Consider the following 57,671-nt stretch of genomic DNA (forward strand, 5'->3'; position numbering starts at 1 on the left):
ACGCAGTAACACACATGCGATGTTCTCAACGCTTCCATGAACAGGTGAAAGATTAATTCTGGTCTGTACATCGTCCACACAGGAGTAATAATACAGCCATCAAAAGAGGATGCTTCAAACGGCATGCAGCTGCCGGCAAGTCTGTAAACCTTTTTTCCAGGAACGTTCATCAGATCTTGCTTCAATTCCTTCGGCTCTCGGGGATCAATCAGTGTGCTCACCTGAGATAAGGCAAACAGCCTCGCATCATACCCTACCAATAAAAAGTGGGTTCCATAGGTTGAAGTGACCGTCTGCATAACGGCTTGAAATGTATAGTCCTGGTCTGACCAATCGCGCTGTCCCTTGTTAACTGCTGCGGCTGCATCTTTCTTCCAATCATGCATCTTCAGGAGAAACAGCTCAATCTCGATGGAAGGGTATTTTCGCATGAACATTCTGGCATTGGCCGCCTGATTGCGCATTCGTTCTGCCTCGTCCACCTCATGCGGTACATGTACTGCCCAGGCTGACCGGCTTAACGTTAATGCATACCCAGATTGCACAAGTCTGTAGCCAACTTCTATGTCTTCCATTCCCCAACCGCTGAATCTGTGATCAAATCCGCCTGCACGCTGTAACGCTGTTCGGGAAACAGAGATGTTACCTGACCAGAATACGGCCCAAGGCCACGGCAGCTGCATCAGTTGATCCATCACCGGCTCATAATATTTCTCCCGCTCATCGGGTATGCGCCCAGATTCATGCTCGAACCAGCTCATAAAAGCTTCAAGCTCCAGCTCTCCCTCATAATGCAGCTCTTCCCGATGCATCCCCTTCTTCCCGTAGATGTAGCCGATCACCATGTCGTGTCCAGCACGCTGCATCGCTACATGTTCACCAACAAACCCCGCACATACAATCGTATCTGCATCTAGAAAAATAACAACATCCCCGGTAGAGTCACGTATAGCTCTATTACGTTTGTCCGACACGGTCGTATGTGCAGGGGTATCCATGTAATGAATACACAGCTTGTCTTCAAAAGCATCTCTGAACTGTTCAAAAGGAATGGATCCCCCCTGATCAATCAGGTAAACGGAGAAGTCCGAATAATGCTGCCCGGCCAGCGCCTGCAGCGTCAGATGCAGCACGTCCGGTTTGCCGTACACCGGGATGATGACGGTCACGTTCATAACGGCTTCTCCGCAAGGTGAAGCGAAAAGCTTTCCAGAATACAAGAGGTCAGATGATCCAGTGCCGCCCCATCATAAGCATACGTTCTAAGCTGTGTCACACCACGCAAAATCTCACCGGCATAAGCAGCGATCAAACCCTGATCCATGTCGGATTCCTCCAGCCAGCGGATGTAACCTCTCTCCCCCATCTGCCGTGCATATACAATATTGCTGCGATTCACCTCTTCCCGCCGGGGAACAGCGATAGCTGGGATACCCAGCGAAGCCAATTCCCATAACGTCGTATGCCCCCCCCTGCACACCACCAGCGAGCTGTCTCTCACTTCATCCATAAAAGAGCTTGGGTCGGCGATAAACTGCGTCGTTTCATCTCCCAGCCGCTGCAGTGATTTCGTCAATGTACCGCTGTACACCAGCTTGATATGATCGGTTTCCCCTTTTAAGTCTGCTATCGCTCTTTTGAAAAAAGGAACGTCCACAATCGTCGCCGAGCCTGACGTGATGACAATCTTCTTCTCTCTGGCCGCTGTCCGTTCAGGCACTTCGACCACCGGGCCTACAAAGTGCAGCTTCTCCCAAATCGAGTCCGATGTCGGGAACATCCAGTGCTCCTGCTGATCGACAATCGCAATTTGGTCCGCCATTTGCAGATAACCCAGCGTCTCCTGTTCGTCTTCCAGCCAGTTCGTAATGAAGCAGGTTGGAATACCCAGACTTTGGGCGAGGGGAAGTACAAGCAGTTCCTCATCTACCACGATGCCATCGGGCTGCGTGCGGCTGATGAGGTCCAGCAGTTTCCGTGTTCTTTCGGCACTGCTGCCAGCCGAAGGCAGTTCCAGATCAATCAGATCACCTGAATATACCCTCTGTAAATAGTGAAGTCCGGAGGAATAGGACGCAATAATGACCTTGTGATTCAACTGCATGAGCCGTTTGGCGACCAGCAGATCGCGCTTTGCATGTCCAAATCCGTTTCCACGTGATACGATAAGTACCTTCATCGATATTTCCCCTTTCCAGGTTTTCGGATCTCACCCGACAGAAGCAGCCGCTCCCTGTTTGCGCAGCAGAGCAACCTGTGCACCGTACATTTCACGGAATACCCCATCTTCCTCAAGCAGCCGCAAAGGCGCGCCTTCCTGAACAATGTGCCCATCAGCCATCACATACACCCTGTCACAATGCATTACGGTGCTGACCCGGTGTGCAATCAGCAGTGCTGCTCTGCCCTCCGCTGCGAACTGCTTGACACTCCGAACAACACTTTCTTCCATGACCGGGTCCATCGCAGCCGTAGGTTCATCCAGGATCAGCATCTTCCGGGTATTCGCCATCGCCCGGGCAACCGCCACGCGCTGCCACTGTCCACCCGATAACTCGGTTCCATCTGTATATCCTGCACCCAGCCGTTTATCTCCGCTCCGCTCGGTGATATCCTGTACAAGCCGCTGTGCAGCAGTACTCCACTCTCGATCAAGTCCAACATTCTGCTGCACACTCAGCGGGAATCTGGCGAAATCAGCATAGGCAGCGGAAACCGCTCCCAGCCTGTCCGTATGCAGACTGCGTTTTCCGTCGACCCAAATCTCACCTTCGGCGGGCTCAAGCAGACCGCAGATCAGATTGCACAGTGTTGTTTTTCCAGCCCCATTCTCTCCCACCAGCCCGACAAGCTCACCGGATCGAAAATACATATTTACATCGGTCAATACAGGCTTGCTGTGATTCGGATAGGAAAATCCAACTCCATTCAGTTCAATTTCTTTGTCCGCTTCCTTGGCAGAGGTCTCGACTTGATCTGCTGTTTCTGCAGCCAAAAAACGAGAGAGATTGGATGCGGTGAGTAATTCACTAGTAAACATGCGCAGCTCCAGCACGAATGCATTGGCTTTGCCAAGCAATTCATCAATCAGTTGAAAGGCGATGATTAAACCGCCTATTGAAGAACTGGCCGTCAGAATCGATACCATGTAAGCCACAGAGATGAGCAGAAGCTGACCGATCTGCATCAGTCCTGATGTCTTTTGGGAGGTTAGTAGAAAAGATTGATTGGTCTTGCTGATGTCCGTAAATGTATTTTTCCACAGACTCACGATATAAGGGGAATATCCAAACAGCTTGCGTTCCCTGCCCAGTTGAAAATCCATAACGGTGCTGCGGTAATAATTTTCACGGATACGATGACCCGACAGCTGATTCTCCACGTTAAACATCTGACGACCCAGCTTATATTGTTTGAATACAACAAAAGCAAAGGTTACCATCATCACCAGACACCCAATTTTCGTGACAAACCACAACGCTGTACCCAAGCTGATTAAGGTTACTGCGGCACTCAAAACATCCAGGGCCAATGTGAGAACGCGATGTCCACGATCCAGACCGTTCGCTGCCTTCTCTGCTGATTCGGAAAAGGACGCATCAAGAAGTTTCTGATAAGGTACTTTATTATATTGATCGATATACAGCTCTTTGGCAGCTCGGCCCATGTGAACACGAAGTCCCTCCAGTGCAATACCGTATAACGAATCCATCACTTTCTCACCGATGGTTGCTGCCGCGAACCAGGCCATCAGCAGAATCATACGATCGAGATCTACTCCGGAAATGACCTGCTGCACAGCATAACCGAATAAAAAAATGCGAACGGCGGGCAGTATCCCTTTGAACAGCGTCACGGACAGAGCGAACGCAATCCATGGTAATAACTTTCGTTTGTTCTTTACCTTGGTCAACCACATTACGCCACGTCCCCTCCTTCCTCTTCCTTCATCGTCTCCATAAAAGAAGAAGAGGCTTTCCACATCGCTTGATAAGGTTCGCTTGTCTGAAGCAGTCCGTCATGTGTTCCATAGTCCCGGATTTCCCCCTGATCCATTAGAAGAACCGTATCCGCAAAAGCACAACCCACCAGACGGTGAACAACAAACAATACGGTGTACCCCTCTAATCGATTAATAATGGACTCCAGAATGCTTAGTTCGTTACTCGGGTCAAGTTTTGACGTTGGTTCATCCATAATAATGACCGAGCCCGCCCGATATATAGCCCGGAACATACTTCTGGCTAAGGCCAGTCGCTGCCACTGCCCTTCTGACAGGTCCGATCCTCCGACTTCCGGCCACAGCTCCGTTTGCAGTCCCTGCGGCAGCGTGTTTACAAATTGGGCATTAGTAAGCTTTAATGCTTCCATCATGTCCTCCGTATGCTCCTTGCGAGTGATATCACCCAGATACACGTTCTCAGCAGCGGAGAGTTTATACCGTCCGTAGTCTTGCAAACAGAAGCCGCCTGTATCCTCCGACACTACGGAACCATGGTCAGGCTTCAACAAGCCCGAAAGCATCAGCATTAAGGTGCTTTTACCTGAACCATTAGCACCAACGATGGCCACCTTGGCTCCGCGTTCAATATCAAAGCTGATATTTTTCAGCACCTCATGTTCTCCGTCATAACTGAACGTTAGTTGTCGAACAGAAATGGCACAGGTAGAATGGATATCATTATTTGGGCGGCCTATTGTGCCTGTATCCATACCCGCATCTGAAGTTGTATTTGTACTTCCAGCAGCGGCTGTGTTTGCAGCTGTCTCTGTAGCCGGGTTTGCTGCTGTTTCCGAATGTTCCTCTGCGGGCTGCTGTATCAATTCCGCCAAAAACATTTTCCGCCCCAACCAGTGCTTACCCTGGCTGAGAACCAGGCCCAGCAGCTGTTCCAGATGCAGCCCCCCAATAAGCAGTGCTGCGACTTCTCCAGGATGCAGTGTACCCTGCCAAAGTTTCCATAACCCTACCAGCAATACAATGGTTGTTACGACCCCGCTGCCAAGTTGACCTGCCAGTCTGTAAAATCCGGTCTTGATCATTTGCCTCATCGTTAAGCGTGCGATTCGAATCTGCTCGGTCAGCCACTTCCCTTTCACCCAACCGGATATACCAAAAACACGCATTTCTTTGGCAGATTTAAACGTGGTCAGCATATCCAGAAACGTTCCTTCAAGCCTCGTTGTCTCCGAGATGCTTTCCAGAAAACCTGATTCAGCAGCTGCTGCCTTTTTCATGAGCCATACATTAAGCACCGTACCAGCCAGTATCAGCAAAGGCGCCCACCATGCCACCACCAACAGAATCCATGTCAGGGAAATTCCCGTTATAATGACCTGGAGTAGTGCCGACAGCCCATCCAGTCCACCATGGTAGATCGAGCTGACCGATTCCGAAGTGCTTGAAATCCGGTTTCGCGTCGACGCACGGAGCAGCTCATTTTCTGTTCTACGATTTACATTGTCAAACAGGCGGATAGACAGATTGTGATAGACGTGGTCCTTTACTTTTCTAAGAAAATAGGGCTGTATCACGTTGAGCAAAATCGCAATCGTGCCAGCCCCAGCAATAATACCTATGTAAGCTAACGATGAGTTGCGGTCGCCGTTAGCCAGTTGATTCACTGAATGCTTGATTGCCCATACCATGAAACCAGGCCACACACCGAGTGCAAGAATAAGGGCTAACAATACCCAGATCGCCCGATCCCCTGCCCGAACAATCATCCATATCTGGACCAATCCGGCATGTAAACGGCTCATAATATTCTCCTTCCCGAGGCAGAGTCTACGAAAGCGATCGCTGTATGAATCTGTGACAATACGGAAGTCTCAATGTAATATCCTGATTCAGCACGCGCGGAAGGACACAGCAAAACGAACTTCCAAGAGGATTCCGCATCATGGTCAATGAGCAGACAAAGTGTATCCGTGGTATCGAACTGCTTTTGACCCGTCATATGCTCATAAGTCACGGCGGCTTCATGATGACTGTGCTGGATATGATGCCTGGAGCAGATCTCTGCAGCACTTTCTGCATTCCAGGGTAAGACCAGAAACGGATATGCCTTCTCCAATCCAGCTTCATCCTCTGACTCGGCAATATCATAATAATCGGCAATCCATCTGGTGTTTGCCAAAAGATTGTACTGGTCGCTTATGGATACACGAACTTTCTTCTGGATCGTATGTACGACCGTCATAGGAACATCATGACGAACCTCTTCCAGATGCGGAGGCGGCCAGTGCGCATTCAGATTACGGACATATTGAATCAGATGACTACCAAACCCCATCTTGCCATCATATTGCGAGAGTGCCCACTGATAGACTAATTTGTCCTCTTCATGGAAAACCAGATCAAAATTCGTGCTAAAAAAGTGATCCACTTCCATTAAAATGATCGCCGAAACCAGATTAATCAGATATGGTTTCAAACCTTCCTTCACTTCTCCATATTCGCCTTCGTGAGCAAGCAGCCATTCTTTAACGAGATAATGAATGCCGCCTCGTGCGAAGAAAGAAACAGTCAGGTTAAAGTCATCCCACAGATGAAGCGGTGGTACGCCGAAGGCCAAATGTACGGATGTCGTTGCTGCTTTGCTTAGGCTGGCTCCGAATCTTCCGATCTGCGGAGGAGGCATAGTTGATAGCGGATAAAGCTTCAGTTCAACAACCTCGGCAATGTCAAAATTATGGATTAAAGGTGCCAGATACTCTCGAATCTTCTCGCATTGTGAAGCCAGATGATTTTCATATTCAGCCATAACCTCATCCGCCTTGGTATCCGCAGATGCAATTAATATACGTTTGACCAATTTAACTTCCGGCTCACTCTGGATAGCCAGCATATCTTTCAGCAGCAAACTGCCCCAATATCGATAGACATTAGAACGAAGACCGCGATTACGAATAAGATTCAAGAGCGCAGGCGGATAGTTTCGTTCCTTAGGAACAGTCCACAACTTATCTTGTCTCAGCTCATTAATGGCTCTGCACAGCTCCAATAACAGCGGATACTGCCCAACTCGTACACGAAGTGTCGGCATCGTATTCCGGCTCCCCTTCCTCCCTGATACTACATGTCAACGCAAGTCTCTTCCGCCTTGCGCTGACATATGCAGGTGATGATGGCGTGACTACGTGAGAAAGAACAAACGATTCTCTTCAATGCTGCTTCTCCATTGCTTCGGCACGGCGCTTTCCGGAAAAATAGCTGCCACAGGGCAAGCCAGATCACACAGGCCGCAATCGGTACATACCGATGGATTAATATAATATTGCTTCGCATCTGGAGAAGTCTGAATGGCTTCTTCAGGGCAAGCCACGATACATTTAGCCAAAAGTTCTCCTTCGCATGTGGCGGTTATTACCCATGACATACGGTTGTCCCCCTCATATGAAAACCTATAATCGCTGCAATGCTTAATTCTGCATGCAGGTTATTCCAATATTCGACTGCTGTTCGAGCTACGATGTCCACATCACTCATGCCAATAATACCGGCAGATTCATCCGTGTCCCTCGCCACCTCGTAACCGGCAAAGATCACCACCCTGCCAGCAGCATGCGGCAGCTGAGATAGATGTTGTCTTGCACCTTCATGAATGACAACGGATGTCCATCCCTTCTCCCGCATATGCTTTAGCTGGGTGAGCGGATTTTTCGCGATGACGACATCTACTCCAAAGGCACGAGACAACACTTCACCATATGAACTACCCATGGCATCAGGATGGACAACAATCTTTATTTCAGATGATGAACCACGGGAATCAGTTAGGGTCGATGAATGCTGAACAGGCTTTTGCTCCGGGTTTTGATTGAGCATCGGATCGTCCGTTATATCCAATCGTCCCAAAATATCATTCCGCCGTACAGGAGGATCAGACATGTGATTGCGATCACCTGCAGTTACGACGAAGTCATGTCCAAGGCTGATGATGCGATGAGCGAGAAAACCATTCATCTGGTCACGAACCAGCACAACATCGCCCACTTTGATTTCATCCAGTAAAGGATTCACAGCAATGCGCTGCCCCTGAACAAGAAGAGGATGCATGCAGTGGCCCTCAATCACGATGGGGATGGACTTGCCTTGCTGCAATGCACGAATCAGGAAATCCTGTCTGCGGGTACTTTGCATTCGTTCAGAACTCCTATTTTGGATAGTGCCGTTACAAAATCCCGAATGTCGTCCTCAACATGGTCTCCATCCCCAATATTGAATTTCAGCTTGATCTGCTGAGACATCTCATCAAGAGATTGTGCAGAATCTGCGAGCATATTCCACACTGCTTTACTTACATCATCCTCTAATACGAATACCTCACCAGCATCCGAAAGAATGAATATCCCCTCTACATTTTCATCAAAAAATACATCATCGGCTATTTGAAACCACTGGCTCATTCGGTTTACCTCCTGCCATTTTGAAATAAGCAACCATTTTTCTACGAATACCACGCCGGATCCCCGAACAATCATGGGGGGTGGTTCCGTCAATGTCACCTGTAGCTCCCCAATGGAATGCACGGCACCCCCCACCGCAGGATTCCCTGAACGTACATTTCATGCACTCTGGCAGCGTGTGCACCGTCCTGTTCCGCGAGCGTTCAAATACCTCCGACGTCTCCCATATTTCCCGAAGTGACTTCTCTCGAATTGATCCAGCGTGAAACATCGGAGAATGCATCAGCTTGCAGGGGAAAACGTTGCCCTTCGCATCAATTGAAAACTCACTCGTACCATGGCCGCAATGCCGTCTGCGCTCATACTGCCTCACGTTCAGAGCCTGGCAGTCTTCATGGGCATCTCCCATCTCGATATCCAGCATCCGATCCGCAATGCGGCGGCGTTCGCCAAAGCTCAGTCCCTGCATGCGGTCATCCCCGCGGCCAAGCGTCGCTAGCGGTACAATATTCAAACGTACCGCGCGCTCCGTGGCAAACTGCAGCATCGGCTCAACCGAATCCCGATTATGCTTGGTCACCGTTTGGTTGATTTTCAATTTAATTCCGGCTTCCAGAAGAAGATCTATCGATTTACGTGCCCGTTCCCACGTATTTTTACCACGGTTGGCTTCATGCTCTTCTTTATCGAGTGAGTCAAAGCTGATCGTAAACAAATCCACCAGCTTGGCAATTTCATTAACCTTTTCACGGCTGTTAATCAACGTACCATTGCTGATTACGTTAACTTTTAATCCAATTTCTTTACTATAGGCCATGAGCTCCATGATATCCTTACGGATAAATGCTTCACCACCCGTAAACACGATGGTACTACTGCCAAGTTCCTTGATCTGTCTGATCATGTCTTTGGCTTCTTCTGTGTTCATATCCCCATTCATCGAGCGCTCCGGGCTGCTGTCCGCGTAACAATAAATACAGCTCAGATTACATTTGTAGGTCGTTACAAAATATACCGCAGCAGGCGGGACCTTACCCATTCCCTGCTTCTGCATGACATCCAGCATGTGGTACTCAGCGGGTCTTTCTCCTTGGTAGGCTACACGATACATCAGCATTTTTCGTGCAACCTGCTTCACCTGCTGCGGGTTTAAGCCTGAATCAATCAATTCAGCTGCCGATTTTCCGTCATATATCAATTCCGATGCAATTTCATACTCGCTTGGTGAGTACACAACCCAACAGTTGAGTTGAACGTTATGTACGACATACTGACCGTCCTCGTAGTACACCGCGACATCCGGAATATGCAATCGTTCCTCTATTTGCATGAACAAGCCTCCCGTAATCAAGATAAGAGGCCGATAAACAGGCCTCTTTGTGTGTTCATGAACAATAAATGATTAGCAAGATCCATAACCGGCGCCCACTGAAAATGCGCAGCCACAGCCGCAGCCTGCTGCAACAGCAATCGCTGCAGATTCCAATTTGCGGAAGGTTGGTTTTTTATAATTCGTCATGTTTTCTCACCTCCTCTCATATAACAACGTATAGTAAGCGCTTGCATTATGAATAATCATAATTCACTGAAAGAGGCAGCAGATATCGAAAACAAAAAGCTGAGAATCGAATCTTTGAAGGAATGAGGTGGAGGCTTGTCCCAGCACCCAAGTTATACATTCAAGTCTGGTTAAAAAAGAAAGGAGGGTCTAAAAAGGCTGTTCTATGAAGTGAAGTGAATATGAAGTGTGGTTAAATCCAAAGTTGAAAATTCAGGATGGTTTCGGTCTAATTCGTCGAAGAGATTGCAGATGTACTTTCCACTAGTTATAATGCATTTTATTGCACTAAATTGAATTTTTTTCTAGAATACTTCCATTTATTTGCTGTGTCAACTGTTTTTTTGAATATTCTGTGAACGATTCAATCCTGCTGTACAGATCGAGACACTGCAATGTCCTGAAGCGCCTGTTCAAAACGTACTGCAATGCGTTGAACCGCATAACCTTTAACCGATTCTCTGCAGGTCTCAGGTGCAGGAAGCGTCAGATCCCCCTGCATAACGCCGTTCAAAATAGACGTCAATTGCCCCAGATTCCCGGGTTCATACAGCCAACCATTGCTGTCATTCACAATCTCTCTTGGTCCGTAATTGCAGCTGCTGGAGATCACCGGAATGCCCCTTGAAAGAGCTTCAATCAGAACGAGCCCGAACGGTTCTGTATCGGAAGCCAGAATTAATGAAGCAGCGCTGTGCACAGCATCCCATGGATTTTGCTGCCAGCCATGCCATACAATATGATGCTGCAGCCCCAATTGACAGGACAGTTCTTGTAAAGGTTCATATTGTTCACCATCACCGATGATGTGTAATTCAAAATATTTCTGCTGTAAAGGAGACAGGGCCTTTAAGATATGATCCACATTTTTTACTTTGGCCAGCCTTCCCACAACCAAAAATACAGGGTGAGCCGATCTGCTCACATACGGAATATCATCAAACTTCACAGGATTATAGACCAGCTTGTTCTGTTTCTCAGGAAAAACACAGTGCAGGTCTCTCAGGTTACCTTGACTGATTGCCAGATGGCCGTCCGCCGCCCGTAAATCTTCGAAGAATTGATAGTAAAAGTCCAAGTTGAAATGAAGCCAGCTAACGACAGGCACCTGCATATTTAATCGTGCGACCGCCAGCGATGAAGCCTTAACGCCAATGGCCCCTGTGGAGACGATGATATCTGCTCTCGGAAGTTCTTTAATGACGTTCGCCAAGGCAGCAGAATACATATTGAACAGAATATGCTTTGGAATGAAATCGCTAATTTTCCTAGACAAAGCGATCGTGTTCATTCCCTTTTCCCAGGCTTGATCTTCGGATTCCCCTCTCAGAATCACCGTTATATCATGCTTAGGCTTAAGCTCATGATAAATTAATGACAGGGCTGTCTCCATTCCACCTCGGCCGCTGAGCACAATATCTACGACTAATAGGATGTTCAATACGGGATGCCTCCTTAAGTGCAGATCGTTTAGTAGAAATATTCATGTGTTTCCCCTACCATTTTCCACCAAATACTAACACTTCTCCGCTTTAAAGTAAATTCATTCTTTGCCCTCTAAAAATGATTTGTTTTACATGTTCGATTCAACATGAATCACATGGCAGATTATTCAAACCTCTGATAAACTATCCTATATACATATCCATTGGAGGGAAAAAATGAAAGAGATTATGTTTATGATATCATTCCTGATGTACACGTTTACGACTTTGATGTTCTACACTGGAGGGGAGAGTAACACGTCATCTCCTGCTGCTGTCTTGGAAACTTCTGCTTCTGCCTGGGAAGAGCAGATTAATGAAATTGCAAACAACCAGCAATCCCCTAAGGAAAAAGCTGCCGCTGTAGAAAAGCTGGCTGAGGGATATACCCCGACTGCTGAAGAACTTGAGGAATTCAAAGTACATATTCTCAATGAGTTTCTTAATCTGAAATATCTCGACGATTATTCAAATGACCAATATATGTTAAGCAGCATGTTTCAAGCCATGGCTCTGGAGCATCATGATAACAGCCTGCTCAGAGATTTTGCTGAAGCTTTCTACCACAATACCAAAAATGTATACACTGGAGCGGCCAAGCCGGGAAGTGAAAGTGTGCTGAAGTATGAAGAGCAGATGTTTGATTCTATCAATGCGGGGAACTAAACCATCACCGAACGTTTTTTCATAAAATGTCTTCATCCCAAAAAGCGGTACAGAATAATGTCTGTACCGCTTTCCTGTTATGTTATTCAAGAGTCGTCCAGCTGTCCAGCGCCCGCAGCCGAACCGCTTCATGCTTATGCTGCCTGTAATTTCTTAGACGATTACGGCAATCCTCATTCCATAATAAAACCTCTCCCGCAATTTTCAGCAGGGTCAGCTCCATATAGGAGGAAGGCATATCCGGCCGTACCTGCAGCAAATCTACAATGCGAAGAAGCTGTTCCGGTTTCCAGTCTCCTTTGCTGACCATCACAGTTTGCTGTACCTGGCGATCCACCGATTCCAGGACATGCCCATGGGCATTTACGATATCTATGACTCTTTGCAGTCGATCTACCGCCTGTTCCGGCTGGCCCCAGTCAACCGCAGCCAAATGCAGTCGAGTTAACGCCAGTTTCAAGGTTTCAAATGGCTGAAGGGCCTCAATTATCAATGCATATAATGGTACAAGCCTGCTTCTTACAGACGGAGTTAACGAAACAAGTCGATCAATCAACTCCAGCAAACGCTGGCGATGCGGCAAATCTCTCTCACTGCCTGCATTCCATTCGCTCTGAACCTGTGCATCTGCCAAATGGCGGATCACATGCACGACCTGATCATTGACTTTCCCGTCCACACAAACCGTGACAAGAGCATGCAGCGCTGCTTTCCAGTGTGTACCATGCTGCAGATCAATCAGTGCTTTTACGGCACAATCCGCTATAGTCTCTGCACTCACATGTCCCCACCGAGCCATAGCATGGAAAGCTTCCATCGATACCATCGGATCATAATGACTCGCTATTTCAGTAATCCATTGTAAGTATCGCAAACGCGCTTCCACCGGAAGTTCATCTGGATATTGATTCAGCAGGCTTCGGGCGATGTCCCTGTCAGAAGAGGATGCCATGACACTCATCATCGCCCAGCTTCGCTCATCATCCAGACACTGTCTGGCAGCGTGACCGATGGCAATAATGACGTCCTTATGCCTGTTCGGCTTCTCGTACTCCCGGACGAGTAGTGTCATGCTCTCACTGCTCTTATACGCTCCCAGCAGTCGAACCGCTTCCTTCCTTACCGTGATCTTCAGCTTCTCACGATCCAGAAGTTTCGAGAGCAGTGAAGTGAGCAGCGCAGGGCTTACCCTGCGTGCACACTTCGGAATGGAATACATCGCGACTCGTGCACGGTCCCCATCCAGATGATCTAAGAGCACCGGAAGCGCCTCTTCCGGTTCCTCCGCTAATGAAAAAGCATGCAGCGCTGCCTCAACAATATGTATTTCCGGCTCCTGCAGCATCTTTTCCAGCAGCGGATTCGAGCGGTAATCCGGCATGCCCGCCAAACTTCGCATCGCATTTGCACGTTCATGAAAACTTCGTTTGCCGTCCTGCGCAGCACGCTCAAGCAGCAAAGCCAGCGCCTGCTGCTGACGCGGAAGCCAGCGGTAAAATCCGTCATAGGCTGGCACGAGATAGATCGTTTTACCCGATAAATGCCTACCTTTAATCACTTTGCCGGAGATAAACGGGTCCAGCCACTCCTGACGTTTCAGGTGCAGATGTTTAAACACTTCATAGAACGAAATAAAGGTCGGATCAAGGTCCAGAAGTTTCCTCACACGTGCATCCCTTGTCTTGTATGGTGCTAACCAGTACCGGACCGCTTGAGCAGCCGACTTCTTACCTTGCACCAATTCCTCCAGCAGTTCATGGAGTTTAGGCAAACGATCAATCGCTTTGCCAAATGCATCTGCCATCCGCAGGACGACATAGTCACTCTCCCGTTTATTTGCTTCAATACCCAAGGCATAGATCTCATCAAACAGCGTCTCTAATGCGGTCTGAGGCAGGCTGTCCCAATCCCTGGCAAACAGCATAAATTGTCCGTCACGCATAGCCATTCTCTTAAGCGTTTGCAGTGCAAATTGGAACAGCCGACATTCCGGGTCCTGTGCATGCTCTCGCAGGATAGCAAAAGCAAGCTTCTCCGCTGCCGTTCTCGTTCCGTACGAAGTGTCTCTGGCGTCAATGACACTGTCCAACAGTATAGTCAGATGATCTATGTGCTCTTCCTGGAACATCGGAACAGGACAGTTCGACAATTCGGACATGACCGTAAAGCGTACCGGGTCCTGATCGTTCTTCACCCTTGTCAGGAAGTGTAATGTCTCCTCCATCCCGCGCCGGGATAGAGCCGTGCTCTGAATAAGACGGGAATATGCCAAAGCGCGCTCATCCGCATTGGATACCTGAACCGACTGCTCCAGCGTTTTTCTTGCTTCGGCAATTAGACGACGTGCTGTCATTTCCAGTGTTCTGCCCCGGTCTTCCCGAATTTCACGCAGCATTAGCATCCGGGCCGCTTCCTTGTCGCGCAGCTGATGCGGCAGCACATCGAGCAGAGCCGTGGGGAACATGCGCGTCTTACGTTCCTGTTCCGGGTATGCCGCATCAAACAGCGCTTCACGGATGGATGGCGCAAGGGTATCAAGTACCTTAGCCACTTGATAAGGTGCCTCTGCAAGCATCGTTACCAGTGCGGTCCACTGGGCTGAGGTGAAGTATCTTCTTTTTTTCAACACGCCCGCCGGAATTCCATGGTTCAGCAGATATGCCCTTGTCTTCTCCCGTGTCAGAAGTTCGAATACACGCTCAGGACTCGTCTGGATCAGAATGCCCAATTGATCTTTAATAACAGGGTGAATCAGCTCTTCCGGGCCATACTGCAGCGCAAAGTCCAATAGAGCGGATGGCCTGAACACACCCAGCTTCTCTACCGCTGTACTCATCATGTACCATACACTGGACTTTCCACTGTCCGCAGTCTTGTTCAGGGCATCCTTCAGATACGCGGAGACCAGATCCGGGTAACGGGTCGTGATGATTCGCCAGTTACGAATGGCATATCCCAGCTTCGGAAGCTGCGCACGGACCGTTTCTTCACCGCATATGTACAGCAGTAGAACCGCTTCTTTTGCACCCCAGCGTTGCAACACAATCGGCAACAATCGTTCTGCCCAGTTCTGTCTGTTATATTTCACAATGCTTCGCAGCAGCAGATGACGGCAGTGATACGACATGGACACGATCTCGGATTCAATGGCATAACCCGGATCGGTGACCACATCCGCCAGCATCCCGGCTGCCCGGCCTCTAACGCCGGCTTTGGGATGCTTCAGTGCATGTATAACGACCTGCGCATTCTGTACCGCACCAGCGCCAGTCAACGCCAGATGTGCCTCGTAAGCAGTTCCGCCATCCAGCAGCTCGATCAGCAGCGCAGCATAATTTTCAGGAGCCGGATGATTCCGTCCCAGCCGGGCAATCTCTTTCATTCGGTTCGAATAACCAAGCGAGTCCAATTGCTGTAAAACCAGTTGTTTACTCAGCGGAGTATGATTGTTCTTCATGAAGTCTCTCCCCTCACATTGTGGTTCTTACTTGTACTTCCACTTTATTTTCGTTCTTATTTACACTTCTTACCTCTGCTGCTTCTCTCTTATATAACCCTTCCTAACACCTGGAAGTTTCATCGAACATGCGGGAATGTATTATTTCTGCCTAAATTCCTCGTTTCCCTGGTCCCAATACGACTTCCGATCTTCTTTATTGAAAATAACGGGCAGTTCGATCTGTAAGGTAAAGGTGTCCGCTTGCCGAGATACCTTCAATGTTCCGTTATGCTGGTCTATTATTTTCTGACAGCTGACCAGTCCAATCTCGCTGCTATCCTTCGTTTTATCGACAGGTCTAATCTGGTTCCGAGCTGTCATGATTAAGATTTGCTGTCTGATGCATAACTCGATATCAACTGGATGAGAACGATCCGCATATTTCTTTATATTGGAGAAAATATTATCAAACACCCGGCGAATAGCTACGAGATTCATCTCCAGCAAAAAAGGCTGCTCCGCATGTTTGGGTTGGATGTGAACATCGAACTCTTCCATTACGGCGAGCTGCTCATCCAAGAGTTGATCGATCAACTCCCGCCCATCATAGATCTCAAATTCTACTTCCTCCTCCTCTGACGCAGAGGATACGGTGAAGTACTCGAACAGCTTGTCCGATAAAATTTTGATCTGATAAGCCTTCTCCCGACTATTGTGAATATACTGGTGCAAATCCTCTTGTGTCTTGTATTTGCCCAGTTCAATAATGTCCATGTATCCAAGCAGAATCGTGAGCGGTGTGCGCAAATCATGAGATATTGCCGTAATCAACTCCCGATTCGCAGTTCTCACCCTTTCCTCACTGCCAAGTCGCTCCACAAAAGATTTCCGCATCTCATCAATACTCCATGCCAGCGATGACAACTCATCTTTGCCGGATACCGTGATTCGATAATCCAGATTGCCACCTTCCAGTATTTTAATCTCGCGTTCCAGCTTGCCAATATACGATACTTTCCGATTAACGATCAGCAGGAAAATAATAATAAACGCAATCAAAGCAGCGAACACAGTCAAGACCAGCAGCAGGTTATAGTATTGATATTCGTAGAAACCAACCAAATAAATCTGTACCGTCTTATCCGCAAACTGGACCGCCGTTATTGGTGTTCTGGACGGTAATAACTGAGCTAACAGCTCTTCATTAATGGCAGAATTCACCTCGGTGTTGGAAGCATAAATCAACTTATCCTGTTCAAACATAAACAGCTCCAAATACCGTTCCCCACGAATCCATTCCGTCAGCCTATCTTGATCCTGAGCGGACAAATGCTCGCTGCTTACCATCGTTTGAAATCGTTCGAGCGCATCCCGCTGCCTGTTTTCTATAAAAGTCGACTTGTTTAAATAACTGTCGAGCGCTGTCTCGCCAACCACCTGTAACACGATGAATATACCAACGGCAGCGATCAGGGAGAGAATAATCGCAAGCACCAGCTTGAGCTTCAGTTTCTTTCCGATGAGCAGTTTATTCAATTTTGTACCCCTTCCCCCAAACCGTCTTCACATATTTAGGCTGCTGCGGGTCATCCTCCAGCTTGTTTCTCAGATTACGAATGTGAACCATCACCGTGTTATTGCATGTATAAAAATAAGGCTGCTGCCACACGCTCTCATAGATATTTTCGGCTGAAAACACCTTTCTGCGTTTCGATGCCAGCAGCATCAAAATTTGATATTCAATGTCCGTCAGCGAGATTTCCTTATCGCCGATAAAGACAGATTTGGAATCCTGATGAATCGTCAGATCCTTCACCACAATATGCTCGGACTCTTCGACCTTCTCCTTACCCCGATACACATAATATCTGCGAAGCAGTGCTTTGACTCTTGCTACAAGCTCGGTATACGAGAAGGGTTTGGACAGAAAATCATCGCTCCCGGACGAGAATGCTAATTGTTTATCCGAATCCTGTGTTTTGGCAGTAAGGAACAGGATCGGTGCACTTGTTTTTTCGCGAATCTCCAGACACGCCTTGAGTCCCGACTTGTTAGGCATCATCATATCCAGAATGATAAGATCGGTCTCCTCCGTTACTTTATCAATCGCATCTTGGCCGTCTACAGCTTCAATGACCTCGTAATTCTCACTTTCGAGCAAAATCTTCACGATTTCACGAATTTCACTATTATCATCTGCGATCAAAATCTGCTTGTTGTTATTCATACCAAATCCCTCCGTTCATTTCAGTATAGTCTGCGCGTTTCACCAGAGCCAGCGGACCAGGATCGTCTTAAGAATTCTTCAGAACTTCAGTAGGTATCTCTTCATGATTTCGATTTATAATATTAATAGTCAAAGTCATTACACAAAGGAGTCTTCAGCTATGCCGCAAACTTCAAAACGTATCGTGATGAAAGTACTGCTTGGTCTGATCGCTGTCTTGTCCACGGGTCTACTGATCTATTACGCACCAGCTATTATTAAAATCATGTCGTCAATGGACAATTTCAGAGCCTATATTCATTCAACGGGACACTGGGGCCCGATCATGTTTATTTTATTTCAAATTCTACAGATTGTCGTTGCACCTATTCCCGGAGAGGTCGTACAGATTGCCGGGGGGTATATCTACGGTTCTATAATCGGTTCCTTTTATACAACGGTCGGTCTGATCATAGGATCAGCGATTGCCTTCTATTTCACCCGTTTTATCGGTCGTGATTTTATATCGCGCCTGCTGCAGAAGCAAAATGTGAAATGGATGTCGTTCATGCATGATGAGCGGAAATTTACCGCTTTTCTGTTTATCTTTTTCCTTATCCCTGGTCTGCCCAAAGACATGCTTGTATTTGTCGCTGCGCTAACATCGATCAGTTCGTTACGCTTCTTCACCATCCTGTTGGTTGGTCGTCTGCCCTGGATTATCGCATCAGCCGCGGTAGGTTCCAATTTGCATATGCAGCAGTACACGATCGCCATCGTCATTTCGGTTATCGCTGTAGTTGGATTTATATTCGGATATATCTATAAGGACAAATTAATGAATCTATTTTCCAAAGCAGATAAAACGAATAAGATAGATGAGATTATTGAAATTCATGAGACAATCGGGACAAAGGAAGTCAGCACGCCGATCAAAGCCAAAGCCGCACCGGCTATAGTTAAGCCGAGAGACTTGGCGCCCAAAAAAGGATAATGAATATCACGCGAATCTAATTGGAGGAATCATATATGCAAACGATCGAAACTAATCGATTGATTTTACGTAATTTTACCGCATCGGACGCTGCCGGATTGCTCGAGTATACTGCGAATCCACGAGTGAACTGCTTTATGGATCATCAGATGTCGACACTTGAGGAAGCAGCCGCAGAGGTAGAGAAACGAAGCAAGGATGACTCCCATATCGCCGTCTGCCTGAAAGACAGCAGCGAAATCATTGGAGAGCTGTTCGGTATGACAGAAGGCCATGATCCAGATTCGGATTCCGATTCGGATTCCAATTCGAATCCAGACTCAAAATCAGATTCAGATACGTATAGTATCGGCTGGAATTTTAACGGAAGGTTCGAGGGAAAAGGATATGCCAGTGAGAGTGCTCGTGCTTTCATGGAACACCTCTTTATGGAACAGGGAATTCGGCGAATATACGCTTATGTAGAAGACGATAACTTCCGGTCTCAGAAGCTGTGTGAGAAATTAGGCATGCGCCGGGAAGGACTATTTCTGGAATTTATTTCTTTCGTCAAAAATGAGGACGGCACGCCGAAATACGAGAACACGTATCAATATGCGATATTGAAAAAAGAATGGCTGGCGCAGCAGGCTCATGCGAAATAGCCTGATCAAAATCCATTGATTATGAGAATATAATCCTTGAGCAGATCATCTCGGCGTAAGGAAACTTAGTGCCCTGACAACAAAGAAGCGGCAGCTCTATCCGATGTTTCGGGACAGGCTGCCGCTTCTATATGTTTATCTGTCCAGCAACGCGGCAATCACTTTCTCCGCCATAACCCTGCCTTGTGAAATGCAGTCCGGAACACCGATTCCCCGGTAACCTCCGCCACCAACGTATACTCCCGGCATAACATCTTCCAGCAGCTTCTCAACTTCTCCGATTCGTTCCAGATGTCCGACTTGATACTGGGGCATGGAATGCGGTAAACGATTAATCTCTGTGAAGATGGGCTGTGCCGAAATGCCCATCGTTTCCTGTAATTCACGACGGACTTCAGCAATAATATCGTCATCGGCAAGCTGCTGGCTCATTGAATCACGACCATATTTACCTACATATGCCCGCATAAGAACATGACCTTCGGGGGCTGTATGTGCCCACTTGCTCGACGTCCAAGTGCAGGCAGTGATTTTACGTTCCTCCTTGCGCGGTACGACAAAGCCGGACGCTTGAAGGGAAACACCCACATCCTGTTCACGATAAGCGAGTACAACGTTTATTACAGAAGCATAAGGAATCGAACGCAGGTATTCTGCAATCGAATCATGCTCATGTGACAACATATCCGCTGCTGCATAGGCAGGTGCGGCGATCACAACTGCATCCGCTGCAAGTGAAGAGCCGCTGCTTAAATGGATCTTATATCGGCCTCTATGAGTGTTTGGGGTTGTATCCGTTTTGGTCACTTGAATGACTTCCGTCTTCCTGATCAGCCGCACTGTGGACGTTGAAGCCAGTGCCTGCTCAAGTTGGGTGACCACGCTCTCCAGTCCACCGCTTGCACTTAAAAACATGCTTCTCGAAGCCGTGCCCGCTGGTTGTGATACAGATTTCACAGCTGCGCCGGCTGCAGGCTTGGCTGCTTGCTTCGGTACTCGACTTTTTCTCACCCCAAGCATGCCTACAATCAGGCTGCGATGTTTCTGCTCCGTTTCCTGCAGCATCGGAAAGGTTGCCTGCACACTCAGTCCATCTGCATTACCCGCATAGATGCCTGCCAGAAGCGGCTCGGCAATCTGTTCCAATACTTCATCGCCGAGTCGTCTGCGCAGCAGCTGACCCAGTGATTCATCCTGTGGGCTTGACCGTCGCGGCAAAACAAGATCAGCCGCAGCGCGCACTTTACCCCGCAGTGATAACAGTCGGGTAGTTATAAACGGTTTCCATTTCGTGGGTACTCCGAGCATGAAACCATCCGGGATTGGATGCAGCTTGTTCCGATAGGCGATGTAACTGTGAGATACTCCCGGCCGCGTACCGACGATTTCTTCCCCCATGTCAAGCTCATGCATAAGCTCAATGATAGACGTTTTGCGTGCGAGAAAAGAATCGGGTCCCCGTTCGATCACAAATCCATCCCTTTTACCGGTGTGCACATGCCCGCCGAATCGATCTTTTTTTTCCACTATGACAATATCTGCTGTTACATCGTTTGCCCTGCAAAACTGCTCCACATAATAGGCTGCGCTTAATCCGGTAATACCGCCGCCAGCGATGACGACTTGTTTCCTGTGTTGATTCTCCATGTTACACTTCCCGCCATATAAACTTTATCGCAGCGCTGCCGGAATGTAGGCACATGCCGGATCACCAGCCATATAATCTCCTGTAACTGCATACGCTCTTGCTCTGGAGCCTCCGCACATCGTTTTGTACTCGCACACGCCGCATTTACCCTGCAGCTTCGACTTATCTCTAAGTGTCTGCATCACAGGTGAGTTTCTGTATACATCCATCAGTGATTCATCTTTCACATTACCGCACACCACAGGCAGGAAACCGCTGGGATAGACATCACCCGTATGACTGATAAACACAAATCCGTCCCCATCATTAACCCCTTGCGGTGCGCGTCCCAGCAAATCTTTGTGTTTGGAGAGGGCTGAACCTGCATTTTGATCTGCGTTGTCTTCTGAAAATCGCCCCGTATCTGGCCTTAATTCTACTTCCGAATGACGTCCCAAGTTGAATTCCGAGCTCTGCGCTAACCGCTGCTTTATTTGCTGCTCTGCCGCTGCCCGCTGCTGCATCATTACTCTTCTGTAGTGTGGTGCCTCCGTTGATTTCACGCCGTAAGGCATCTCATGAGCAAGCTGCACCATCCATTTCATAACCTGTTCATGCTCTTCCGGCGTGATCATATCCTTCTCCCGGGCTCTGCCTGTCGGAATGAGGAAAAAAAGACTCCACAGCACAACGCCCATCTCCTTCACCTTGCGGCTGATTGCATCCAGATCTTGAAGGTTATATCTGGATACCGTTGTGTTAATCTGAATTGGAATGTTTGCTTCCTGAAGAAACCGGATTCCCCTCATCGTCAGATCATACGAACCTCTCGTTCCGCGAAAATGATCGTGGATCTCGGCTGTTGACCCGTCCAGGCTGAACGCCCAGCGGGATAAACCCACTTTCTTGGCCTGCATAATTGCCGCTTGAGTGACCTTCGGGGTAGCGCTGGGCGTCATGGACACAGGCAGCCCCTTCTCCCGGATCGCATAGTCCGCCAGTTCAAACAGATCAGGCCGCATTAACGGATCTCCGCCGGTAAAGACAAACAGCGGCTGCTCCTCCAAAGCAGCGATGTCATCAATCAGCCGTTTCCCCTGTTCTGTAGTCAGCTGCCTCGGGTCCGCTCGATACTGGGCTTCGGCACGACAATGCAGACATTTCAGTGCACATGCCCGCGTCACCTCCCAGATCACAATGAAGGGATATCTGCTATAATCACGCGGCTTCATCTGCGGTCTTATCTGCTGCTTTTGGGCTTCGAGCTGCGGCATCATCATCCACTTTCCCCCTATCTACATGCCTAAGTGTAGAGCAGATGTCAGGTCAGGAAAGTGAGAAGAATCACAATGCCGACATAACGATCACAAGTTAACGAATGTGTATCGCTGCGGGAATCTACATCAGTTGAACTCATGATGTCCCCCAGCCCACTCCGATGACAGAATAACCTGGAGAGCAGCAGCATTCCTCCGATTTTTGGATTTCCTTTTTCACATTAAAAAAGCGACCTTTCCCAAATGCTGCTTGGAAAAGATCGCTGTATCAAAGGCTTCACGTATTTATTTAGGGTCTACCCGTTTGAGCGGCATTGTTCAATACCTATGGCAATGATGTTTAAGGTTTATGTCTACGCGTGGATGGGAATCAGCTGCCCCAGTACTGCTTCGCAATCTGCTGACCCTGATGAATCTTCGCCCACTGCTGCGCTTCGCTCAGTTCGTTCCCCCCATCGCAAGAGGCAAATCCGCACTGATGAGACAGCAGCAATCTGTCCTTGTCGATGATTTTGGATGCTTCGTCCAGCAGGCGCACTACGCGTTCTTCATCGTCGAGTGTGCTCGTTTTGGAAGACAGCAGTCCCAGTACAATTTCCGTATCCGGTCTGTCCTTGAACACTTCCAGCGCTTCGATGGAACCTGCGCGGTCATCATCCCACTCCAGGAAGAAGCGGTCATACTTCAACTGCTTCAGGAACAGATTCGCAATCTTCGCATACGACCCGCCACCCATGTTGCGGGAATCATAGTTGCCGCGGCAGTTATGTGTCCACATTTTCAGACCCAGGCTGTGACCGAAGTCAATGACCGTATTGTTAATATCAATAAACTCCGTGGCGAGACCCTGGACTTCCTCTTGATTAATATGCTCCCCGGTAAACGGCGAGTTCGGATTGTCATCTGCAAACAGCTCCCACAAACAGTCGTCCATCTGCAAAATTGTCCCGCCTGCAGCGGCAAACTCCTGTACAAACTCCTTGTAGGCATTCACCAGACCCGCCTTCAGTTCCTGTGTATTCTGATACACCGCATCTTTACCTCCGATGTTGTCCGACCATGACAGCTCACCGAAAATATGGGACGGTGACGGGATGCAGAGTTTAGTCTGCTGGTCACCCGCTTGATCCTGCAGCTGTTTGAACAGTTGAATGAAATGATGATTCCTGCCGCTCAGTGTGCCCGTAATGCGCAGCCCGATGTCTTTGCGTGTTTCATATTTGGAAGTGCCGTCCACATCCCGGAAAAAGTACCCATGATCCGCGATATAACGCTCCACTCCGCCAAAGCCCCAGACAAAGTCGAGATGCCACATGGATTTGGAGAACTCACCGTCCGTGATGACGGACAGATCATTTTCGATTTCTTTTTGGATCACTTGTTCAATCGCCTTGGTCTCACACTGCTGGTATCCTTCAAAGTTCTCATAGAATGGGTACTGGATATCATCTCGGTGTTCAATCTGTGTCTTATATGTCAACAGCTCTTCCGGCCGCAATAAACTTCCCACGATCTGAAACTTGTCTGTCATGTAAATAACCCCCTCGTTGTATATGATTATCATATCACGCTGAGCAGGGTTAGAAGAGATACCAAAATAATATGACTGGTTATAGCTTCAGGCTATATCAAATATGACATTCAGGTTTGTTTTCAACCTACCTTTAAGAACAGTCCTTAACTCTCTATCAAAATGGTCTCACAGTGATTAAATATCGAAAACCGTTCGAAACATTCCCTCACTACGGTTACAAGTTCTTCGGTTAGCTTGATGTCTTTTTCGTACCAGACATGTTTAACAACCAGCCTTTCGAATTTACGTTCCACGGTAATCTCAGCTCTTCCGATAAACCGATCTCCATACAATAAAGGCAGCACATAATAACCGAATTTCCGTTTGAGAGCAGGCGTGTATATTTCCCATTTGTATTCGAAATCAAACAATTCATGAATTAACTTTCTATCCCACAATAAGTTATCGAGCGGGGCAATCAATTCGCAGCGCTTTTGTAACTCCGGATTTTGCAGTACGTGCTCGATAAGTGGTAAGTCTGCAGCCAGACAATATAATGGCTCCTTCATCTGTTCTACCTCGACAGCAGCGATACACTTCTCCAGCATCAGCTCATGAAAAGCTTTGCTGCGCTGCTCCGTTTTTAGTCCCCATATGTTAAGCCAGGCATCGGATGCACGGTTCCACAGTAAACCAACAGCACCGATTCGGCGCAATACTCTCCACTTGTGATGATCCAATTCGGTCAGCAGCGGCTCGGGTGCATGCAGCACATCAGCCCGTATGTGTTTCTCAGCTATATCATAATATTTACGTGTGCCTTTTTTATGATGGATCACGAGTTCACCTGTCGAATACATCTGTTCCAGCACCGAGCGTGCAGCATTGCTGCCACTACTCCAGTGAATGGCTGAACGCCAAGTGAAATCTCCTTCTAGCTGCAGTGCATTTAATTCATTTGAACTGACCGGACCAACCTCCTGTATGTGGGCTCTTACTTGTCTTGTCATTGTCTCCATTTGGGGATAGCTTTCCGCATGCTGCCTGGCGGCTTGTCTGTAACGTTCGAAATAAGGCCAGTCCTGAGCCGGAATTATAGCGAGATTCTTGTCGGGATAATCGATCAGCAATCGGTCCTGATACAGCAGCTCGCTCAGCATATTCTTGCTGAAGCCGCTGATGCGTGACTGCAGTACTAACTCGGCGTTCTTCCCACAGATATCGATCGGATCATATTGAATGCAGCCAACCTGTCTTATGAAATCCATAACTCCTGATTTACCAATGTATCGGTAACCACCTATTAGCCCATGCTTCAACAATATAAACTGTCTGGCTTGATGTTTGGTTAATCGTATCATCAACGTGTCCACCCTTCATAAGCTCAACCACTGCAATCCCCGAATATGTAAAAACACCAACGAAACAAAACGTACGTTCCTATTTCATTTTAACTTCGCTGCCGTATAAAAACAACAAATAGTACAGCATAACAACTGTATTTTGTTCCAATTCAATCTGCATTACTTTCTCAACTTTGGAGCTTTTGAGCACTACAACCTCTTAATAAAAAAACTCCAATTTTAGTTGGAGTTCCATCACAATGGTTAACATGCAAAATTCAAATTTCACACCGTTCTGCGGCGCAGTTCATAGAAATACTGTACGGCAGAATGCTTCATTTTAATCGACTCGGACATGTTCAGAATGCGTTTCTTGCCTACTCGTCTGTCGATGAGCGCCAAAATGTTGAGCAGGATGTCCTTGCTCTCTAGATTGTCCTCGATGGAAGTCGCTAAAAACGCAGTTGCTGTCGCAGTGAAATTGGATTTGCTTAACGCCGTCTGAGCCGCTAACAGCTCTTTGGCATGAGATGTGCTTTTTCGGCCGCGCACCATGATCTCAAGACGTTCCTCGGGGACAGCCCCTTTGGCTTCTTTGCGTATCGCTTCAATCTCTTCTACACTTACGGGAATGATGATATTGGCGTCATTCTTAATCTCCTGATCGGTCTGATACCACCGGATGGGTGTCGTCGTATCCGCCATATTGAGGATATTTTTCTGATCTACAGTCAGGTAACAGCTCCCTGATTTATCAGGAGAATAGCGATAGCTGGTCGCCCGAAAAGCCACTGTTCCTGCCAATGCGGGACTAAGGAAACTTTCCAGCTGCTGCTTTAATTTGCTCCAGGACATATATAACGACCTCCTTTTTCAATTAATTGTAAACAAGCCTTATCTTTATAAGAAAAACATAGCCTTAACGGCTATGTCCTCTATCTAAACGTATATCCCATTTAGCGCTCCTGCTCATCTGCCCCAACTGAACTGTTCTTGGCGAACTCATCAAGCAGTTCGCGTACTTTAGCGGTTGTTTTAGCGTTCATCAAGTTACCTCTCAGCTCACTTGCACCGCGGAATCCGCGAACATAGATTTTGAAAAAGCGGGCCAGCGGACTGAACGAACGAGGTTCCTGTTCCGCATATTGATCATGCAGATCCAGATGCAGCCGCAGCAGGTGAAGGAACTCCTCCGTGGTATGCTCCCGCGGCTCCTTCTCAAAGGCAAACGGATTCTGGAAAATGCCTCGCCCAATCATAATGCCATCTACACCGTACTGCGCTGCCAGCTTCAGACCCATCTCGCGGTCAAGGATATCCCCGTTGATGGTAAGCAGCGTATTCGGAGCGATCTCATCCCGCAGTTTTTTGATCTCGGGAATCAGCTCCCAGTGGGCATCCACCTTGCTCATTTCTTCTCTCGTGCGCAGGTGAATGGATAGATTCACAATGTCCTGCTGCAAAATATGGGTTAACCAGTCCCGCCATTCATCGATCTCGGTGAAACCAAGTCTTGTTTTGACGCTGACCGGCAGGCCCCCGGCTTTCGCTGCCTGAATGATCTCCGCCGCAAGAGCTGGACGGCAGATCAAGCCGCTTCCTTTGCCGTTCTCCGCCACATTGGCTACAGGACATCCCATATTAATGTCGATGCCGCTGAACCCTTCTTTCGCCATCCCCATGCTCATCTCGCGAAAGAACTCCGGCTTGTCTCCCCAAATATGTGCCACAATCGGCTGTTCATCTTCTGTAAAGGTCAATCGTCCGCGCACACTCTTGCTGCCCTCCGGGTGACAGTAACTTTCTGTATTCGCAAACTCGGTAAAGAACACATCCGGTCTGCCCGCCTCACTGACGACATGCCGGAATACAACATCCGTCACATCTTCCATCGGCGCGAGTATAAAAAATGGACGCGGTAATTCACGCCAAAAATTGGTTTGTGTCATTTCTAAAACCTCTCTATGCATACTAGGAAAATTCTTTATCCTGAAATAGTTCATGATCTGCAGAACGATTATATCACACCCTCGAGAGAAGCATCATATTCTTATAAAATCAAACTATAAAAAAGCGGAACAAGGAGTCATTATTCCTCGTTCCGCTATTCTAGTTTTCATACGTTACAGCTTATATTATCCACCCTAAATTCCAACGATCTCCACTTAGATTAGATCTGACTTCTGCAGTAATCTCTGCATGATCGCCGCAATCTCGGCGCGTGTAATCTTACCCTTAGGTACAAGTAATGACTGGCTGCGCCCCTGCACAAGACCGGACTTCACGCTATCTGCTGCACTGGTTCGTGCCCAGGAGGATACAGCAGTCTCATCTTGGAACATCTGAAGTGCTTCATCCACAGTGGATGAGTTCAAACTGTCTTTTAGCCCAGTAATCTTCATTGCTTTGGCCAAAATGACCATTGCCTGTTCTCTAGTAATGGTTTCGTTAGGGTGGAAGGTACCATCCTCAAAACCGTTAATTAGTCTGTATGCATATGCTGTACGAACAGCACCATTGTACCAATCCTCATTGTGCATATCCATAAATGGGGATGCCCCATTCTCCGGACGAAGTCCTAGACCACGGACAACTACTGCGGTGAACTCTGCACGGGTCACGGCTCGGTCAGGACTAAAGCTGCCATTCCCGACGCCTTCCACAATCATCCGAGATCCCATATCATTCACAGCGTCTTTACTCCAATGATTGGTTACGTCCTCAAATTGCATCGGATGCCATACCACTGCATAAGTACTGTTGGTGAGGCTGTTAATTTCAGCCTCATATCTTCCGTTATTTTGACGTACTTTGGTCGGAACATGACGAACTGATCCGTCTGGCTCCACCACAACACCAGTTGTAATTTTATTCGGATCTATGTCATCTGGAATGGCTATCGTTCTCTCAACATAGGCATCAAAACTTTTGATTTCAAGTGATTGGTCACCGTATACAGCTTTAACTGTAAAGTCGAGCGGCTGAGCAGCAAGTGTCAGCTCATTCTGGGCAGCAGCACGCAATACATTTTCCGATTGAACAGATGTTGGTGCTGCGATTTCAATCTGCACCTTGATTCCCTGCAGATCGTTTGAACCTCCAACTTGACCTGCAATCTCCCCGATACGGATCTGTCCGGCGGGAACGGTGTATGAAGCCTGTTCTGTTTGGAATTCCAGTACAGCTTGATATTCTTCCATTGTCCTGATCATTTCACCAGTAAGTTCACCAACAAAGACGTCAAACGCTTGGCGAATAGGAATCGTAACAACCGCGCGCTGCCCCTCAGCGGCCAATCTATCGTTCAGCTTCTGCTGATCCACCACAATCGTTAACGCGGTTTGTTGATTACGCCGGGATGTTATCGCTTGTCCGGCATTCTCCACCTTCCCATTAACCAGAATATCGACGCCAGTCGTCGCTACTGCTGGTGTTGTTGGCGTTGGTGTGACAGGCGTTACTGCTGTAGTCGATGGAGCTTGTGTGACAGGCGAACTGGTTGGCGGAGCAGAAGTTCCTGCAGGCGTAACCACATTAGAAATAGCCGACTCTTTGCTTTTGCCCACACTGTTAATGGCTTTCACCGTAAACGTGTAGCTTGTCCCGTTACTCAACCCTGTCACTGTAATCGGACTGGCACTGCCTTTAACGATCACATTGCCTGGCAGCACAGTCACCTCGTATCCCGTAATCGGACTTCCACCGTTATGTGCTGGTGCTGTAAATCTCACGGTAGCTTGTCCGCTGTCCGGAGTCGCAGTCACATCTGTTGGCACTTCCGGAACGCTGGAAGTAGGCAGATTCACCGCTTGGATGACTTTGAAAGTCACAGGTGTCATATGATCTGCTGCTAATGTGACCACAGCTGTATATGTTCCTGCTGGTAATCCATCTTTGGCATGCAGGGTGAAATGGGTCTGCTCTCCGGCAGCCAGCTCCGTATCTGGCTGTGTAATAACAAAGGCTTCCGAACCATTCCCGCTAAGGGAAACGGATAAATTGACCAGCTTCCCAGAACCTGTATGCTGAATGAAAACGGTGTTTGTTTCCTGAGTACCCGATGCATACCCGAGCATCATGGATTTCAGTGTGCGATCTTCAATCGGAGCAATGGTATACGTTGGAGCTGCTGTTACCGTAAGAACCATGGTCCCTTTTTTGCTGTTATCTACTGTGGAAGTTGCGAGAATGGTATATTCCCCTGGCTCAGCATCGGCCTCTACCGTAACATAACCTGTATCGCTGACCTTCACCTTATTTGCTGTATCGTTACTGCTCCACGTCACCGTTATATCGGCTCCGCCTACGGTGTCTACCGCTGCCGTCAGCTGTCTGCTCTCTCCCTGCATCAGGCTGTCCGCAGCCGGATTAACGATGACGCTGTTCACGGCGGGTGCATACGTCACCTTGATCATGGACACTGCAGCCTTAGTTGGATCGTACACTGAAGCTGCTGTAATCACATAGTCCCCCGGCACGGCATCGGAAGCGACGCTAACGTTTCCGGTGCTGCTCACCGTCACCTTGCTGCTGGAGTCGTTACTTACCCACATCACAGATGGATCGGCTCCGCCCACCGCATTGACAACAGCGGTAAGCTGTTCGCTACTTCCCTGCATGACGGTAGTACTTTCCGGATTAACAGTGATGCTGTGAATGGCGGGTGCATACGTGACTGTTATGGCTGCCCTGCCCGTTTTGCTGCCGTCTTGAATGGATGCAGCTGTCACCGTATAGTCACCCGGTACAGCATCTGCTGCAGCCGCTACCAAGCCTGTATTACTTACTGTAACTTTACCGGTTTGGTCGCTGCTGTTCCACGTTACATCAGTCGTAGCTCCTCCAACTGCCTCAACAACTGCCTCTAACTGCAGGCTATCTCCCTGCACGATGCTTGCTGGATCAGGCGTAACGTTGACACCGTTTACTGCTGGCGCATACGTCACCGTAATTACCGCTGTCCCCACTTTGCTGCTGTCTACCGTCGAAGCTGCCGTAATGGTGTAGTTTCCCGGTACAGCGTCCGCTGCAGCCGTTACGAAGCCTGTATCACTTACTGCAACTTTGTTATCCACGTCACTACTTGCCCATGTTACTGTTGATGCCGCCCCACCTACAGCGTTTACGGTTGAGACCAGTTGTCTGCTCTCTCCCTGCATCATCGTGTCGGTACCGGGACTAATACTGACACTATTAACGGCTGGTGCATACGTCACCGTAATAACCGCCGATTCTCTCTTGCCCGTATCATAAGAGGAAGATGCTGTAATGATATAGTCGCCCGGCCTGGCGTCAGGTGCCGCACTAACCTTCCCCGATGCATCTACCGTTACTTTATTACTGAGATCACCACTGTACCATCTTACCGTATCTGGTGCTCCACCTACTGCTGTTACCGCTGCTGTTAGCTGCGTACTTTCCCCCTGCATCAGGCTAGCAGTACCCGGACTAACGGTTATACTTTGAACCGCTGGTGCATAGGTCACCGTAACGGTTGCTGCAGCTGTTTTCGTGCTGTCATAAGTGGAAGCAGCCGTGATGATGTAATCGCCCGGTGTCGCATCCCGTGCCACGTTAACTAAGCCTGCAGCATTTACTGTAACTTTGTTCGTAGTGTCACTACTGCTCCAATGGACTGTTGTTGGCGCTTCTCCCACCGCGTTAACCACAGCAAATAGCTGTCTGCTTCCCCCTTGCATAGTACTTGTCCTAACCGGGCTCATCGTCACACTGGTAACACTTGGTGGAGGCGGCGGTGTGAATTGGGCCGCCCTTATATTTACGACTTTTCTGTCATTCTCGTCCCACACCGCATACAGTGCTCCATTCATTGCTGTGATAGCAGGGTTCATGGCGGTTTTAGTTCCAAACGCATTCAAACCACCATTTCTTCCATTCTCGGCTAGCACCCATCCATTTCCGTTATATTTTTTTACACGAATTTTGAAAACGGGAACCCCATTTACCCATTCTCCTGAATTTTCGGACCAAATGGCATATAACTCGTTTTTCATACCCGCTAACTGAACCTCGAAAGCACGCATACCGATATTTACATTAATACCATACTCACCATCTCCATCAATATTGGTCCAAGTCGTTCCGTCAAATTTTTTAACACGAATTTGATCATCAGTACTATATTGACCACCGCGGGCTTCCACCCATGCTGCGTACAAATGGTCATCGAAAACACTTAAAGCTGGAGTTATTGCATTATTCCAACTTACTTTATTCAAGCCAACTCCACCGTCAGCCACAGTCCAGTTGGTACCATCATACTTCTTCACCCGCACTATACTAAAACCATTGGCCGCTCTTTCAGACCACATTGCATATAAGTCGTCGCCAAACACAATCATAGCTGGCCCACCTGCTCCAGTGTCTGGGGTGATGTTTAACCCTTCCGTTCCGCCTCCGTCAAGGCTTGTCCAAGTAGTACCATTGTATTTCTTGGCGCGGATCTTGGCTGCCTCGCCCCATATGGCGTATAACTCGCCTTTATATGAAGTCAACTTGGAACTAATAGCATTGACTGAGGGATTTACATTAATTCCTTCCGCACCCTCTCCTTCGGCATTTTTCCAGCTCGTACCGTCATACTTTTTGACCCGAATTTGGCCAATAGAAGAGGTTTTCATCTCTGTCCAAGATAAATACAAAGCGTTATTAGACACAGCGAGAACCGGAGAAACTACATCTTTGTTGACATCAAAATTCAAACCATATATTGGGTGACCTCCGTCAACACTTACCCAGTTCGAGCCATTAAATTTTTTGACTCGGATTTGACCAATGGTAGGCGTACTTTGAATTGTTTCTCGCCATGCCGCATAAATTTCACCCTTCCATTCCACTATGGCAGGCTTTTCGCCTCTCATAGCTGGATTCACGTTAATCCCAGTTTCTCCATACCCATCAATGATCGACCAGCCCGATGCTGCCGATGTGATACTGCCCCCAACCATCAAGGATGGTATAAAAAGAATAATGGCCATGAACAGGTGTGCCATTCTTCGAAAATGTCTGTTGAGTCTCTTCATTAAGGTTTTTACAGGGTCCATTACGCATCTATCCCTCCGTCTTCTCGTTTACTATGTATGATTCATACACTTCTGCTCAGCATAACGGACTTCACCTTAAAAAAACCTTAAAATTCAACTAAATTCGACACACTTCGACCCATATAACCTCCATAACTCCTGATTGTGACGTGCGGCCCTTACACCTAATCCATTCCATCTCATGTTCACAACAAGCCATACCAACAAAAAAAAGGTTCCATCGCAAATGCGATGGAACCCTTGATATAAAATTCCCCCTTAAGACTGCATATCCGGAATACGAAAAGCAACACTCGTCCCACGACCCGGTTCGCTCATAAGTTCCAGTGAAGTACCATACTCAAATCTCAAACGTTTATTGATATTCCGCAAGCCTACACCTTGTTCTACATTCGATTCATTCGGATCCATGAACAGATGGATTCGCTCAGGTGAAATTCCAACTCCGTCGTCGGTTATAGTAAATAACCAGAAACCATCTGCTCTTGATGCTGTCAATTGTACTGTTCCGCCTTCGATCTGTGCTCCAATACCGTGACGAATTGCATTTTCAACTAACGGCTGCAGGAGCAGTGGGGGCATTTTCAGACGATAAGCCTCCTCAGGTATGTCATATTTGAAACATATTCGATCACCGAATCTTGTTTGCTCAATCTCCACATATGTTTGTATAAGTTGGAATTCTTCATCAAATTCGATGCGATCATCCGTATTGCTGAATCGAAAGCTCCCACGTAAGTAATCCGCCAGCGCGATAATCATGTTCCTTGCACGCTCCACATCCGTATAACTGGAAGAAACAATACTATTAAGAACATTATATAAAAAGTGCGGCTTGATCTGCGATTGAAGGAACGCCACCTCCATATGTATGGCTCTTCCCAACGATTCCTTCATGGCAAGCAAACTTCCAATTCGAGCCTTCAGTTCTTCCAGATCAAATGGTTTAGGCAAATAATCATTAGCTCCCACCTGGAAGGCCGCCACTTTATCCTGCGGCTGCAGTGCTGCTGTCACCATGAGCACAGGCAGTTCCAGCAGCGAATACCGCTTGCGAATTTCCAGACATACTTCATATCCAGACATGCCGGGCATCATCAGATCCAGAATGACCAGATCTATTCTCCCCGGCTGGTTGATCTGTTCCAGCGCCTCGTATCCGTCTTTGACCGCGATAACTCGATAATCGAGCGATTGCAGCGCATCGAGTAAAACTTTCAGATTCACATACTGATCATCAACAATTAGTACCGTACGATTACCTTCGGCATTCATAATCCAAGGTGTTGAAAAGGAATATTCCTTTTTCAAAGGCAGATTGTAAGGTTCCGTTGAACGCTGCAGGGCTGGAGTACTCTTCCTAGTTGAATCTGCCATCGGTAAAGTAAACGTAAATGTAGTGCCCACCCCAACCGTAGATATAACTTCAAGCTCCCCTCCCTGCAGATCGATTAGCTGCTTCGCAATCGGCAGCCCCAGCCCGAAACCGCGCTTCTGTGTTCCCTCCATGGATTTAAAAGGCTCATAAATATGCGGCAGATCCTTCGGATCAATACCTGCCCCTGTATCCCTGACCTCCAATTGAAGCGAACCTCCGCATACTTTTCCAGTGACCACAACGGTACCATGATCTGTGTGTTTGACCGCGTTATCAAGAAAATTACTAATGACTTGGCTTAATCTGATTTCATCAGCATACGCGAAAGGGAAGTTCGCTGGTACCTGATTGATAAGCTGAATATCCTTCTCGGCACAAAGATAGGTGTAAAAACGAATCTGCAGCTCTACAATCGAACGTACGTCTACTGGTGCAGGTGCAATTCTGAATTCTCCCTGTTTCAATTTGGATAAGTCCAGAATGTCATAGACAAGCTGAGACAGTTTCCTTGTAACTTCAATCACTAACTGCAGCTTTTCCCGCTGCTCGGCTGTAGCTGGGTTTGCCGCATCATCAAGCATGGATCGTGATATGTTCATCACGCCGTGCAGAGGGGTCTTGAATTCATGCGAGGTACGCGCAAGAAAATCATCCTTTTGTTTATCTGCCTCAAGCAGCTGCTCGGAAAGTTCCTCAATCCTCTGAAAAGCATTGGAAAATCGGAAAGACATCAGCAGTCCAAGGATGAGAAGCACAAGAAACGGCTCGACTGGTGGCAGTGAATAGATGGGTACTCCGAAATATACGTTCATGTTCTGGTTCAAAATCAAAGCGTTTAATGCCATCGCTGCCACGGCAAGATACCAGCTGCCAGCTACCTTATGCAGAACAGCATGAACAAACACATATGTTGCGTACAGCAGAGCCAACGTGACATACAGTGACGTCACAACACGCATCAGTCCGGTCGTAATCTGCACAGCGAAAACCAAATGCAGGAGGAGCAGACATGCGCCTGTAATTAAACCTCCTTTAGTAAGCCATTTGTGACTATACGGGCGAAATGCCGTATACACATACAGGAAAAAGCCTACGCCTACCCCAACTGTCACTACCATTTGGATTCGGAAATAGAGCCAGAATGGGAGTGCTCCGATCACATCAAACAATACCCTCTCACCGCTGACACTTGTAAAAGCCGCGATAAACAAACACACGAACCCAAATACGACAAGGGAAAGATCATTCCTCCGCTGAGAGAATAAACCTATAAAGTAGAGTCCCATGATCAGAAAGGCGGTCATTACCACCCAGTCATGTGCAGTCGCCAGATCCCGTATTCTAGAAATCTGATCCGCCTTACCAAGCTGAATGGATTCACCTATTCCGCTAGCAACCTTAAATTCATGATTAGCAACCTCGATAAGAACATCATTCCAACCCTGTTTTAATGTGAAGTAACTGACATATGGCTTATTGAGTGCTCGATAGTCTTCCTTCAGGTTGGGGTCTCCACTGGAGCCTACAACTTGGCCATTGACGATAAGCCTGTTAGAGATCAGAATGGCGGCCGTTTTGATCCCATATACGATATTGTCATCATCAATCCGTATCCTCAATCGGTAAGTGGCTTCACCTAACGTATCCATCTGCTTAGCCCAGTTACCTGGTACCTGGATCATTGAAGGTACATAATCTCCCCTACGATCTGAGGCAAGAGAGCGGCTGAAAAGCAGCTGATGGGGATAAAACTCCCATTGTCCGTCCAACCGAACGACACCCTTCTCCTCAAATGCCCAATTCGTCAAATCCATCGTTCCATTGACTGCAGTGGGCATCTTTTGTTTATTGACCGTAAAATATGTCAGCAGTAATCCATAGGTGGTAAAAAGAATCGCTATTGTAATAAGCAGCGCAATGATTTTACGACTCATTGAGCTGTGAACTCTGTCTTTCCTTCGTTTGATGAAAAAGTAACATCGTTTCCTCCTCTAATTCTGATCCAAGCTGTACGCGTACAGCCTGTTCCAACTGCAAACATACACGGTACGCCTCGTTCCGATTACCGAGCTCCAGATGGAGTTTGATCAATGACCGGCCGTCGGTCTCGGAGTCGGGAAATATCGTGAGCAGTCGCTGCAAGCTATCCACTGCAAATGAGAGATTTTCTCGGTTACGGTAATAAACACTCCATTTGCGCAACACACGGACATACAAGGATTTGATCTCCAACTGTTTGGCGATTGCCCAGTCGAAATTGCATCCTTCCATATAATCTCCATTGTACATCTCGTTCATCTGATGGTAATGCTTCTCGTTCATATTTCCTTCGCCCAATATTTGGTTCAGTAATGTCTCGAACAGTGACACATCCGTCGTGATATTGTTCAGCTCAGCGGAAAATCCCTGATTTCCTTTGTGAATATGGATCGGGATGTCTTGATCCGTCAGGCTTTTCCGCAGATAAGAGAGACAGGTATACAAATACGATTTGGCTTTGTCGAGATCATACTCCGGCCACAATGCCTCAATAATGAAGCCAGCATTCACACGTTTGCCCTCATGATGAATGAGGAACGCACACAGTTCTCGTTCTTTTTTTGTTTTCCATATAACTTCTATATCGGGCTTGGGCGGCGAGAAGATATGAAACCCACCAAGAGATCGAACAGACGGAACAGGAGCCTTATTGGTCTGCTCTGAATCTTTCTGCTTGGATAGACTTTTTGCTATCCGAGTCACTGTATTCTCTAATCTGGCTAATGTAAAAGGCTTTAGCAAGTAATCGGTAGAATCAATCTCGAATGCTTCCAGCGCATATTCCGCATAGGCAGTCGTGAAAATAATGGGCAGCTCCGGCGAGATGCTTCGGATGCGGCGCGCAGCTTCGGTCCCCTTCATACCAGGCATCTGGATATCTAGGAACACGGCATCGACCACTGTTTCGCTTAGAGCATCGATGGCTTGAAAAGGATTGAGATATGTTCCGGCAATTTCGACATCTCCTACCTGCTTAAGCAATATTTCAAGCAAATTCAAAGCATCTGCTTCATCATCAATTAAAATGACACGTATCATTGGCTGTTGACTCCTTTTCAGTTCAAACTAAAGGCTGGCGGCTTCAAGTCAATGTTACATTCGTTATGATTCATATATTTATCGGGCGGGTGCCTCCGTCTCATTAGATTCTTTTTCATTTTCTACGATTACGATCTAAGCTCTTCATACAAACTAGTCTTTGCTGTTCCTCTGAATTACGCACACTATTGTAGAACTGAAGAAGCTGCTCTACAATGAAGCTCGGCAGGCTCTTAACCTGCAAATTAAAATTGGAGGAGGCCTGAAGAGGATGGAAATTTCATTGGATATGATCAAAGACAAGGTTGAATGTCTGCAGGCGTATGATTTTCAGGAATTGGAACGAGCAATTGAGGAACGAATCAATATAAACAAAGCATTAGTATTACGAGTGAAACAGGTTCAGCACCAAGTCACATTTGACCCTATTCGTAATAAAATGCTGTACAGTGCGGCTGTACATTTTGCGGTCGAGTAAGAATTGAACCAGGTATCGCTTACTGAAGCAAACTCAAACAGCGCGCACCGGTGTATATCGGATGCGCGCTGACTGCACAGCTTATTCTGATTGAAAACCCGTAGTTTTAAAATGCTGTTTACTCTGCTGTTATTGCTGATTCGGTTAATAACGGAGAATACATCATCAAGGCATTGTTCTCAATGATGAATTCATCATTAATCTGTTCACCTTCCTGATTGTAAACCCGCCGATGAAGCACATTTCTCCTGACGTAACCTCCCCAATGCTGCTGCTCAATACGGTGCTGTTTCTCATATATTTCATAAGAGTACTGTACTTTCTCGTTCGCCCGCCATTCTCCCTGCAGTACATGATTCTTTAATTCCAGATGAAGCTGGTAACAGGTTGTCGTTGGATTCGAGATCATCAGATCCAGATAGTTATAAGCACACGTGGCTCCGCTTCCAAACGGCTGTGTACGGTTCGAATCAGGGAATACATCATAACTGTGCCGATGACGTTCAACTACGGCAAGTGGTGTGTGCAGCGTCATCCAGTAAATTAGATTCGAAAGCTGACAGAGTCCTCCGCCAACCCCAGGTTTAAAGCCGCCATAAAATAATATCATCCCCGGAAGATAACCTTTGCGCGCTGTAGTTTTGCCGATCAGCTTCCAATAAGACATCGTTTCACCAGGCTGAAGGAGCAGTCCATTCAGACATTCAATTGCAATTGACAGATTGATTTCTTTGTTATGCTGAAGCCACATATCCACGTCCTTCAACTTTCGAAGGGTAGGTGTTTCATGATGGAATATAACATGCGGAAACTTTTCCTGCGAGAAGGACTTAGCAAATGATGTACCGTCAATTAACCATTTCGCATACCTTCGCCAAGTATAGTATGTTTTTCCCAACATCAACCGCAGCTTGGATCTCGGAATGGGTTTTCTCATGGCATCATCGACCCTTCCTTCGTGTTTTGTTTTTTTTAAATATCATCTATTGTCTTATAGGACGTTCTTCCCTTCACTCTGGTTACGGTCATCTTCCCGATCGCTCTGCTTAAATAACGAAAAGACCCAAATTCAGCAGAACTGGGTCTATCACAAATGATTACTTTTCCAACTTACAGCCTCCCGTAATTCCGAAGCACCGATAACGTAAAGATCGTATGATACGGCTGCCAATGCTTCAAGCCATGCTCATCGCTCCAGCCGCCATCTTCACGCTGCGAAGACACCAGATCATCCAGAAATTCGTTCAGCATATCCTTAGACATCGCCTGAGCGACCCGGGTATCCGGTGAACTGGCAAATTGGAAAAGGGTAAAGTAGTTTTTCTCCGTCGTGTTCTGAGCACATTTTATAATATTGTCGATTGTCGCTTCTATAAAAGGTCTATTCTCAGGAGTATCTTCGAGATTGAGATAGTAGTCATGGGCATGGTATGCCATAAAGAGCCAATCATTGGCCTGAATGTGCCCCAGCGTCAGGTTAGATTTTGCCCAGATCGATGTCGATGCAGCTAAGGAAGCGGAGCAAATCCCCTGTTTGATCAAATTACCTGTAATTGAATCGGGTGCGGACTGCCCGCCACTACTCCACCACGGAGCATGAGGGTACTTATGTAAGGAGTCAGGATTCTTCAAAGAGCCGTCTTCATTTCGATTGCTTTCAACCCAGTCTACCGTACCGATCAACACCTCTGTCAGCGCCAGATTCATATCCCTGCCCATGGTCAGAAGAAACTCCAGCGCGAGCGGATGTGAATCCGGACATTTAATATCATGCTCCAAACCATGTCCCCACCCGCCGTCTGCATTTTTGTAACAGAGCAGGCACTGATACAGTCGTTCAATCGAGCCACCATCAAAAAGATAACTAAATAACGCTTGCTCCCAGAGTAAACCGTTAGCATATACAAAATCCCTTGCCTTATCTAATGATACTGGCATAGTACAGCCTCCATTCTGTCTCATTCTGCATCTTACTTACACCTTCGGTTTCAACTGTTTAATTACAGCCACGATCAATATGATCATGCCTACGCCAAATCCAGATATGGATAACGGAGCGAATAAAAATCGCATCAATTCACCCTGCAGCACAAAGCTAGCAAGCATGACAACCATACAGATTACCGTGAATACACCCACTGTCAGAGTGCCCGTGAAATCATGCAGTGAATGATTTTCCTCACGAGCAATCGTAATTTTATTGTCCTTCAGAATAGGCAGTTCCAACAACTTCGGAATGTAGTCTGTAATCTGCTCTTTGACCTTTGTTATACGCTCTTTGACCACTTGTCCTTTATCCATATGAGCTGCGTAAGATTGACTGGCTGCAGATAAAGAGTACGTATCATCTACAGATGACAGTGTCCCATCCAACGTAATGATGGCTCTGAATGCTCCGGCAATCGTAGGTTTTAACGAAAGCCCCATCTCCGTGATCATGGACATCATTCGTTTCATCATGACACTTGTCGGATCTGGTGAGAAAGATGCTTCAGACAAAAGTCGGCTCAGACGCTGTTCAATCAACTTTTCATCCAGTAAATGCCCATCCTCACAAACTCGTGTCAAACCATGCGCCATCTCTTTCGTATCTCGATTGCTGTATCCCATCAGGAAGCTTAACATCCCACCTCGTTCTTCATCCGTTAAGTAACCCACCGAACCGAAGTCGATCAGCGCAACCTCTCCATCAGCGGTCAGCATCAGATTTCCGGGGTGCGGGTCTGCATGAAAGATACCTATCACTAGAATCTGATCCAAGAATGCGTGCATGATCCTCTCGGAAACATCACTTGTCACCGCTTTCGTGAAGCTGGTTCCTTTGATGTATTCCATGGTTAAGATCTGTTTTGTCGAACACTCCGAATAGATTTCGGGGACACGGATACGAATGTTGTGTTCTTCAAATGCTTTTCGGATCAGATTCGTATTCAAGGCTTCAATATCAAAATCCGTTTCCTCGATCAAATTCTGTTTGAACCCTTCAGCAAGCTGAATTAATCCCAGTCTTTGGATTTTGACAGAACGCTCGGATAGCCATGATACAAACTGGATTAAAATATCCAAATCAACCGTCATTTTCTGCTTCACATCAGGTCTTAAGATTTTGACAACAACCTTCTCTCCCGTCAACTTCAGCTTCGCCAGATGAACTTGTCCAATCGAAGCCGCTGCGATGGGTTCCATGCCAAAGGATTCATAAGTTTCATCCATATTTCCGATTTTGTTGTCGATAATCGCTTTCAGCTCATGTGGGCTTAGCGGTTTCACCTGATCATGTAAACTGGAGAAGGCCTGGATGTAGTTTGCAGGTAACATGTCCTTTTTGGTCGATAACACTTGGGCAAACTTCACAAATACACCACCCATGTTATCCAGTACTTCAGCAATAACATATGGCAGTTTGGCATGATCCTGCTGGATCAAATGAGCCAACCCTTTGCGTGAAATAATCCAGAACATATGCATCATCCGCCGCCACGCGCGAGCTTTATTCAAGATGTACAGGAACGGATTGGCCGCCTGCAATATTTTAAAATTAAACAGGTTAAGAAGCATATAGGCATAACACGCGATGAATATAACAAGCAGCGGATAATAGATAAACATGACTCTAAGAATCTCGGCATCTGGTGGCGCTGTCTTTTGATTAAAGTAGGTAAAAGAAAGGACGAGCGTTACCACCGATGTACTGAATAATATCGCCAAGCTCAGCTTCAACTGGCTGCTTTTGAACGTGCTGATATTCCCGATGATAAAGTAAACCAGAAACGCTGCCACCAAAATACTGCTCAGATAAAATTGTTCCAACACCTGAAGCAGCATGCTCACCACAAGAGCACTGGCGAACGAGATCAGCACTTTATGTTTCCTGTTGAAGAACGATGTCAGCAGCATGAATAGAACGAAACACACAAGCAATGTAACAACAAAGAACATCTTACATCCCACCTGTTATGTAATGGTATTGTGTGAACGCGTAAGTGATTTGAATACAGTGGAAAAGTACCATACATGAATGCGGGTTCACGTCATTCTTGAAATATTTCTTGAAATATTTCTTGAAATAATTCCTGAACACCTGCACAGCTTGTATACCTCTAACCCGTTCTCCCTCAATATAACACACTAAACTTGGACTTGGGATGATGATCAAAGAAAGGGCAAACGATATCTCACTTAAGGCAGCGTCCAGGAGATATTTCTCTTTTCTCCAGCAATTATACACTTCCCCATAAAGGCTAAATGTTTTATTTTGACAAATGTATTATGTTACAGTAAACTGTACACAATACAGTAAACTGTAACATGAACAGTTTAATGTCATAGGAGGTGTATCATGAATAGTTATACAGCTAAACAAGTTGCTGAAATTCTCCAGCAGGATGATCCTCGCATGAATCTGCGAACCGTGAGGTACTACACCCAAATCGGAATGGTACCTCCGCTTGAATTAGTGGGCAACAAAAGAGTTTACACGGATAACCATCTTCATCATTTTCGTGCAATCATCACTCTATCCAGAACAGGTGAGACTCTGTCTTCCATTCAGGAAACCTTAAAGAAACTTTCGATGGATGACATCGAGAAAATTAGCCAGCAAATTACGTTATATGAACCAAGCCGCATTATTGAAAACGAAACACTCAAGATTACAGATGATGTTATTATCACGATTAGTCCTCGAATATCTGCGGAGGTCAAACAAAGAGTCATCGAATCTGTATCGCAAGCACTAAGGGGTGAACATTTGTAATGGTTGATATTCAGTTAGCAAAGTCCAAGATGGAAAACGAAGAAGGCATGAATCATCTATGGATACAGCTCCATCCGGAAGACTTACTCCAAATATCTGAAATCAAAATCCAGCTGCCAAAAGGGATTTATCGCTCCAAGAATCTGAATGGTCTGATTGAAAATGAGCAAGGACACATTATCACGGATGCCTCAGGTCAAGACATGATCATAGAAATTTTTACGCAAGATGCGATTCCATGTGGTGAAATGACCATCGTAGTAAGCTTGCTGACCTCCGAGGCAGCCGTACATCAAGACATCTCGATTCAAGTCGTCCCTGAAGAAGAAATGGATACAGCCGAGATTAATCAGCACGTTGTTGAACGAGTCAAAGCCTTAAGCAATACCTCTCCTACCCAAGATGATGACGAAGATGACAGTAATTTTGTTTACATTCAGCCAAAGATACTGGAACAAAGGATTTCTCGTCTTGAAAAGAATTATCGAATTGACTATGGATACTAAAGGGGGTATCACTATGAATCTGATTCCATACGTTGTCGAACAATCCTCCCGCGGGGAACGCACCTACGATATATACTCCAGGCTGCTGCAGGACCGGATCTTGTTTGTATCTGGAGAAATCACAGACGCGCTTGCGAACAGCGTTATTGCACAGCTGCTCTATTTGGATGCCATGGATTCGGAAAAGGACATTCATATGTACATCAATTCACCGGGCGGTTCCATTACAGCAGGTATGGGCATCTATGATGCCATGCATTTGGTTAAGGCCGATGTATCTACACTATGTGTTGGCATGGCTGCATCTATGGGTGCTTTTTTACTATCTAATGGTGCAAAAGGTAAACGATTCGCGCTTCCACACAGCGAAATTATGATTCATCAACCGCTTGGCGGAGCACAAGGTCAAGCCTCAGATATTGCTATTAGTGCTAAACGCATTATTCGATTACGGGATAACATCAACAATATCCTATCTGGGCAGACTGGTCAGCCCTTGGAGAACATTGAACGAGATACGGACAGAGACAACTTTATGAATGCGCATGAAGCCAGAGATTATGGTTTGATTGACAGGGTACTCGATGCTGCACAGTAAAGAAAGAATGGACAGATGGTAATTCTCCACCACTTTAATTACAGTCGTTACCGCTCTTACAGACGATCAAGAAATTACATAAATGTACGATACGAATAAAGAACTGACCAGCATTGGCAGTTCTTTTCTTATGTTATTCGTTATTAATTACTCTTGATGTTAAGTGAAGGGTTTTAGAACTTTCCACCGAATAATATATGGTAGAAATGTAAGTTTGATTCGACTTAACAACAAGACAAGGAGAACATATCATGCAGGATTTGAAATTTACGAAAAATTATAAAAATAATGACACACTTCGGAACAGTTTTTTTGAACTCGCTGCGAGTACATTTGATATCCATTTTGAAAATTGGTATCGACATGGTTGCTGGGGCGAAGGATACACCCCTTTCTCGTTTGCAGATGGAGATCAGATTGTTGCTAATGCATCCGTGAATATCCTAGAACTGGTCATCCACGGAGAGAAGAAAAATGCAATCCAAATTGGCACGGTGATGACACATCCCGACTACCGCAAGAAAGGACTATCCACGCATTTAATGAACAAAATTCTGGAGGAATACGAGAACAAGTACGATGTCATGTACCTTTTTGCCAATGAATCCGTGCTTGATTTCTACCCTAAGTTTGGGTTCAAACCCTTAGAAGAACACCTGTTTTCAATGGATTTCCACAGTACAGCTAACCCATCAAAATCTGCGAACCTGCGGAGACTGGATGTAACTGACGCAGATGATTTACACCTTATTCAACAATTTGCATCACAAAGATTGCCTGTTTCCAAGCGGTTTGCAACCAATCATACTCCTGGCATATTCATGTTTTATTGTTTGAATGTGTTTAATAATGATATTTATTATTTGGAAAACGAAAAGGTCATTGTCATTTATCAGAAAGAAGACAGTAATATCGACCTCTTCGATGTTGTCAGCTTAAACGAAATCAATATGAAAGATATTTTGAATACGATCTCTGATGAAACTACGGAGAAAGTAACGTTTCATTTCACCCCGGATGAGAACAAAGATATCGATTTAAAAAGCACAATGACCAATGAAGGTCTTTTTGTAAAAAACCATGGTGATCATATCTATCCTGTACGTGTTAAACATCCAGTTACATCTATCGCGTAAAGGTAGATAGGCTGAGCAGCATGAACTGTTATTACACATAGAGTCAGGACTGGAATGGTGAATCGTTGCTGATTCTTAGGAGCAGCATTTTATACACGAATAGGGAGCAGGGATAGTACAATGTAGTACAGTTCCAGCTCCTTTTTGATGTGTCTTGAATACCACTGGAATCAGGCGATGTGCCCTCTAGCTCTTTCTAATGTCCCAAGCTTAGTTTCTGTTCTTTCCTGACTCGGACCGATCTGAGCCATAAGCCGAATCCAACGAATAAAACCGTTGTAATAATACCAGTTGTCGGACTAAGCCACAATTCCCCTGTTTTGGTTAGTGTAATGATTCCGGTTACCGATAACAGCAAGGTAGGGACCCCATCTTCCACAGCGTGCATGAATACACACGGCCATACTGATTTCGTAAGACGATAAATTTCGACGTACATGATCGACCATGCGACCATCAACACACAACCTATCAAGAGAAAGCTCGTTCTCGTGGTTGTCTCAAAATAAGTATTAGGAAGGAAAACCATATAATAAGGAGCATGCCATAGAGCCCATACAAGGCCAGACACGAGATAAAGCGACCCATCATTAAACTTCAACTCAATCAGTTTGGGAGTTAAATATCCACGCCAAGCAAACTCTTCAAAAATATTCTTTATAAAGCTGCCCGCAGTGGAAACACCGATAAGGGTTAGAAGCGTATTGATCTCAATATCAGAGACATGGGCGCTGTCCAAAAGAAATGCAAGACCAACAACGATGACTGCCATAACAGGATAGATCGCAATAGCTGCAGCATACCATTTCATATTCCCTTTAAAATTGAACCTCACGCCAATATCCTTCCAATCCCGACTTACTATTCGCAGCACGAGCATCGTGAGCATCGGCAATACCAGCCACAACCCCATGCCTAACGAATTTCCTTCCGGTTGTTCCGGCATCTTCATATCTACCCATACACCAATCCAACCGCTTGCCAACACCACCACGATGAATAAAAGCAGACTGAGCTTTCTTCTTCCTGCTGATATGTTAACCCCGATCCCCTCCCATCTATGATTGTTCGATTCTACGCCTCGCTGTGCTGATGACATCTTCAGCTGCACTATTCATGAGCTGAATCATCCGTTCCTCCGTGTAATCCTCTGGCAGCAAATCGTTCGCAGCCATCACACTTATCCCAACCTGAAACGTCTTCATCTTGAGTAGAATGGTCATCAGTTCATCATCCGATAATCCGCTCAGATCAGGGTCCGTTCTCATCATGTGTATGAAATGTCTTGTTTCTTCCTCATTATGCTTCGCTTGATCATTTTTCTGCATAACAATATCCCGAAACAACATAGGATACTCTCTGGCAAAACGAATGCTGGCCACCCCAATATCCTGAAACGGATGCCCGGATTTTTGCTCCAGCAGAATCTGTCTGCTCACTTCAAAGGTTTTCTCATATACACCTTCAAGCAGCTCACCAATTTCCTTGAAATTTACATAGATTGGGGCGATCGAGCCTCCCAGCTTCTCCGCCACCTTGCGGATTGTAATGGAATTAACCCCCTCTACCCTCGCAATTTCGAACGCTGCATCAATAATTTGATCTTTAGTAAACTTCTTTTTGGGTGCCATGTGTGTTGTCTCCTCCTGGAGTGAAAGGTCCAATACAATACATTTCACTTGATATAGATCATATGATATATATTCTACCACTTATGTGTCAACCTATTTTTGAGAAAAATCCCCAATAAAAAGAAGCTTATCTCTCCAAGTATGAATGACTTGAGAAATAAACTTCTGTTGGTGTTAAACCCATTGGCCGAAACGATCCATTATGGATTGGAATCTGCTGTACGTGAGAGAAAGTCTGTACAATATCTGGATAATGGGCACTCGGTCGAATGAGGTTTTCTGGCAGTACATATTGCTCCGGCAAGATCCAGTACTGCCAAATTAGCTTCCCTTGTTCGTTCCATGCCTTCAAAATGACTCCTGATTTTTTGTGCTAACTCTCTGTCCATCCGAGGCCTGGTTTTGGTTGAAGTATAACCAAAGTACCTTGTAAAGAGGCGAATCACATTGGTATCAATGGGGACGACAGGCTGATCAAAAGCATAACAAAGCACGGCATTCGCAATATAATCTCCGACTCCAGGAAGCTTTCTTAACTCGATGTAATTATTCGGCACTTGACCATGATGCTCACTGCAGATAATTTCAGCTGTTCTGATTAATCTTGCTGCACGATACTTCAGCCCGATCGGAGCAATGATTGCCTCTACGGTTTCCATATTTGCATTGGCAAGTTCTCTTATATCACCATACTCACGCAGCATTCGATCATAAACTTCTTCCACTTTGCGTACATGGGTCTGCTGAAGCAAAAACTCTGCAAGTAATATCCGGTAGGGATCTGTGGTATTCCGCCAAGGAAAATCATGCCGCCCGTTCTCTGAATACCACGCCAGCAGTTCTTTCCAAAAAAACGAGTTTTCTGTCATGTTTATCACCATATCTATTTTTTCTTCTTCTCTTATCTCTTAACTCTTGTCTATTCTCTTATCTATTCTTACCCGTGCATCGCACTTCATCCTCACTAAAAAAACGTATTAAAATAAAAGCAGGGTTAGAGAATCTTTGAAAGATTCTCTAACCCTGCTGATTTTTAGCATCTAACGAATACAGATATATATTTTTCTGCAGTACCTTATTTATGTACTTTGCTATTAACGAACATTACGATACGAGAAGACATAAGTAGAGATGGCTATTAACAATACGGCCCAAGCAAATTGCATGCCCAACCCCGACCATTTTTCTAGAAAAGCAGTAGACTCAGGTAACGAAAAAAGGTTCATTACAGCAAGGGTGGGTAAAAATTTTGCTGATTGAGAAATTGAAAAAAACATGTGGCTCAGTCCCAACATCAGAGGGAGCATTATAGCTAGTGGTACGATAAGCGATTTTGTAATTACAGATAGAGCAGAGGTTATTAAGGCCATTTGGACCCAACTAAGTATACTTAGAGGTAAACTTTCAGCCATCATCATTCCATAGGCTGACGACCATTCCATATCAAATTGAATGAACAGCACAAGAGAACAAATAATACTCGCAGCGATCCCTGCAATTACGGTAATTAGTGCATTATTGATAAATTTCACACCTATTAATTTTAGTCTTGATGGTTGTGTGAGAAGTGTTGTTCTTAACGCAGAGTTCGAGTATTCTTGTCCGAAATAGGCTGCACTGGCGACTATAACACCTGGATGACCTAAATAGAGGGCTTGTAAACAAAGTGAGAAAATTTCCTTTTCACCCACGGACGTTGATGTATCCAATGTTAATAGGTAAATGAGCGGAACAGCTGCTGCCCCGAATATACCCAGAATACACCAGCCAAATGAAAAAAATTTAGTCTTTTCACTAAGCATCGCAGCATACATCAATATCTCCCCCCTACATCATTACGAATAAAGGTGTAACAAGAAACGGACAAAGCTGCAATTGCCCATACGAGAAGTACAACAACGCCTTTTAAAGGATCATGCTCAAAAGGATCTGTTGGTGTTGCAAAGAGAAGATTACCGGCTGCCACCGGAAGGTACATTCCCCAATCCCACTTTTGAGCTAGATATAAGCCTAAATTATAAATTTGTGGAACCAAAAAAGCTAAGGGCACTATTGCATTTTTAAAGACCATGCCTAATCCAAATGAAAGGATCGTAAGTAAAATCCAATCCAGGACCGAGTAACCAATAAACTGCCAAGCTGTAGAACTTAAAGAAATTGGAGGTAGTCCCTGTCCCCCTAATGTGAAATGTGTAATGGAGATGGTTAAATATATAGCTGTACTTGAAATAATTACGCCGCAGACTACAACTGCGAGTGCTTTCGCACAGAATATCTTGATCCGACTGCTCTGAACAAGTAAGGTTGTACGCAGTTGATGATGTAAATATTCACTGCCCCCAATCATTCCTCCAAATATCACCATTGGCAGTACGCCAAAAGGAACTAATTCAAACCCAAAGTAATCCAAAGGGGGCAGGGCATTTAATAGACCAGATTGAGTCTCTGGCGTAGCTTCTAAACCGATCTTAAGGTAACCTCTCGCTGTTATGAATGCAAGTAAGGGTTGAACAACGATAGCAGCAGCACAAATAACCCACCACAATTTCATTGAGGTAATCTTGTTTAGCTCAAATCTTACGCTTCTAAAAAAAGAGTCCATCATCATGCCCCGCTCTCAGTAAGAGAAAAAAATACATCTTCCAGTGATTCCAAGTCCTTCATTACATCTTTGATCTCACCAGTAGTTATGATTTCCCCTTGGTTAATAATAACGACATCGTCCGCCACAGCTTCCACTTCGGAAAGAATATGCGAAGACAGCAGCACGGTCTTTCCCATTTCTGATTGCTGACGAATAAATTTTCTAAACCAGCGAATTCCTGTCGGATCGAGCCCGTTGGTTGGTTCATCCAATACAAGAAATTGTGGATCTCCCAAAAGCGCGGCCGCAAGTCCAAGCCGCTGCCCCTCACCTAATGATAAGGTTCCAAGTCTCGCTTTATGTTTATCTGATAAACCAACGATATCCAGTACCTCTGACACACGATCAATAGAAATGTTATTGCTTTGTGCTATAATTCTCAGATGAGTATGTACCTTTCTAGAAGGCGCTCCCCCTACCCCATCAAAAGCAGCTCCTACCACTTTCAATGGCGTATCATATGCTGTATACTTTCGCCCACCAAAAGTTGCTGTTCCTGTTGAATGATCAAGTCCTAATAAAATACGAAGTGTTGAGCTTTTTCCCGCACCATTTGGCCCAAGAAAAGCTGTAATTCTTCCTTCTTTTGCTTCAAAGGACACATCGTTCAATATTTGCTTTTGTCCATGTTGTTTAGACAACTTTGATATGAGAATACTTTTTTCTTCACTAACCAAATAAAATACCTCCTTAGAGTAAAATTCTTTGCAAAAATCAACGCGCTCTAACAGTAAAGATCAAACCGCTGATGAATGATGACGCGTTCCCAAGATAAAGTTCTACTAGATTCTGCAATGATGATATATAACTTTTAAGGATATTTATCCAATTTAAAACTAATATTTACCTCCTATATAACATTATAACATTTCGCCAATTGTGTTAAAACTACCTGACTGGAGACTAAAGATCCCCATATTTCTAATTTCTATTATTCTACGATCTCCTTCAAAACAATTCTCTAATTGCCTGTATATGAAATAAAAACAGCAGCGTTCAAGAATTTTCATAGAATCTTGAATACTGCTGCTTATTTATAGATGTCGCTTCCATTGGTTAATCTTGAATTTGCCTACAGCTCTAAAAAAGCCAGCTACTTTGTATATCGCGATTTGGTGAATCCGTGCGCAGCATAGTCTGGACCGTGAAACAATCGAACAAACGGAGATATTTTTCTTTCTGTCTCCCCCTTGTAAAGCAGAACTACTTTTTCCTTTGCCCGGGATAAAGCGACATACAATATCTTTTTCTCATCGTTGTATATAGCATCTTCATCAGAGATAAAGTTATTTGACCACTTATCGTTTTCTGAGCGTCGAAGCAAGTCATCGATCTTAGACTTTTGAGGATAATGGGAAGAATCAAAATGCAGTATAAAAACAAAATCAAACTCAAGTCCTTTTACTGCAAAAGCATCTGTGAAAAAGACAGGCTTCCGCTGCTGGGAATAATTAAATTTCTTACCGTAACTCTCAACACCAACAACATCAAATTCTCGCTTCAATAACATATGCGTCTTGCAATTTTTTGTTTTCCACATATCTCCGTCATATCTGTGAATAACAGCGATGGAACAGTCCTCTCTTTGTTGACGGAGAGCATGAATTTCTCTGATTAGGTAGCGATTTAGATTATCCGTTGTTTGGTAATATCGAATCTCTGGTTTTGGACCTTCACGCACAAATAGAAGATCATCCTCACGGTCATTCTCCGTATCCAGAAAAGAGATTGATCTTGCCAATTTCATAGTCTGCTTAGTTGATCGGTAATTAATTTTCAGCCTGTGGGTACGTCTTCCTTCGACCTCAATGCCAAGATCCTTAAAAGCAAAGGGTGTCCGTTTATAAATACGTTGTTTTAAATCACCTGACAGCGCTAAACTTTTTTTCGCAAGAAGCACTAAACTTTTTAACTGCATCGGTTGCAAATCTTGGAACTCATCAATGAATATGTGGTCGTATTTTAGTGCGTCAGGAAGCATTTCAATATGCCTTAATAAGATGAGCGCGTAGTCTTCCGGATCATAATTCTTCCCATACGTCTGTTCTCGATACCGATGATAGGCAGTAAACATTTGAAAGACGGTATAGCGCTGTTCTTTAGTTAAACGGGGATTAATCCCCCTCCCTGCACGCTCACAGTCTAAGTAGAGTTCCTCCGTTACATATCCATTTGCTTTCATCCATAGAAACTCTTCCAGCATAAATCCATCAAAATGTGAAGTATACAAACTTCTATCTCTAGGAAGGCAGCTGTACTCTGGGGTTTTAACATATTTCTCCGTAAAACCCTTGCATCGGCGCTGAGCAAGGTCATCTAATTTATCAAGATTGTGCGTAGACATTTGCAGCTCTCCGACTTCTATGAGCCCAGATTCTTTAAGGAGTCTGCTAACCATGAAATGATAAGTATAGAAATGGACCGTATGTACATCTTTTAACTCCCGGAAAATGGGTGACTGCATGCATCGCTTATTGGCATCCTGCATCAGCGTGGGATTAAAGGAGACGTATAAAATACGTGATGGTGCAGGTTCAGCCAGAACTTTAAACATCCTCCCCAGGAGAGTAATACTTTTCCCACTTCCTGCCGAACCGCTAATTAAAAGGTGTTTCTCCTGTGTTTGTACGACAGCAAGCTGCTCTGGACTCAGTTGTATTCCATCCAACAGAGTACCGTTCTTAATGAATTCGTTCCAGTGGTACTCATTCTGAAGCTGCTCATCCTTTTTGCTATGTCTATCGACCCATGCCTCAGCCAGCTGATTCCAAAAGAAAGGAAGCATTAAACTATTCACCCCCCTTATACTTTCGCATGATTATATAAACTGCTGTCCATTTCATCTATAAAACGTGATGGCTTACCGTAGTATGCCATGTAAAGAATCGATTTGGCCCGTGTCATGGAAACATACAGAAGTCTCCGCTCTACAGCCAATTCCTCCTCATCCGGTTCATCATGTCCCTTATCCAAAAAAGGAACGCTGTTCTCACTAACACGTATAATAAACACCGCATCAAACTCAAGTCCTTTCGCTGAGTGAAAAGACATTAATTTCACACCAGCGTTAAGCACGCTGGCCCCTTCCTTCTTGACCTGAACGCAGTCAACTCCCTTATCATTCAACACCCGCTCATATCGGTTGAAGGGAGCCATCTGTCTACTCAGAAGACCTATGCTCCATTTCGGATATACCTTCCGAAGATGAGCTATTGTGTTGGTCACAAATACTTCCTCTTCCATATAGCCCAAGCATTGTATAATCTCGGCCTTTGGCCCCTGACGGCTTGGCATTTCTGGCGGGACAAATTCATCATCTTTGTTTTTACACAGCGGATCATGCTGCTGAAGACTTGCAGCCAGCCTCATAATTTGTTCAGTGGAGCGCTGCGAATCAGTTAATATTTTGGTTCGGCCGCCAGTAATGTTAATACCAATTTCACGCCACGAAAAAGAAGTCTTATAAATCTTTTGACCTTTATCTGCAGCTATAATGATCCGTTTTCCTGCACAGTTTTTAAGAAGTTGGAGCTGTACTTGCTGCAGATCTTGTGCCTCATCTATAAGGATATTGTCAAACTTTTGAGATTGCGGCACTCCCTGCTGCTTAAGCAAAAGAGCATAATCGTCATAGTCACATAACATCTCTTGTTTAAGTTTATTTTGATACAGTTCGAACAAGTCAAATATTTTATCACGATCACTGCGGTCCACTTTAACTTTAGTTCCTCTACCATTTCGTTCAACTCTCATATAGCTCTCTCGTGTAAGTATTCCCATGCCTTTGATCCACTTTATTTCATCTTGTAGAAATTCTTCAAACCGGGTTTCTCTAAAAAAGCGATGGGTACTATTCATTTTCAGTTCCTGTCTACAGGTAAGAATTAACTTTGTCAATTGTTTTCCAGAGAGGACACGTGGTACCCTACCGTTTCTAGAAAGTGCACCGTAAGCCCATGAATGGAATGTTTTCACTTTAAGTCGGTCTGATTTTAACAGAGATGCAAGCTCTGCTGCATATCGCGCGAGAGTCTGATTATATGTAATGAGAGCAATACTCTGATCTGGATGCTTCGTTATAATTTTATGAGCCTGCTTTAGCAGCACCGTTGTTTTTCCACTGCCCGCTATTCCCCGGATCAACAGCTGATCACCTTCATAATCGACTGCTTCCTGCTGTTTTTTGGTTAAAATAATATCCTGCATAGCTTTCATCTCCGTATTATATAAAGTCGTCATCATCGTCGTAGTCTTGAGAGATAAGAAATAGCACTTCATCTCTTGCATTACGAATTGTATCTGATGTCCCCTTAATCTCGAGCTCCTGCAATACCAATGTCGCAGACTCTGCGGCAGACTGTTCGATTAATTTCTGCTGTTCTGCAGACATTTGTTGGACCCAACGGAAGGCAACCTGCTGCCATAGGTCGTTGTTTATTTTCATTTAAAGGACCTCATTTTGTCGTCGGCTGGATAATACCCTTCAATGCATACAGGCAGGTGAGGACAGAAGCGGCACAGTTCGGACGGATTGGCTCGAAGCTGCATTAATTTTTCATCCTGAATAGGTTTCGCAAGTGTTTCGTCTATGACGTTGGCTTGAAAAGCCTTGTTCGCTGGCTCCAATAAATTTTTGTCATCCACAGGGTAACTCGGCACCAGAAGCTGAAATAATCGCCGACCCCGAACATAGTTCCTGCTCTCATAACGATCATAGCCCTTCGAAAAGGTATTGCGATATTTCTGTGCTTCTTCGGCCAAGTATCTTTTCCTCACTTCAGGCCAGTGTGGAAATATAGCTGATAACTGAGCATTAATCTCCTGAGTAGAAGCATCTGACAGCGCATATGATGCTTTCAACAGGTTTTGGTATAAAATCTGCTGATGAAATTCATTGCGATACGAAGCGAATGGCTGCACCACAAAACTGTAATAAAAACGTCTTGGACACAATGCAAACTCAGCAGCGGCATCAGCCGGGAATGATTTGAGGTGCTGAAACACAGCTTCCAGATTTCCCTTAGCGCAGCCTGCTGGCTCCAAATCCTGAGTCTGGAACAAAGCGCTTCGCTTCTCAGGCGAGAGACCTAATACCATAATGTATACGGATTCCTCCAGCTTTTTACTCTCTTTATTGCGAATCCAGGATAGGCGTACTGGCTGCTTGGCGAAAGCAAGAACGTTATAAAACAGATATCTGGCCGAAGAAGAAGATACGTCTTCACGGATAAAAAGCATCTCCAGCTCCCTACTTTGCAATCCATGTACTGTCTGACGTGTAAGCGGCCAAGGCATACTATTCACTGCATATGGCAAGCTCTCCTCATCCAAATTACAAAGATGAATCTCTCTGTCCATAAATGCGACGGCATCGACGTCCTCAAACTTACTGATCGGTAACGTCATTTCTTCTAATTCATTATTGAATTCACCACCGAGATACAGCGCTACCGCTTGGGCTACATCATCAATGTAATAAGACTCATCATCAATAAAATCTAGTTTCAGTCTTTTTCGGAGCTGTTCCAGCAGTTCTCGCTCTTCCTCGGCCAATGTTTCTGGGTCCGGTCCTGCAGCTAGCAGCTGTGCTATTTGCTCAAAATGCTCGTGAAGCCGAATTTCCTTTCTTCCAAAGAGAAGTTCTGCTTGGGTAAACAGCTTCTCCATAAACTGAAGCAGAAGCACAATATCTGTATGTTTGACCTTAAAAAACGAAAAGCGAAGCATTGGATTTCCCATCATTCTGTGAAACCGACTGCCGGAATTTTCGAATGCATCCGCTGCATTTAATTTCACTTCTTTTAGTAATTCTGCCTGTCTCCGCCATTCTTTTAACGTGCTGCAGGATGAAAAGTAAGGGAGAACATCTTCAAGCATAATTGTGAAATTCCTTGCATTTTTCTCTTCAATCTGCAACCATCCAGACGAAAAACATTCAAACAGCCCCTTTTCATTCAGGACCAGCTCTCTCTTCTGATCATCCCACATTTGATGGAGATGAAATAAATACTGTCCTATAGGATATGCAAGAAAATGTCGATCTGGATAGCTTTCTGGATAATAATCTTTCAAGCGTTTGTTCAAGTTTTCATGCTCGGGTGAATAGTAGGTTTCTCTCTCAGAATGATCTTCATAATGAGATAAAAATGTCTGAAAATCCTCAAACTGAATAACCCGCGGTCCAAAATGTGCATCCGCTGATTTGCGTGTCTCCTCTTCATAGGCTGAAGCAAAAACATCGCCCCAACTCATCTCTGAAACGACTATCGATTGCTGGATTTGCCACTGTTCAACCGGGACCCATTGGGATAGAAAGCGTTCGACCGATCTGAATGAATTTGGATATCGCGTATCGTAGAGATTAAGAAATACTAGGCGAATGCCCGCATTTTGAAACAAAGACATTACACGATACTGAAGCGGTGTAATGAAATAAAAACCATGAAGCACAATTTCTGTGATTTTTTCAGGAAGTCGGCTCACATCAATCAAACATTCACTCAGCGCCTCTCTTAAACGTTTCTCTATATTATGAGCTGAGCCTAGCCTAGAACGGATGCGCTGAAAGTCGGAGTCACTTGACTCCATAAGACCCCATACACTTTGAAAAAGCTGCTCTTCCCGACTCGTCGGCTTGAGTTCAACTGGTGTAGTTCCTATTTCAGCCAGTGTCCGCATCGTCTGAAGTACATCAATTTGATTGTGTCTGAAAGCTCGGCAAAGTTCTCTACCCCATGTATTCTCCTGACCGCGCATCAACTTCGTCAATTTAGTAAACTGTTTCATCTTAACAGCAGGCGAAGACCATGAACCTAAAAGTTTAGAAAACAGCATCCCCGCTGATACAATCGGCGCATGGATATATTCCGCAGGCTTACCCTGGTAATATTTAGTTACTCCCTTTCGTAAGCTGTTCGTTGCGCATAGATGGAGGCTGTTTACAAAAGGAGTAAACGCTGAGGTTTCTGACAAACGGGCTGGATTGGTATACGTTATGACTACGTTTTTCATTATTTTTTATCTCCCTGCATACCTAACAACTTGCTCCAGTTATCCTGGTTGCTGTATTTTTTATTCTGCACTATCCATAGCCGCTCTTCACTGCGAGTCATAGCTACATATAAAAGCCGTGCTTCTTCCCGCTCCACTTCAACGGTTTCTCCAGAATTAAGTTCAGCATAAAACTCGCTTGAGAAAATCTTTTCATTTTCTTTAATATTCCAACCAGCAGTCCAACTTCCGCTGCGACGGTCCAACAGAAGTTCACTACGTCCATATCGAAAAACTTGTTCAGTAAACGGTAGGATCACAGTATGGAATTCTAGTCCTTTGGATTTATGAACAGTAATGATTCGAACCCTATTGCCTTTTTCCTCCTCATCAAGCTCAGGCTCATCTTCCTCTCGATTAACCGCTATATTCATATGAAGCCAAGTATGTAGAGAATATAGTGACAAAAAATCAGTACTAAACTGCTGATGAAGCAGTTCCAGCAAGTGATTAAGGTTTTTCTGATACTGCATTGCGCGCGTTTCCGACTCTTTTTTATTTTCCGGATTCTCAGGCCTCTGAGCTTCCAACAGATTTAACTGTTCCTGCATAAATCGCATCGCTGGATTTGATACATCCAGAATACGCCTTATAACTGAAAGTACTGGTTGAATACGAAGATTTTCCTGTATATTCTTCCAGCCACTAAAAGGCTCTATATGCTCGAGGAACTCCATGAGCTCAGCTTCATTTCCATCAAAGGGGATTAACGAGCTCCAATGAACGTTCGTCTTAGAATACGGCGAATTCAATAAATTGACTAAAGCCGATGGACTTTTCACAAACAGCAGCGCATCAATCAAATAAGCAAAATCCTGTATAGCGGAACTCGTAAAAAATGTACCACCAATTTCCAAATGGGTATTCAGCCCTGCATCATCACACCATGCTTTCAGTCTTCCTGCCTGTGCATTGGTCCGAACCAACACTGCAATTTTATCTTCACCCGAGAGTTTGACCGTTTCTTGCGCCCTTCGTATTAGATCGATCGTGTACTGTCTCTGGTTCTCATCATAGCGTTTATAATTAACCTGATAAATCTCTACAGCAGCTTCAGTGCTCTCCCGCATGCCTACAAGTCGGTCGCTACTGCGGTAAGTTAAGTACTCAGCCCCACCCCATGCTGAAAACAAACGGTCCATATCGTTAAGAATGCTTACAGCCGACCGATAATTTTTCCGCAGGGAAAAAGCGTGCAGCGCTTCACTCTGCTCTGCCATTAATCTTCTCAAATTATCGAATGCCGTGTAATCTGCCCCTCTGAATCGGTAAATACTTTGCTTGATATCTCCAACCACAAAAAGCTTCAACTTTAAGGCCTTAACCAGCCGTGCCGCCAATCTAATCTGAGCATCATCTGTATCTTGAAACTCATCAATAAATAAATAAGAAATCTGCTTAGCAGTATTTATAAATGCTTCTTCCCGCCGGCTTACCAGTTCAACCTGTCTGGTCAAATCGCTGAGTGAGACTGCATTTGCCTCCGTTTTAAGCTGATGAAATTCATCTTCGCAATTTGCAAATAAGTCGATAAATAGATCGTGCAGATCCGCACTGTCCCCTTTTGCTTCTCCCCAGACAATACGCGCAGTTTCCTCACGGGTAAGCCCCTTTCGTTCCATTTCCATCCAAAAGGCATCTGTAATACTGATCATTCTATGTAGAGGAATTTCCTTGAATTTCTCCTTTATCGTATGTTGGTCCAGCCATTGGCTGGCTTTAGCATCAATCTGTCTTTCAATTATTTGTTTTCGCTCCGTGTTAAAGCTGCGAATCTGCATATTTTGTCCATAACCAAGCTCTGAACCTAGTTCACGGATAAGCTCTCTAGCAAACGAATGAATGGTGCTGATACGCATAAAGCACAGTTCCTCCATTAATTTCAAGTAACGTACAGCCCCTGTTGCCTGAAAACGCTGAAAGAAAGCTCTGCGCAGTTTATGGAACATATTTTGTGCTGCCTCACGTGTAAAAGTAATCATGGTCAATGCACTGACGGGGACGGATGTCATATGTATGAGAAATAAAATGCGGTCAATCATTACTGTCGTTTTCCCAGTCCCCGCTCCTGCTTCCACACACAAGTGTGATTCTGGAGGGGCATGCTCTACCGCATACTGTTCTTCATTAAACTCCGGACATTCTCGAGAAATCTGAGAAAATAACAGCTGCTTCTCGGACTGGATACT

44 protein-coding genes (2 of these 44 cut by a window edge) are annotated in these 57,671 nt (G+C 45.6%); 8 read left to right on the plus strand and 36 right to left on the minus strand.

Translation table 11 applies throughout. The features are described 5' to 3' along the window. The 10 genes from ABXS70_RS22010 to ABXS70_RS22055 all read right to left on the minus strand — a co-directional run. Positions 1–1,175, minus strand: the 5' portion of a protein-coding gene (locus ABXS70_RS22010) for a glycosyltransferase (RefSeq protein ID WP_342554265.1). It extends 202 nt beyond the left edge of the window; only the first 1,175 of its 1,377 coding nucleotides appear in the window; it begins with the start codon at positions 1,173–1,175; its stop codon lies beyond the left edge, outside the window. Continuing rightward, the gene (locus ABXS70_RS22015) at positions 1,172–2,179 is read right to left on the minus strand and encodes a glycosyltransferase (RefSeq protein WP_342554264.1); all 1,008 of its coding nucleotides are present in this window, start codon (positions 2,177–2,179) and stop codon (positions 1,172–1,174) included. The genes ABXS70_RS22010 and ABXS70_RS22015 overlap by 4 nt, the downstream gene beginning before the upstream one ends. A 30-nt stretch (positions 2,180–2,209) precedes the next feature. Next, the gene (locus ABXS70_RS22020) at positions 2,210–3,919 is read right to left on the minus strand and encodes an ABC transporter ATP-binding protein (RefSeq protein WP_366290883.1); all 1,710 of its coding nucleotides are present in this window, start codon (positions 3,917–3,919) and stop codon (positions 2,210–2,212) included. Further along, positions 3,919–5,763 (minus strand): ABC transporter ATP-binding protein, encoded by a 1,845-nt coding sequence (locus tag ABXS70_RS22025; RefSeq protein WP_342554262.1) that lies wholly within the window; start codon positions 5,761–5,763, stop codon positions 3,919–3,921. Before ABXS70_RS22025 ends, ABXS70_RS22020 begins: the two co-directional genes overlap by 1 nt. Next, positions 5,760–7,049 carry a hypothetical protein gene (locus ABXS70_RS22030; protein WP_342554261.1) on the minus strand — a complete coding sequence of 430 codons (1,290 nt, stop codon included), beginning with the start codon at positions 7,047–7,049 and terminating at the stop codon, positions 5,760–5,762. The genes ABXS70_RS22025 and ABXS70_RS22030 overlap by 4 nt, the downstream gene beginning before the upstream one ends. 90 nt (positions 7,050–7,139) lie before the next feature. Next, the gene (locus tag ABXS70_RS22035) at positions 7,140–7,382 is read right to left on the minus strand and encodes a 4Fe-4S binding protein (RefSeq protein WP_123064903.1); all 243 of its coding nucleotides are present in this window, start codon (positions 7,380–7,382) and stop codon (positions 7,140–7,142) included. Further along, complete coding sequence (locus tag ABXS70_RS22040; RefSeq protein WP_342554260.1) at positions 7,370–8,146, minus strand: S24/S26 family peptidase; 777 nt, start codon at positions 8,144–8,146, stop codon at positions 7,370–7,372. The genes ABXS70_RS22035 and ABXS70_RS22040 overlap by 13 nt, the downstream gene beginning before the upstream one ends. After that, complete coding sequence (locus tag ABXS70_RS22045) at positions 8,116–8,412, minus strand: PqqD family peptide modification chaperone (RefSeq protein ID WP_342554259.1); 297 nt, start codon at positions 8,410–8,412, stop codon at positions 8,116–8,118. Before ABXS70_RS22045 ends, ABXS70_RS22040 begins: the two co-directional genes overlap by 31 nt. Then, a complete protein-coding gene (locus ABXS70_RS22050) occupies positions 8,384–9,742 on the minus strand; it encodes a radical SAM protein (protein ID WP_342554258.1) in 1,359 nt (452 codons plus the stop codon). The genes ABXS70_RS22045 and ABXS70_RS22050 overlap by 29 nt, the downstream gene beginning before the upstream one ends. Positions 9,743–10,334: 592 nt before the next feature. Further along, positions 10,335–11,411 carry a glycosyltransferase gene (locus ABXS70_RS22055; RefSeq protein WP_342554257.1) on the minus strand — a complete coding sequence of 359 codons (1,077 nt, stop codon included), beginning with the start codon at positions 11,409–11,411 and terminating at the stop codon, positions 10,335–10,337. Between the two features lie 220 nt (positions 11,412–11,631). On the opposite strand from ABXS70_RS22055, the gene ABXS70_RS22060 reads away from it, so the two are divergent. Further along, a complete protein-coding gene (locus tag ABXS70_RS22060) occupies positions 11,632–12,120 on the plus strand; it encodes a hypothetical protein (protein WP_366290890.1) in 489 nt (162 codons plus the stop codon). Positions 12,121–12,202: 82 nt separating this feature from the next. Here the strand turns inward: ABXS70_RS22060 and ABXS70_RS22065 are convergent, their stop codons facing one another. The 3 genes from ABXS70_RS22065 to ABXS70_RS22075 form a co-directional block, all read right to left on the minus strand. Then, positions 12,203–15,577 (minus strand): HEAT repeat domain-containing protein, encoded by a 3,375-nt coding sequence (locus tag ABXS70_RS22065; RefSeq protein ID WP_366290893.1) that lies wholly within the window; start codon positions 15,575–15,577, stop codon positions 12,203–12,205. A gap of 141 nt (positions 15,578–15,718) precedes the next feature. Beyond that, on the minus strand, positions 15,719–17,095 hold the full coding sequence (locus ABXS70_RS22070; RefSeq protein WP_366290896.1) for a HAMP domain-containing sensor histidine kinase: 1,377 nt from the start codon (positions 17,093–17,095) through the stop codon (positions 15,719–15,721). Further along, a complete protein-coding gene (locus tag ABXS70_RS22075) occupies positions 17,088–17,786 on the minus strand; it encodes a response regulator transcription factor (protein WP_342554252.1) in 699 nt (232 codons plus the stop codon). Before ABXS70_RS22075 ends, ABXS70_RS22070 begins: the two co-directional genes overlap by 8 nt. A gap of 160 nt (positions 17,787–17,946) precedes the next feature. Here ABXS70_RS22075 and ABXS70_RS22080 point away from each other — a divergent pair, with 160 nt between their 5' ends. Beyond that, positions 17,947–18,759 carry a TVP38/TMEM64 family protein gene (locus ABXS70_RS22080; RefSeq protein ID WP_342554251.1) on the plus strand — a complete coding sequence of 271 codons (813 nt, stop codon included), beginning with the start codon at positions 17,947–17,949 and terminating at the stop codon, positions 18,757–18,759. Positions 18,760–18,794: 35 nt separating this feature from the next. Continuing rightward, positions 18,795–19,403, plus strand: coding sequence for a GNAT family N-acetyltransferase (locus ABXS70_RS22085; protein ID WP_342554250.1), 609 nt, complete (start codon positions 18,795–18,797; stop codon positions 19,401–19,403). 135 nt (positions 19,404–19,538) lie between these two features. On the opposite strand, the gene hemG is transcribed toward ABXS70_RS22085, so the two are convergent. The 9 genes from hemG to ABXS70_RS22130 form a co-directional block, all read right to left on the minus strand. Then, entirely contained in the window at positions 19,539–21,050 is a 1,512-nt protein-coding gene (gene hemG, locus ABXS70_RS22090) for a protoporphyrinogen oxidase (protein WP_342554249.1), read from the minus strand. Positions 21,051–21,074: 24 nt separating this feature from the next. After that, the gene (locus ABXS70_RS22095) at positions 21,075–22,262 is read right to left on the minus strand and encodes a TIGR04053 family radical SAM/SPASM domain-containing protein (protein WP_342556226.1); all 1,188 of its coding nucleotides are present in this window, start codon (positions 22,260–22,262) and stop codon (positions 21,075–21,077) included. A 415-nt stretch (positions 22,263–22,677) separates the two neighbouring features. Further along, complete coding sequence (locus ABXS70_RS22100) at positions 22,678–23,838, minus strand: cobalamin-independent methionine synthase II family protein (RefSeq protein WP_342554248.1); 1,161 nt, start codon at positions 23,836–23,838, stop codon at positions 22,678–22,680. Between the two features lie 146 nt (positions 23,839–23,984). Further along, on the minus strand, positions 23,985–25,181 hold the full coding sequence (locus tag ABXS70_RS22105; protein WP_342554247.1) for a crosslink repair DNA glycosylase YcaQ family protein: 1,197 nt from the start codon (positions 25,179–25,181) through the stop codon (positions 23,985–23,987). 267 nt (positions 25,182–25,448) lie between these two features. Continuing rightward, a complete protein-coding gene (locus tag ABXS70_RS22110) occupies positions 25,449–26,018 on the minus strand; it encodes a hypothetical protein (protein ID WP_342554246.1) in 570 nt (189 codons plus the stop codon). 101 nt (positions 26,019–26,119) lie between these two features. Then, a complete protein-coding gene (locus tag ABXS70_RS22115) occupies positions 26,120–27,112 on the minus strand; it encodes a tRNA-dihydrouridine synthase (protein WP_342554245.1) in 993 nt (330 codons plus the stop codon). Positions 27,113–27,328: 216 nt separating this feature from the next. After that, positions 27,329–32,227: an Ig-like domain-containing protein gene (locus ABXS70_RS22120; RefSeq protein WP_342554244.1), complete on the minus strand. Its 4,899-nt coding sequence runs from the start codon at positions 32,225–32,227 to the stop codon at positions 27,329–27,331. A gap of 258 nt (positions 32,228–32,485) precedes the next feature. Further along, entirely contained in the window at positions 32,486–35,539 is a 3,054-nt protein-coding gene (locus ABXS70_RS22125) for an ATP-binding protein (RefSeq protein ID WP_342554243.1), read from the minus strand. Further along, entirely contained in the window at positions 35,529–36,683 is a 1,155-nt protein-coding gene (locus tag ABXS70_RS22130) for a response regulator (protein ID WP_366290904.1), read from the minus strand. Before ABXS70_RS22130 ends, ABXS70_RS22125 begins: the two co-directional genes overlap by 11 nt. Positions 36,684–36,954: 271 nt before the next feature. Here ABXS70_RS22130 and ABXS70_RS22135 point away from each other — a divergent pair, with 271 nt between their 5' ends. Further along, on the plus strand, positions 36,955–37,161 hold the full coding sequence (locus tag ABXS70_RS22135; RefSeq protein ID WP_342554241.1) for a DUF2536 family protein: 207 nt from the start codon (positions 36,955–36,957) through the stop codon (positions 37,159–37,161). Positions 37,162–37,279: 118 nt separating this feature from the next. On the opposite strand, the gene ABXS70_RS22140 is transcribed toward ABXS70_RS22135, so the two are convergent. The 3 genes from ABXS70_RS22140 to ABXS70_RS22150 form a co-directional block, all read right to left on the minus strand. Continuing rightward, positions 37,280–38,098, minus strand: coding sequence for a VanW family protein (locus ABXS70_RS22140; RefSeq protein ID WP_366290907.1), 819 nt, complete (start codon positions 38,096–38,098; stop codon positions 37,280–37,282). A 173-nt stretch (positions 38,099–38,271) separates the two neighbouring features. Continuing rightward, positions 38,272–39,099, minus strand: coding sequence for a hypothetical protein (locus tag ABXS70_RS22145; protein ID WP_342554239.1), 828 nt, complete (start codon positions 39,097–39,099; stop codon positions 38,272–38,274). Positions 39,100–39,135: 36 nt separating this feature from the next. Continuing rightward, on the minus strand, positions 39,136–41,100 hold the full coding sequence (locus ABXS70_RS22150) for an AarF/ABC1/UbiB kinase family protein (RefSeq protein WP_342554238.1): 1,965 nt from the start codon (positions 41,098–41,100) through the stop codon (positions 39,136–39,138). Positions 41,101–41,500: 400 nt separating this feature from the next. On the opposite strand from ABXS70_RS22150, the gene ABXS70_RS22155 reads away from it, so the two are divergent. The 4 genes from ABXS70_RS22155 (at position 41,501) to ABXS70_RS22170 (ending at position 44,157) form a co-directional block, all read left to right on the plus strand. Then, entirely contained in the window at positions 41,501–41,917 is a 417-nt protein-coding gene (locus ABXS70_RS22155) for a MerR family transcriptional regulator (RefSeq protein ID WP_342554237.1), read from the plus strand. Then, positions 41,917–42,423, plus strand: coding sequence for a hypothetical protein (locus ABXS70_RS22160; RefSeq protein WP_366290912.1), 507 nt, complete (start codon positions 41,917–41,919; stop codon positions 42,421–42,423). Before ABXS70_RS22155 ends, ABXS70_RS22160 begins: the two co-directional genes overlap by 1 nt. 13 nt (positions 42,424–42,436) lie before the next feature. Then, entirely contained in the window at positions 42,437–43,021 is a 585-nt protein-coding gene (clpP, locus tag ABXS70_RS22165; RefSeq protein ID WP_342554235.1) for an ATP-dependent Clp endopeptidase proteolytic subunit ClpP, read from the plus strand. 251 nt (positions 43,022–43,272) lie between these two features. Then, a complete protein-coding gene (locus tag ABXS70_RS22170; RefSeq protein WP_366290915.1) occupies positions 43,273–44,157 on the plus strand; it encodes a GNAT family N-acetyltransferase in 885 nt (294 codons plus the stop codon). A 196-nt stretch (positions 44,158–44,353) separates the two neighbouring features. Here the strand turns inward: ABXS70_RS22170 and ABXS70_RS22175 are convergent, their stop codons facing one another. The 11 genes from ABXS70_RS22175 to ABXS70_RS22225 form a co-directional block, all read right to left on the minus strand. Beyond that, positions 44,354–45,193, minus strand: a complete 840-nt coding sequence (locus tag ABXS70_RS22175; protein WP_366296733.1) for a CPBP family glutamic-type intramembrane protease — start codon at positions 45,191–45,193, stop codon at positions 44,354–44,356. 22 nt (positions 45,194–45,215) lie between these two features. Further along, the gene (locus ABXS70_RS22180) at positions 45,216–45,788 is read right to left on the minus strand and encodes a TetR/AcrR family transcriptional regulator (RefSeq protein WP_342554233.1); all 573 of its coding nucleotides are present in this window, start codon (positions 45,786–45,788) and stop codon (positions 45,216–45,218) included. Positions 45,789–45,988: 200 nt separating this feature from the next. Next, positions 45,989–46,657: a hypothetical protein gene (locus ABXS70_RS22185; protein ID WP_342554232.1), complete on the minus strand. Its 669-nt coding sequence runs from the start codon at positions 46,655–46,657 to the stop codon at positions 45,989–45,991. Positions 46,658–46,882: 225 nt separating this feature from the next. Next, positions 46,883–47,602, minus strand: a complete 720-nt coding sequence (locus tag ABXS70_RS22190) for an ABC transporter permease (protein ID WP_342554231.1) — start codon at positions 47,600–47,602, stop codon at positions 46,883–46,885. Further along, positions 47,602–48,339, minus strand: a complete 738-nt coding sequence (locus ABXS70_RS22195) for an ABC transporter permease (protein ID WP_342554230.1) — start codon at positions 48,337–48,339, stop codon at positions 47,602–47,604. Before ABXS70_RS22195 ends, ABXS70_RS22190 begins: the two co-directional genes overlap by 1 nt. Positions 48,340–48,392: 53 nt before the next feature. Further along, the gene (locus ABXS70_RS22200) at positions 48,393–49,109 is read right to left on the minus strand and encodes an ATP-binding cassette domain-containing protein (protein ID WP_342554229.1); all 717 of its coding nucleotides are present in this window, start codon (positions 49,107–49,109) and stop codon (positions 48,393–48,395) included. A 416-nt stretch (positions 49,110–49,525) separates the two neighbouring features. Continuing rightward, positions 49,526–51,229 (minus strand): UvrD-helicase domain-containing protein, encoded by a 1,704-nt coding sequence (locus ABXS70_RS22205; protein ID WP_342554228.1) that lies wholly within the window; start codon positions 51,227–51,229, stop codon positions 49,526–49,528. Between the two features lie 5 nt (positions 51,230–51,234). Beyond that, positions 51,235–52,638 (minus strand): UvrD-helicase domain-containing protein, encoded by a 1,404-nt coding sequence (locus ABXS70_RS22210; protein ID WP_366290921.1) that lies wholly within the window; start codon positions 52,636–52,638, stop codon positions 51,235–51,237. Between the two features lie 16 nt (positions 52,639–52,654). After that, positions 52,655–52,876: a hypothetical protein gene (locus ABXS70_RS22215; protein ID WP_342554226.1), complete on the minus strand. Its 222-nt coding sequence runs from the start codon at positions 52,874–52,876 to the stop codon at positions 52,655–52,657. Continuing rightward, positions 52,873–55,443, minus strand: coding sequence for a hypothetical protein (locus tag ABXS70_RS22220; RefSeq protein WP_342554225.1), 2,571 nt, complete (start codon positions 55,441–55,443; stop codon positions 52,873–52,875). Before ABXS70_RS22220 ends, ABXS70_RS22215 begins: the two co-directional genes overlap by 4 nt. Further along, positions 55,443–57,671, minus strand: partial view of an ATP-dependent helicase gene (locus tag ABXS70_RS22225; protein ID WP_366290924.1) — the 3' portion only. The gene runs 1,206 nt beyond the window's last position; the window shows 2,229 of its 3,435 coding nt (coding positions 1,207–3,435); the start codon falls outside the window, past its right edge; its stop codon occupies positions 55,443–55,445. The genes ABXS70_RS22220 and ABXS70_RS22225 overlap by 1 nt, the downstream gene beginning before the upstream one ends.

It is taken from the genome of Paenibacillus sp. AN1007 (assembly GCF_040702995.1).
GTDB lineage: Bacteria > Bacillota > Bacilli > Paenibacillales > Paenibacillaceae > Paenibacillus.

Excerpts from the sequence above, each read along its gene's own strand:
- ABXS70_RS22015 (WP_342554264.1), bottom strand. The coding sequence starts at position 2,179 with ATGAAGGTACTTATCGTATCACGTGGAAACGGATTTGGACATGCAAAG.
- ABXS70_RS22020 (WP_366290883.1), bottom strand. The coding sequence starts at position 3,919 with ATGTGGTTGACCAAGGTAAAGAACAAACGAAAGTTATTACCATGGATT.
- ABXS70_RS22025 (WP_342554262.1), bottom strand. The coding sequence starts at position 5,763 with ATGAGCCGTTTACATGCCGGATTGGTCCAGATATGGATGATTGTTCGG.
- ABXS70_RS22030 (WP_342554261.1), bottom strand. The coding sequence starts at position 7,049 with ATGCCGACACTTCGTGTACGAGTTGGGCAGTATCCGCTGTTATTGGAG.
- ABXS70_RS22035 (WP_123064903.1), bottom strand. The coding sequence starts at position 7,382 with ATGTCATGGGTAATAACCGCCACATGCGAAGGAGAACTTTTGGCTAAA.
- ABXS70_RS22040 (WP_342554260.1), bottom strand. The coding sequence starts at position 8,146 with ATGCAAAGTACCCGCAGACAGGATTTCCTGATTCGTGCATTGCAGCAA.
- ABXS70_RS22045 (WP_342554259.1), bottom strand. The coding sequence starts at position 8,412 with ATGAGCCAGTGGTTTCAAATAGCCGATGATGTATTTTTTGATGAAAAT.
- ABXS70_RS22050 (WP_342554258.1), bottom strand. The coding sequence starts at position 9,742 with ATGCAAATAGAGGAACGATTGCATATTCCGGATGTCGCGGTGTACTAC.
- ABXS70_RS22060 (WP_366290890.1), top strand. The coding sequence starts at position 11,632 with ATGAAAGAGATTATGTTTATGATATCATTCCTGATGTACACGTTTACG.
- ABXS70_RS22065 (WP_366290893.1), bottom strand. The coding sequence starts at position 15,577 with ATGAAGAACAATCATACTCCGCTGAGTAAACAACTGGTTTTACAGCAA.
- ABXS70_RS22075 (WP_342554252.1), bottom strand. The coding sequence starts at position 17,786 with ATGAATAACAACAAGCAGATTTTGATCGCAGATGATAATAGTGAAATT.
- ABXS70_RS22080 (WP_342554251.1), top strand. The coding sequence starts at position 17,947 with ATGCCGCAAACTTCAAAACGTATCGTGATGAAAGTACTGCTTGGTCTG.
- ABXS70_RS22085 (WP_342554250.1), top strand. The coding sequence starts at position 18,795 with ATGCAAACGATCGAAACTAATCGATTGATTTTACGTAATTTTACCGCA.
- hemG (WP_342554249.1), bottom strand. The coding sequence starts at position 21,050 with ATGGAGAATCAACACAGGAAACAAGTCGTCATCGCTGGCGGCGGTATT.
- ABXS70_RS22095 (WP_342556226.1), bottom strand. The coding sequence starts at position 22,262 with ATGAAGCCGCGTGATTATAGCAGATATCCCTTCATTGTGATCTGGGAG.
- ABXS70_RS22100 (WP_342554248.1), bottom strand. The coding sequence starts at position 23,838 with ATGACAGACAAGTTTCAGATCGTGGGAAGTTTATTGCGGCCGGAAGAG.
- ABXS70_RS22105 (WP_342554247.1), bottom strand. The coding sequence starts at position 25,181 with ATGATACGATTAACCAAACATCAAGCCAGACAGTTTATATTGTTGAAG.
- ABXS70_RS22110 (WP_342554246.1), bottom strand. The coding sequence starts at position 26,018 with ATGTCCTGGAGCAAATTAAAGCAGCAGCTGGAAAGTTTCCTTAGTCCC.
- ABXS70_RS22115 (WP_342554245.1), bottom strand. The coding sequence starts at position 27,112 with ATGACACAAACCAATTTTTGGCGTGAATTACCGCGTCCATTTTTTATA.
- ABXS70_RS22120 (WP_342554244.1), bottom strand. The coding sequence starts at position 32,227 with ATGGACCCTGTAAAAACCTTAATGAAGAGACTCAACAGACATTTTCGA.
- ABXS70_RS22125 (WP_342554243.1), bottom strand. The coding sequence starts at position 35,539 with ATGAGTCGTAAAATCATTGCGCTGCTTATTACAATAGCGATTCTTTTT.
- ABXS70_RS22130 (WP_366290904.1), bottom strand. The coding sequence starts at position 36,683 with ATGATACGTGTCATTTTAATTGATGATGAAGCAGATGCTTTGAATTTG.
- ABXS70_RS22135 (WP_342554241.1), top strand. The coding sequence starts at position 36,955 with ATGGAAATTTCATTGGATATGATCAAAGACAAGGTTGAATGTCTGCAG.
- ABXS70_RS22140 (WP_366290907.1), bottom strand. The coding sequence starts at position 38,098 with ATGAGAAAACCCATTCCGAGATCCAAGCTGCGGTTGATGTTGGGAAAA.
- ABXS70_RS22145 (WP_342554239.1), bottom strand. The coding sequence starts at position 39,099 with ATGCCAGTATCATTAGATAAGGCAAGGGATTTTGTATATGCTAACGGT.
- ABXS70_RS22150 (WP_342554238.1), bottom strand. The coding sequence starts at position 41,100 with ATGTTCTTTGTTGTTACATTGCTTGTGTGTTTCGTTCTATTCATGCTG.
- ABXS70_RS22155 (WP_342554237.1), top strand. The coding sequence starts at position 41,501 with ATGAATAGTTATACAGCTAAACAAGTTGCTGAAATTCTCCAGCAGGAT.
- ABXS70_RS22160 (WP_366290912.1), top strand. The coding sequence starts at position 41,917 with ATGGTTGATATTCAGTTAGCAAAGTCCAAGATGGAAAACGAAGAAGGC.
- clpP (WP_342554235.1), top strand. The coding sequence starts at position 42,437 with ATGAATCTGATTCCATACGTTGTCGAACAATCCTCCCGCGGGGAACGC.
- ABXS70_RS22170 (WP_366290915.1), top strand. The coding sequence starts at position 43,273 with ATGCAGGATTTGAAATTTACGAAAAATTATAAAAATAATGACACACTT.
- ABXS70_RS22180 (WP_342554233.1), bottom strand. The coding sequence starts at position 45,788 with ATGGCACCCAAAAAGAAGTTTACTAAAGATCAAATTATTGATGCAGCG.
- ABXS70_RS22185 (WP_342554232.1), bottom strand. The coding sequence starts at position 46,657 with ATGACAGAAAACTCGTTTTTTTGGAAAGAACTGCTGGCGTGGTATTCA.
- ABXS70_RS22190 (WP_342554231.1), bottom strand. The coding sequence starts at position 47,602 with ATGTATGCTGCGATGCTTAGTGAAAAGACTAAATTTTTTTCATTTGGC.
- ABXS70_RS22195 (WP_342554230.1), bottom strand. The coding sequence starts at position 48,339 with ATGAAATTGTGGTGGGTTATTTGTGCTGCTGCTATCGTTGTTCAACCC.
- ABXS70_RS22210 (WP_366290921.1), bottom strand. The coding sequence starts at position 52,638 with ATGCAGGATATTATTTTAACCAAAAAACAGCAGGAAGCAGTCGATTAT.
- ABXS70_RS22215 (WP_342554226.1), bottom strand. The coding sequence starts at position 52,876 with ATGAAAATAAACAACGACCTATGGCAGCAGGTTGCCTTCCGTTGGGTC.
- ABXS70_RS22220 (WP_342554225.1), bottom strand. The coding sequence starts at position 55,443 with ATGAAAAACGTAGTCATAACGTATACCAATCCAGCCCGTTTGTCAGAA.